Raw genomic sequence first — 57,671 nt, forward strand, 5'->3', positions numbered from 1 at the left:
GTCAAGCTTGGTTATGCATCCTATTTGGGCGTATGGCACAGAAGAGCAAAGAGAAAAGTATTTGCCAAAGCTTGCCACAGGTGAGTATGTCGGCTGTTTCGGTCTGACTGAGCCAGACTCTGGGTCAGATCCTTCATCAATGTCTACTCGTGCGCGCGCTGTGGATGGCGGTTATGAGTTGACGGGCAATAAGATGTGGATCACCAATAGTCCTATCGCTGACGTGTTTGTCGTGTGGGCCAAAGATGATGCTGGCGAGATTCGAGGTTTTGTTTTAGACAAAGGCATGAAAGGGTTATCAGCACCGAAAATCGAAGGCAAATTCTCACTACGTGCATCAGTCACAGGTGAGATTGTCATGGACAAAGTATTCGTCCCTGAAGCCAATGCTTTCCCAGATATCCGTGGTCTAAAAGGACCATTTGGCTGCTTGAACAAAGCCCGTTATGGTATCGCTTGGGGTTCGATGGGTGCGGCTGAATTCTGCTGGAAAGCCGCCCGTCAATACACGCTCGATCGTAAGCAGTTTGGTCGTCCGCTAGCGGCAACGCAGCTCGTGCAGTTGAAGCTTGCCAATATGCAGACTGAAATCACGTTAGGTCTACAAGCGGCGCTACGCGTGGGTCGTCTGATGGATGAAGACAACGCAGCGCCTGAGATGATTTCACTTATTAAACGTAATAACTGTGGCAAGGCACTGGATATCGCTCGTATCGCTCGTGATATGCATGGCGGTAATGGTATCTCTGACGAATTCCATATCATCCGTCACGTGATGAACTTGGAAGCCGTCAACACTTACGAGGGTACACATGATATTCATGCGCTTATCCTAGGACGTGCACAGACTGGCATTCAAGCATTCTTTTAAACTGATTTTAAGTTAAATATTCAGATTTGGAACATGCCCTAACGTACGTTGCTGCTTAGCTTTTTGATAAAAAGAGCATTAACAGTAGCGTACGTTTTTCAGTTGTTCTTCATGATTTAACGGTTAGATGGCTGCATGATGAAGAACAATTTTATGATTAAAAAATCAAAAAATACGCGACACAATAAGGGATTATTATGATTGATATGGCTAATATGCCAAAGGGCGCATTGCATGGTATCAAGGTGCTCGATTTATCGAGAGTGCTGGCGGGTCCTTCTTGTACACAAGTACTTGCTGATCTTGGTGCCGAAGTCATCAAGGTTGAGCGTCCGCATATCGGTGATGAAACGCGTCATTGGGCACCGCCAACATTCAGCGATGACACCTCCGCTTATTACGCCACTATTAATCGCAATAAAAAGTCGCTCACAGTAGATATCACTACGCCAGCAGGACAGACCATTATCAAGCAATTGATTGCTGAGAGTGATATCTTGGTCGAAAACTTTAAAGTCGGCGGTCTGAAAAAATACGGTTTAGATTATGACAGTCTAAAACAAGACAATCCGCGGCTGATTTATGCATCATTGACAGGGTTTGGTCAGACTGGTCCCGATGCCGCGCGGCCTGGTTATGATTATATTATTCAAGGGTTGTCAGGGCTGATGAGCATCACAGGGCCGAGTGATGGTGAACCGCATAAAGTTGGCGTCGCAGTGGTTGATTTGTTTGCAGGTTTGCATCTGACGATTGGTATTCAAGCGGCACTGGTGGCGCGTAATCGTACTGGACTTGGACAACACGTCGATGTGGCATTGCTCGATAGTGCACTGGCTATGCTCGCTAACGTCGGTATGAATCATTTAGCATCAGGTAAAGTGCCACCCAGATTAGGTAATCAGCATCCTAATATCGTGCCCTATCAAGTATTTTCTGGCGAGGGCGAGCAGCATTTTATCTTAGCGTGTGGTAATGACAGTCAGTTTGCCAAACTTTGCACCGTGCTCGCAGTCGATTGGCATATGGATGATCGTTTTACGACCAATCCAGCACGTGTGACCAATCGTGTACTACTGTGTGATGAGCTGAGCAAGAAATTTTCTGAGCAACCACGCACCTACTGGCTAGAAGTGTTGGATCAAGCAGGTATTCCATGCGGTGCGATTCATAACGTGGCTGAAGCTTTGGCCATGCCGCAAGCGCAAGCAAGGAATATGATTGTTAATTTCACCGAGCAAGGGAGTCCAGTCAGAGCACTCGGCAATCCTATCAAATTGTCCGCATCACCAGTCACGTATCGTACGCCGCCACCGCAGTTAAGCGAACATACTGATAGCACACTCGCTGATCTAGGCTATGACAGTGAGATGATTGCTAAGCTAAAAGCCGATGGGATTGTTTAGTCATTCTAAGTGTCTATTTTTAACAATGAAATGGCAAAAAATAGTCCTGTCTCTGCGAGCTGATACTAAAACTATCTCATACTGTGCCTTAAACTTTGTTAAGGCATGCGCATTACCATTATTTCACGCCTTGTCTGGAACAGTTTTAGTCTTCAGCAGTGCCTATTTATGAATGTTCAACACGCCCTAGTACAAAAATATATTTCCTACACCTTAAAAACCATTGTAAGCATAATGCGAATAATTAAGAGTTGCAAAGTGTCGCTTATCATTCCTATAATGAATTTTATATATAGAATTTTAATTCAGTATATTGAACAGTTTTTTTTGGCTATAAATGGTAAATGAAGAGTTGGCCATCGTTCGCTAATGCCCAACTCATTGTAAATATGAATATGAGGTAATAGTTTTAAATTTTTTTTATCACCTATCTTTATTACTCATATTTATTAATAACCTCTTTCAGTGCCACGGTTCAATGTTCAATGTTCAACAGACCTTAAAATTAAAGACAAAATTTATTGCAAACAATGGAGTGTTAAATATGAAAATATATAGTCATAAGAACCTAAGTCTGCACAGACCGCTGCCATATTTTTCTTACGGAAAGATGCATGAGCCGTTAGAGGTGCCAGAGCGTATGGTTGAGTTTTTGAAAGCACCAGCAGCGTTAGGTTTAAAAGTGACGGCAGCGACTGACATTGGCATCGGACCAGTACTAGCAGTTCACGATTTTGGTTATGTTGAGTTTCTCCAAAATGGCTATGATGACTGGATGGCAGTGGAGGAAGATCTGGGTGCGCAGGTGCAAACGGGAATTTTTGTGCCTTATGACAATCCTGGTATTGGCATCATGGCCAAAGCGGCAAAGTATCAGGCAGATGATAGTGCGCCAATCAGTGAGCACTCTTGGACCTCTATTTATTGGTCTGCGCAAACGGCACTCAACGCAGCTGAAGCCCTGTTAAATGATGAGGCATCAGACATCGAGCGTGCCGACAGTCATATACAGCTTTGCTTTTCACGGCCACCTGGACATCATGCACGTAAGAGTGCAGCTGGCGGGTTTTGTTATCTGAACAATGCTGCCATCATCGCTGAACATTTACGCCAGAAATACAAAAAAATCGCCATTATCGACACTGATATGCATCATGGACAAGGTATTCAGGAAATATTCTACGATCGTAAAGATGTGCTTTATACTTCAGTACACGGCGATCCCGTTAACTTCTATCCAGCAGTGACAGGGCACGCATTTGAGAAAGGTGTCGGCGAGGGTGAAGGCTATAATATCAACTTCCCAATGCCGCACGGCACCGATGAAACTGGATTTTTCGAATATATTGATAAGTCTATCGAGGCGATGACGCTATTTGACCCTGATGTTATCGTTCATGTATTGGGCTTTGATGTTTATGAAAATGACCCAGAAGCGAAATGTGCCGTGAGTACGGAAGGCTTTAAAATATTGGCGCAAAAGATGATTGCTTTAAACAAGCCATTGATTGTCTTGGTAGAGGGTGGCTACTATATTCAAAAGCTCAATGATAATCTGCAAGCATTTTTATCGGGGCTTGTTGCAGAAGATAGCAGTAATAGCTAGCTGACACAATCAATCCAACTGAAAGCTCAGTAGAGTTAAAATTAAAGTAAATCGATTGCAGGATTTGTCGTAACAGACCCTGCATTTATGCTCTATGAATTAGCAATAAACCCCAAACGCTGCTCAATTTGTTCAGCCAATTCAATCAATACCGCACTCACTTCCTCGCGTCTAATCTCATACTCTCCTTGCAAAAAACTTACCGCCATACCAGCAATCGCGATACCTGATGCATTACGAATATAGGTGCCCAAGCAGTACATGCCGTCACGTAGTTGGCCGTCATCTAGTGAAATGCGACTTTCATGAATATCGTCAAGCTCATCAGCCAAATGCTCAAAGTTATCGACCCCATTTTGAGTGATTGGCGTAGGAAATACGCCTTCGTACAACGAATGAATACTGTCCGTCGTCAAGGTGGATAGCATGGCTTTGCCCGTGGCAGAAAACACGGCTGGCACGCGCACACCAGCACGAAAGGTGAAGCCGAGCGGGGCAGGTGATTCATGACAGGCCAAAAATACCACTTCGCCCAAGTCCAATTTTGACAAGGTAACTGTATGTTGGAGTAGCACAGGATATTGCACGATAAGGTCTTTGAATAACTGTATGACCCCTTGTTGCTGCTCGTATTTGCCAGCCCAGTACATGAGATATGAGCCCAGATGAAAGCGGTTATCAACATCTTTATAAATGACATGTTTGGTCAGCAGACTTTGCAAAATATTGTGGGTAGAGCTGCGAGGCAGTTCAAGCTGCTTAGCAATATGAGCAGCAGTCAATGGTTGAGGGCTGTCAGTAATTAAATCTAAAATCTGAAACGTTTTGTCCAAGGCTGGAACGGCAGTTGTGCTCATAAAGTGACCAAAAAAGTAAAGTAAGGGAGACGTAATTAGGATAATAGCAAAAATTTCAATTAAAAAAGGAATAAGGGTTGCAAAGTGTCTCGTATCATTCCTATAATGATGTCTCACATATGGAATTGTTGTACAGTATATTGAACAATAGATAGTTTATCAATAACTGTTTTACTCCTCTATCAAGTGGTCATCTTATTAAAAGTTATAAATTGGCAATGAGCTTGCCGACAAGGAGCATTACTATGACAAAGCCCACAGCAAATATAAAATTATCCAATCCAGATCTACTCAAACAACAGTGCTTGGTTAAAGATGGGTGGCATGGTGCTAGTGATCAAGAAACCCTCGATGTGAATAATCCATTTAATGGTGACCTCATTGGCACAGTGCCAAGCCTTACCACCGAAGATGTTAATGGCGCTGTTGCTTATTCTCATGAAGCGCAAATTGCGTGGGCAGCCAAGACTGCAAAAGAGCGTTCAGAGCTTTTGCAAAAATGGGCAGACCTCATCGATGCCCATAAAGAAGATCTCGCTATCATTATGACGGCTGAGCAAGGTAAGCCTTTGACTGAATCACGCGGCGAAATTGGCTATGCTAATAGCTTCATTCGCTGGTTTGCAGAAGAAGGTAAGCGTGTCTATGGCGACGTAATTCCTGCCAATAGCACACAGTTACGCCATGTCGTGCTCAAACAGCCAGTCGGTGTTTGCGCCGCTATTACGCCTTGGAACTTTCCAGCAGCGATGATCACCCGTAAAGCAGCCCCTGCATTGGCAGCTGGCTGTACGATTATTATCAAACCTGCGACTGAAACGCCATTCTCTGCCTTGGCACTGGGTGCATTAGCAGAAGAAGCGGGTATTCCAGCAGGGGTTATACAGGTAGTGACTGGCAAATCTTCGGTGATTGGTGAAATCCTAACGGGTGATGCACGTATTCATAAGCTGTCGTTTACAGGTTCTACAGAAGTAGGTCGTACGTTGATGGCTCAGTGTGCACCAACCATCAAAAAACTGTCGTTAGAGCTGGGTGGTAATGCGCCGTTTATCGTCTTTGATGATGCGGATCTTGAAAAAGCAGCAACAGGTCTTATTGCGTCTAAATATCGCAATGCTGGTCAGACTTGTGTTTGTGCCAACCGTGTCTATGTCCAAGACAGTATCAAAGATGAGTTTTTAGACATCTTTGTCAAAAAAGTCGCCGCGCTAAACGTCGGTAACGGCATGGATGAAGGCGTCGATATTGGACCTCTCATCAATAAAAAAGCCCTAGATAAAGTACAAGCGCTACTTAAAGATGCATTAGATAAAGGTGCAAATCTCATCACTGGCGGTAGCACTAACAGTGCCTCAGAGCTGGCATATAATCCGACCGTTATCACGGATATCAGTAGTGATATGGATATCGCTTCTGAGGAAATTTTTGGCCCTATCGCTACCATCTTTACGTTTAAAGACGAAGCAGAAGTTATTCGTGCTGCTAATGACACTATCTATGGCTTAGCGGCTTATTTCTACAGTAGTGATTATGCTCGTTCATGGCGTGTGACGGAAGGCCTAGAGTACGGCATTATCGGTCATAACACTGGTCTGATCTCTACCGAAGTGGCTCCATTTGGTGGTGTGAAGCAATCAGGCTTTGGTCGCGAAGGCTCAAAATACGGCATAGAAGATTACGTAGTAACCAAGTACTGGTGTTCTGACGTTAGCTAATATAGTCATTCCACTAAATTGAATCGACTATATAACGATCGCTAAAATGTAATACCCATTTTAATGGTAGCCATTGTGATGGTACTAGTACCAATCACAATGATATCGACAGTAATGAATTTAATACAACCAACACCACATGAAAAAAGGACATTCTGATGACCACGAACACCCAAACCACTAACGAAGCATTACTTGCCCGCCGTAAAGCTGTTTTACCTACCGGCCTTGGTATCGCGTTTCCTATCTTTGCCGAAAGAGCAAAAAACTCAGAGATTTGGGACGTTGAAGGCAATCGTTATATTGATTTTATTGGTGGTATCTCGGTATTAAATACTGGTCATAGTCATCCAAAGATTACCCAACGTGTGCATGAGCAAGTCGACAAATTCACGCACACTGCTGCACAAATTGTTAGCTATGAAAGCTACGTCGATCTTGCAGAAAAACTGTGTGAAAAAGCACCTATCAGCGGTCCGACCAAAGCATTGTTTTTGACCACTGGTGCTGAAGCTGTCGAAAACTGCATTAAGATCGCTCGTGCGAAAACCCGTCGCCCAGGCATCATCTCTTTCGTTGGTGGCTGGCATGGTCGCACCATGATGTGCATGAGCTTAACTGGTAAAGTATTGCCATACAAAAAGAACTTTGGCCCAATGCCTGGTCCTGTCTTCCATGCATTGTTCCCTGCTGAAGAGTTAAACATCACAGAAGCACAAGCACTGCATAGCCTTGATATGATTTTCCAAGCCGACATCGATCCAAGCGAAGTAGCGGCAATGATTATTGAGCCTATTCAAGGCGAGGGTGGTTTCCATCAAGTAACCCCATCATTTGCCAAAGCGTTACGTGAGATTTGTGATGAGCATGGCATTGTCTTGATTTTTGATGAAGTACAGTGCGGATTCGCCAGAACAGGTACTTTGTTTGCAGGCGAGCAGTTAGGTGTTGAACCAGACTTGATGACCACGGCCAAGAGTTTGGCTGGTGGCTATCCTGTATCAGCAGTTATTGGTCGTGCCGATATTATGGATGCACCGCAAGTAGGTGGTTTGGGTGGTACGTATTCTGGTAGCCCGATTGCATTGGCGGCAGCATTGGCTGTCATAGAAGTGATTGAAGAAGAAAACTTGCTTGAGCGTAGTGTCGTGATTGGCGATACCATTGCTGCATTCTTGAAAGGCTTGAATCTAAGCAGCATTGGCAACATTCGTTATAAAGGTGCCATGCTAGCATTTGATTTGGTTGATAGCGAAGGCAAGCCAGATGCTGCTGCCACTGCCAACCTTAAACAGAAATCTTTTGAGCAAGGCCTGTTACTAGCGTCTTGTGGTATGTATGGCAATGCGATCCGCGTAATGGTGCCATTGACGGTTGAAGATGAAATCTTACAAGAAGGCCTTGATATCATTGGCAGCATATTAACTGCTTAATTTGAACAGCAATGTTTTAAAGGCAGTGATTTAAAAGCAATGGCAAGGCTGCCCTTAGAGTGTCCACTCTGAGTTTTTAATAAGTAACAGCGCCTTGCACGACAAGACGCTGTTATTTTTTTGCCTACTGTTTTTTATCTTCTATTTTACGGTTATTTATATCCTTATTAAGGAGTGGTGCTAACACAGTAATTCAATAAAGCGATTGAAATCAATTTATAGGTTCGTCCTATAAATTGGTAAGTACGGAAAATAACGATAATGGGCTATGCCCGAATACACTAAAGCCAGATTAACTTTGACGATTTAATCTGGGTGACACATAGACAAGGAGTAAGTTATGTCTGGACTAAAAAAATCGCTGGGGATGTTTGATATTATAGCCTTAGCATTTGGTGCTATGGTAGGTTGGGGTTGGGTAGTACTGGCTGGCGGCTGGATTTTATCTGCTGGTACGTGGGGCGCGATGTTAGCGTTTTTATTGGGTGGTTTGGCAGTGATACTGATTGGTGTGACTTATGCTGAGCTCGCTTCATCAATGCCTATCACGGGCGGTGAGCATACTTATACCCACCGTGCGTTAGGGGTGAATGTCTCATTTATCTGCTCATGGAGTATTCTATTTGGTTATTTCTCTGTCGTCGCATTTGAGGCCGTCGCCTTGCCGACGGTCGTTGAGTATTTTATTCCCAATTATAACCAAGGTTACCTCTGGACGATCGCAGGCTGGGATGTCTATGCCACTTGGGTTGGTGTGGGGATGCTGGGGTCAGTGATTGTGACATGGCTGAATATACGAGGCATGGAAGTCAGTGCATGGTTCCAAAAAACAGCGGTTGTAGGGATCTTGTTTGTCGGTATATTACTGTTCATTGGTGCGGCATTATATAATCCTGCGACATCGACTGCGATACAAGCCCCAGCGTTTATCGGTGGTGCTGCTGGTGTGATGGCAGTTATCGTGATGGTTCCCTTTATGTTCGTCGGCTTTGATGTGATTCCACAGGCAGCTGAAGAGATTGATTTAACCCGTCCTAATATCGGCAAATTCCTAATCGTATCAATAACGATTGCAGTACTTTGGTACATCGCAGTGGCCTGGAGTGTCGGTACCACATTGCCATTGATTCAAGCAGAAAACTCTACGTTGGCGACCGCTGATGCAATGACCAATGCGTGGCATGGTAAATGGGCAGGTATCCTACTGGTTATCGGTGGCGTATTGGGTATTTTATCAAGCTGGAATGCGTTCTTGATTGGTGGTAGTCGTCTACTGTATGCGATGTCAAAAGCGCATATGTTGCCAGCATTTTTAAGCAAATTACATCCAAAATATAACACACCTGTTAATGCGATTTTATTGATTGGTGGTTTAGCCACGCTCGCGCCATTATTTGGTCGCAAAATGCTGGTTTGGATTGTTGATGCTGGTGGTTTTGGTATCGTCATTGCTTATACTTGTGTTGCTATCTCTTTCTTAGTACTGCGCTACCGTGAGCCTGATATGGTACGTCCATTCAAGATACCTGCAGGTAAACTGGTGGGTATGATAACGATTGCACTAAGCTTTGGCTTATTGGCACTATACATGCCAGGTATGCCGTCTGCGCTTACCGCTATCGAGTGGTGGATTTTCTTTGGTTGGACGGTGTTGGGTGTGGCGCTATATGGTTATGCAACCATTAAGTACCCTGGCAAAAGTGAAGCCATCATGGCAGAAGAGTTGCGCGAATTAAAAATCGTGAATCAGCTGTGGTTGAAAGACAACCCACCTAAAAAGTAAGTCTATTTAAAATATCCATTAAAAAAGCCTAACATCAATGTTAGGCTTTTTCTGTTTTAGGACAGGAATAGAATGTTTAGATTAATACATTTATTCTATGCACCAGCTTTATTACGAATCAGCTTATAGTTTAAGAATTCAGTAATACCTAGCGTGCCTAACTCGCGACCGAAACCTGAGCGTTTAACACCACCGAATGGTGTATTGGCTTCACTACCAGATGGAGAGTTGATAGTCACCATGCCCACTTCTAATTTCTCTGCGATTTCTGCAGCAAGTTCTGGACTTTGAGTCTGGATAGAAGCACCAAGACCAAATGGCACATCGTTAGCGATTTGGATGGCATGATCGACATCACGAGCTTTATAGATGACGGCGACAGGGCCAAATAGCTCTTGACGATAGACATCCATTGATTCCGTCACATCCGTTAGTACAGCTGGCGCAAACCAAGCACCTGGCTTATCTTTTACTATGCCGCCTTCTACTAAAACAGTAGCACCTGCTTGAATGGCGCTATCTAGCTGCTTTTGAAGACCATCAGCAGCCGCTTTAGAAGACATTGGTCCCATAAACGTCTGCTCCTCTAATGGGTCTGCCAATGTCATGGCACGTACGTTATCAGTGAATGCTTGAACGAATTGATCATACACGTCATCGACGATAATTAAACGCTTAGCCGCATTACAGGCCTGTCCGACATTACCAAAACGACCTGAGATGGCTCCCTGTACGGCTTTTTTGATGTCTGCATCAGCGGTAACGATAAAGGCATCAGAACCACCAAGTTCTAAGACAACTTTTTTGAGTGCGCCGCCAGCTTCTTTTGCAACCGCTTGACCTGCACGCTCAGAACCCGTCAATGAAACACCTTGTACGCGGGTATCATTGATGATGGTCGCTGACTGCTCGTTGGTCGCAAAGATATTGTTATAAACACCATCAGGCATGCCTGCGTCTTTCATGATATCGACGATAATTTCGGCTGTCTTAGGGCACTGCGGTGCATGCTTTAGAATAATAGTGTTACCCGCCATGGCGTTTGGCGCGACGAAGCGAGCTACTTGATAATGTGGATAGTTCCAAGGCATGATGCCTAGTAGTGCGCCTACAGGGCGTTTTTCTACAGAAGCTGTTCCTGTATCAACGTCGATGGTGTTAGGGGCTAATAGTTGCTCAGCATTGTCTGCATAATAGCGATAGATGTCAGCGACCAGACCAATCTCACCTTTTGCTTGAGCGACTGGTTTACCCATCTCATTGGCGACGATACGTGCTAGCTCTTCTTGACGGTCAAGATAGATATCCGCGACTTTATGGAGTAGCGCACTGCGTTCACTTAGTGGAACATGACGCCAGCTTTGATAAGCTGTGTCCGCTTGCTCAATCACTTGTTGGATATCTTGTTCGGTTGCCGTAGGGTAGGTGGCTTCGAGTTCGCCTGTGGCTGGGTTGTTTACTTGATAATCGCTCATAAAAAGTCCTTTTGTTTACATTTTATTTTTGGTTATGTTTAAAATTTTATATTTAGAAAGCCATGTATAAAATACATAAATCTCGTTATTGCGCGTTGGCGATAGGCTGCTGCTGAGTAATACAGTGGATATTGCCGCCGCCAAACACAATCTCTTTCGTTCGTACTCCAACTACCTGATGCTGAGGGAAGATTTTTTCAAGCTGTTCAATCGCTAAACTGTCATTAATATCATCATATTGCGGCACAATGACACCGCCGTTACAAATAAGAAAGTTAGCATAAGAGGCGATACAAATATCGTCCGTATTACGAGACTTGGCATCTTCTGACTGAATAATATCAGCATTGTCAGGCAAGGTTACAGATTGCTTGGTACAGCACAGCTTATGCACTTTTAACTGCCGACCTTTGGCATCAGTCATCTCTGAGAGCTGCTGATACGCCTTTTGAGTGGCTTCATAGAATGGATGCTCAGTATCATCAGTAAATAAACAGACCACTTCACCAGGACGGGCAAAGCAGGCAATATCATCGATGTGCCCAGTGGTTTCATCTGGGTCAATACCGTCATCAATCCACAGTACTTTTTCAACATTTAGATGTGATTTCAGCATGTCTTCAATTTGCGCTTCGTTTAAGTGAGGGTTGCGCCCAGGACTTAGCAAGCACATACGGGTGGTCAATACTGTACCTTCGCCATCGACATGAAAGGCGCCGCCTTCTAGCACGAAGCTGTCGGTACGATAGCGCTCAATATCTAAATGTTCGCACAGTCTCTCGGCGAGCTTGTCATCGTCATCCCAAGGCGTATAAAGGCCATCATAATCGCCGCCCCATGCATTAAACGTCCAATCGCACGCACGCAATTCACCGGCATCATTCACCAAAAAGGTAGGTACGATATCGCGCGCCCACGCATCATTGCTTGGCATGGTTATCACATCGATATTATCGGGCAGTTGCGCACGACAAGCATCAAAGTCATTAGCATTGACCAAAACGCCAACCTCACTGAACTGTCTGATGGCAGTAGCAACATCTGCATATGCTGCTTGTGCAGGGACGGCTTTCTGTCGCCAATTATCTTCTCGATACGGCCATACCATCCAGACTTTTTGCATAGGTGCAAATTCTGCAGGCATATAAAAGCCGTCTTGTTTGGGGGTCGAACCTGTCAGTAATTTGGACATAAAGTCACCTTATCGCACTCAAGCGGTTATAAAAATAGGGGAAGTGGGTTAGCCGTGCGTGAGCAATGTGCCATACATTGAGGGGCGACGGTCACGGAAGACGCCCCATTGACGACGCTGTTCCGCCAGTTCATCCAGATCAAAGGTGGCCATGATAAATTCACTTTTATCGATTGAGGCTTCTTGTATTATCTCACCGCGTCCATCAGTGATAAAAGAGCTGCCATAAAATTGCATGGTGCTGTCAGTAGCATTTTGGCTGATGGTTTCTTCTCCAATACGGTTGGAGGCGATAACAGGCATAAGGTTAGCCGCAGAATGACCCTGCATACAGCGCTGCCAGTGGCCCGTTGAGTTGATGTTTAGGGTTGGCTCATCACCAATGGCAGTTGGATATAGCAGCATCTCTGCACCCATGAGAGCCATACTGCGAGCGCATTCAGGGAACCACTGATCCCAGCAAATACCCACACCGATTTTGCCGTACTTAGTGTTCCAAACTTTAAATCCCGTGTCACCAGGCGTAAAGTAGAATTTCTCTGCGTAAGGGATACCATCTGGAATGTGCGTCTTACGGTAGGTGCCCAGTATTTCGCCGTCAGCATCGATGATGGTCACACTATTAAACATCGAATTGCCTGACTTTTCATAAAAGCTAATAGGCAGTACCACTTCAAGCGACTTTGCCAGTTCTTTGAAATGATTGATGGCTGTATTGTGCTCGACTTCGGTAGCCAAGTTGAAATATTCAAAATCATGCACTTGGCAGAAATAAGGGGTTTCGAATAACTCTTGTAGCAAGATAATATTGGCACCAGCTTTCGCAGCTTCAGTGACTAAGGCTGTGGCTTTTTCGATATTTTCTTGTTTGTCCCAAGTGCAGGCTATTTGAGTGGTGGCGACAGTAACGGATCGCATGGTGTAGCTCCTTGATTATAATTTGTCTTTTGTATGAATAAAATAAAGCGTCATAAAAGTAAGGTTTGGTCATAGTAACGGCTTAAATAGTGATGTATTTAAACCGTATTGTGGTTAAGAAGTTATTTAGCAGTGAGAGTAGCAGTAGCAGCTTCTTTACTCACTATCTAGCGTTAAGCCATCATAAAACCAAGTCCTAAGAAGGTAGCAACCGACAACACAGCACCAAGCATCGCGTAAGGGAACTGTGTGAAGGCATGTTGCATGGGCGAACAACCGGCACCTTGTGCTGCTAATAATGATGAGTCACTAAAGAAACAAGCATGACTACCAAATGAAGACGCTGATAACAAAGCACCGATAACCAATGGCGTACTAACACCTAGCGCTGCAGCTACTGGAAATACAATCGGCATGGCAAGGACATATAGTCCCCAGCTTGATGAAGTGGCAAAGGTTAAGAAGGCCATAACAGCGAAAATGACAGCAGGGAAGATAATAATCGTCATATGCGGTGAGATAGCGTCAATCACATACATGGTCATACCAAGCTCGTCGTTAATGGCTTTCAAAAAGAAACCACCAATAACCGTCGACAATGGGTATAACATGACTTTGAAGCCTGTAAAAATTGATTCTACTTGGGTCTCAAAGCTCAAAAGACCTTGTGCCCAATAGACCATAACGGTCACAAAACAGGTAAGCAATGCGCCTCTTAATAAATCCACTTCAAAGTAAATAGTTGACACGATAAGCAATATCATTGGGAATGCAAAGTTAAAAATATTGGCTTTGAATGATAACGTACGTTTGGCTTTAACATTTGAAACCAACTGCTCATCGATAAAGTCTTCTGGAACAGGGTTACCTTCTTTCGCGCGTTTCTCTGCACGTTTCATTGGGCCCCAGTCACCGATGATACCGTAGGCCACTAAAAATACGATAAGTAATGCAAACCAAGCGTAAGCCATGAATGGAATAGAGCTGATATAAAGCGACATACCAGCGCCGTCTGCTGCCACGCCGTTTTCTTCTAACAGGCCTGAAAAGTAAACTGCCCATGTAGAGATAGGAACGATCACACACATTGGTGCAGCGGTAGAATCGACAATATAAGCAAGCTTTTCACGCGATACACCATAAGTATCTGTGAGTTTTTTGACTGAAGTAGAAACAGCCAAACAGTTTAGGTAATCATCAATGAATACCACAACACCCAAGGCAAAGGTCGCGAGTAGTGATTGTCGGCGTGATTTAATGATTCTTTTGAGCCATTCGCTAAAGCCATCTAAACAACCACTAACTTCAAGCAATTGGATAAGACCACCCATGAGACCACAAACCAGAACAATCCAAATAATGGTTTCGTTACCGAGTACGGCCGAGATGTTGTCTGCAAATGGAGAGACTAAATCGAATGGATTGAGCATCACGAGGCCAGCAACACAGCCTGCCATCATTGACTCAAAGGGGCGTCTAGAGATAATAGCAATGATGAGGACTAGCATGGTGGGTAGTAGGGATAGTATGCCCCAAGACTCTGATGCATCGCGGGTGGATGATAACCAGACAAAGGCAAGATAGATAGCTATTCCCACTACGACAGTGAGAAAAACTCGCTTGTTATGATACTGTCCTTCAACGGCATCATTGAGTTTCATGTTCATGGTTACGCTCCTAGTATGACATTATGGCTTATATAGAGAAGATCCTGTTTTTAGGGTAATGATCGATAGGAAGTGCGAGTGGACTTCCTATTGAGATAGTAATAACAATCCATTACATTAATGGCTTCGTTGTACTGCATAATCCTGCAGTGCGTCGAAGCCATTATTAGTACTTATAAGCCAGTCGTGTCCTTTAGCGCGTACCACCATGATCCCATCATAGAGTAAGGCACTCGTAGTGCGCGACCACCAGGGAAAGGAATCCATGGAATTTTCGCAAAGGTGTCAAACTCTTTGGTGTTGCCGTTGATGGCATCCGCTAATATCTGTCCAAACAAATGCGACCCGGTTATGCCGTGACCACTATAACCATGGGCGAAATACACGCGATCATGTAGCTTACCCATCTGCGGCACGCGTGAAAAAGACAAGGCAAAATTACCACTCCATGCATAGTCGATTTTTACATCACGCAGTTCTGGAAAAATCTTATTCATGTTGGGTCTGATTTTGGCAGTGATATCAGAAGGATCTTGACCACCGTAGACCGTACCACCACCAAACAACATACGCTTATCTGCTGACAGACGATAGTAATCAAGGATATAGCGGACATCTTCGACACAGACGTCAGTTGGAAGCAGCCTATCTGCTAAGTCACCTAATGGTTCGGTGGCGATAATTTGTGTCGATACGGGCATGACTCGGTCAGTCAGCTTAGGAATGACTTTGTTTAAGTACGCATTTCCGCACATAACAGCTTGCTTACAAGTGACCGTACCAAACTCAGTGATGACCTTGATGTGGTCGTCAGCATACTCAACATCAACGACTAAGGTATTTTCATAAATAGTGCCGCCACGTGATTCAATGGCCGCTGCTTCACCAAGCGCAAGGTTTAGTGGATGAAAATGTCCACCTGAGTGATCGATAACCCCGCCTACATATGCCTCTGACTTGATATGCTCTTGCATACCGTATTTGTCTAGCATTTCGCGATCATGCATGCCGTGGCTTTCCCACAGTGCATGCGTTTTTTGTAGATCTCTTAATTGCCCGTTGTTTAAGGCGGCAAAGATGTTCTTTTCTTTCAAATCGCAGCTGATGTCGTAATCTTGGATTAGTCGACGAATGATTTTGCCACCGCGTGTTACTAGCTGACCGACAAAATCAGCGTTTTGTTGACCATAAGAGCTTTTGATTTTTTCTAAGCTGGCATTCAGACCATTGACAATCTGACCACCATTGCGACCCGATGCACCCCAACCAATTTGTGCGCCTTCTAGCACGACCACTTCATGATCTGTCTCCATGAGATGCAGCGCTGTAGATAGACCGCTATAGCCACCACCGACCACGCAAATCTCTACATGAATGTCATTTTCTAGCGTTGGTCTATCTGGTTTAGGATTGCGACTGGCAGCATAGTAGCTATCAGGATACTGTCCTTTATCTGAATAATGCGGGATATTACGCGTGTTATTAGACGGTTTGCTATTTGACATATTAGACATCCTGTAAATAGGTGAGGTATTCAAGATTGGTGACTTGCTGAGAGAAGCGTTTGGCTTCTTGTTTTTTAACCGCAATCAGCAGTTCAATCATTTCGCTTGGGAATAAGGCATCAATGACGTCGCTGTTTTCAAACTGACGAATGGCTGAGAGCCAATCTAACGGTAAGGTTTTGAGGTCTTCTTCATTATAAGTAATGCTATTGATTGGTTCAGGTGCTTCCAGTTTGTTTTCGATACCATACAGCATACCTGCCAGTACCGCACTACAGACGAGATAAGGGTTGGCATCAGCGCCAGAGACGCGATGCTCAATACGGCGCGCTTTTGGATCACCACCTGGGATACGTACGGCTGCTGTGCGGTTTTCATAACCCCATGACACATTGTTCGGTGCCAATGTGCCTGGTGCAAAACGGCGATAAGAGTTGACATGTGGTGCAAATAATAACGTGCAATCTGACATGGTCTTCAATAGCCCGGCGACGGCATGACGTAATATATCTGAGCCTTCCGTTGAGCCATCATCAAAGACATTGTTGCCATCTTTATCTAATAAGCTGCAATGTACATGGAAGCCATTACCTGACTGTAGACCAAACGGTTTTGCCATAAAGGTAGCAGTGAGCTTACGACGAGCAGCGACCGCTTTGACCACTTGTTTGAATAAGATGGCATCATCGGCGGCTTTTAACGGATCATCGACATGTAGTAGGTTGATCTCAAACTGACCACAGCCATTCTCCGCTAATGCCGCATCAACAGGAATATCGAGTTTCTCACACTGAGCATAAACTTCGTCTAAAAACTCATCAAACTGTAATAAATCATTGATGCTTAGAATAGAGGTTTTGTTTAATCTCAGACCGCTTTTCGGACGAATAGGTGGTTTTGGTGTCTCGCCTTCTGTGTAGTCCACCAAATAAAACTCAAGCTCAGTAGCCATCACTGGCGTCAAACCAAGCGCTTTGAATTTTTTGCTGATGTAGTCCAAAACGTGTCTGGCATCACCGTAATACGGTTCATTGTCTTCGGTATAAAGCCAAACAGGTAATAGCGATGAGGCTGCACTAGTATTCAGAAGGGGATAAGCGGCACGACCTGTAGGACGAGCAATGGCATCAATATCACCATTACATTGAGAGGACTCGATGACGTCTGCACCCCAAATATCGACACCTAAAATAGATAGAGGCAATCGGATGCCACCAGCTTGTGCTTTGTCCATTTGGTTAAATGGAATACGTTTACCGCGAAGTAAGCCGTTAATATCACCTGCTGCAACATATACATATTCAGTTTTACTTGCAGATGTGATGGTTCCGTTGGTCGTCGTCATGTTGTTCATCCATGTCAGTTTTTGAAATATTTGGGTTGGCCTTGCTGATTTTGTTCACGATATGAAGCACTTAACGTATTTCGGGATACTGTCTATCAACTTTCTAAATGTATAAAAATTGTTCTTTGTCATAAAGATGTCTTTTAATATATGGATGAAGGTTATAGTTGTCAATATTTATTTATAATTATCTAAAAGTAATTTATATAACTCATATAAACCAATTTAATCAACAATGAAGTTTATAGTTTACATTTACTAGGTAGTTATGATAAATTTTAGTTAAGTTAAATACCGCAGTATCTGGACATCTAGGTACAGATATCACATTTAGGGAAAATCACATGCCTACCTCTAGACCTATCATCGCTATTGTCTCGTGTCACAAAATGGTGGACGGCCAGCCAGCCCAAGCGGTATATCAAAAATACATCGATGCTATCCAGCATTATGGTGGCAATCCGATATTGCTTCCCTATACGGCTGCTGACAGCGAGAATTTCGATGCATTGGTTGCGTTGGCAGATGGTATCGTATTGACAGGGAGTTATAGTAATGTCGCGCCGATGCGTTACGGCGCATCGCACGTAGAAGAAAAGCAGGATTTAAATCGTGATGAACTTAGTTTCAAACTACTGGCTTATTCAGCCGAATCTGGCACACCTTTACTAGCAGTGTGCCGAGGCTTGCAAGAGATGAATGTGCATTTCAATGGGACGCTACACCCAGATTGGCGTGAAGTAGAAGGATTCTATGAGCAGCATTTAGAGGACAATACCCAGCCGCTCGAAGTGCAATATCAGCCAGTACATGACGTCATTATCCAGCCTGAGGGGAAACTTGCAGCATTTGGTGACGAGTGGCACGTTAACTCGTTACACAAGCAAGCCATCAATAAAGTGGGTGAGGGTTTGTTTGTAGAAGCGCTGGCACGTGATGGATTGGTAGAGGCGATTAGCTTAATAGAACATCCGTTTATGATTGGTGTACAATGGCATCCTGAGCTGAATTATGCACAAGATGGTTTTTCCAAATTTTTATTTACGGAATTTATTCACTATGCCAGTCAAAAAAAATCCTGATAATGATATCCCAGACAATGATGAGGCAACCTCTGTTGAAGAACAAGAGGTGTCTGAATCGGTTGAAAAGCCAGAAGAGAATATCGGTAAAAAAATCAATCAATTACGCCTTACTAAAGGGTTCTCACAGCGTAAACTGGCGAGACTGGCAGGACTGACCAACACCTCAATCAGTGCTATCGAGCGTAATAAGGTTAGCCCTGCTGTCAACACGCTAAAAGCAATCTTGCAGGTGCTCGACTCTGACCTGAATACCTTTTTTAGTGACGAGTGGAAGGAGCGTAAGGACAGAGTCGTCGTTACGCCAAAAGACCTCATAGAGATTAGTGAGCCAAACAGTCGGGTCTCCATCAAACAAGTATTCAATGGCAGTCCGATCAAGAATTTAGGGTTTTTGATTGAGGTTTATCAGCCGAACAGTTCGACTGAAGATAGGATTTCTCATGAAGGTGAGGAGATTGGTACAGTCATCGAAGGCAAGATTATCATTCGTATTGACGACACTACCTACCTGTTAAATGAAGGCGATAGCTACGTGATTAAAACCTGTCATCCACATACTTTTATCAATCCAAGCAATGCCATCACTCGCATTGTCAGCGCGCATACCCCAGCGACATATTGATTAAAAGGGTGGCGGCTGGTAAGAACGGGCACGGAACTATTTACAGGCGCACAGTCAGTAGATAGCTGAATATTCATAATAGGCTTTCTAAGTATCGGTCTCTTTTGAGAGGTTGGGTGCTTCAGAAAGCCTTTTTTTAGTAGGTTCTGTATTGGCAAGCGCATCGTTCTGTTTTGCCCTAGCATCATAAATTTTGGCTTTATTATTTGTGGTATTGGCAGTGGGTTTCAAATACTTCTTAATTCTTCTTACTGCTGCTGCATCGGCTTCAGCTTGCTCTTCTGCCAGCGCCATATCACTCAGATTTTGATAAACATTGAGGGTTTCCTCAATCATCTCACGCATCGTGAATTTGTTCGTCATCTCCGGACGAGTCACGCTTTCTAACTGGTTTCTAACCGCTTTACAGAGGGACGTCGCATTGTATTTTTTGACCAGACCTTGCGGATAGAGCGGTTGTAGAATTTCGCTAAAGGCCGCTTGATCCCAGCCAATAACGGGGGTGCCTAAGTGAATCGCTTGCAGCGCATTGATCCCAATAGACTCAGGCTCATTAGCCAGTGCCATCACGATATTTGCTGCTGACAACCATTCACGCATGTCATTGCGTTTGCTACCCACATAAGTGATGCGCTCCGCCAGACCTAAGGTATTGGTACGTTGACGAAAATCCTCATGTGCCACGTCACCATCTTTATAGTCATCATCCATAATGATGACGTGGATGTTAGGGAACTGCTCTTGTAGATTCCCCAAAATATCGATTAACCACTCTTGACCATATTCATTGCCAATAATGGTTGGAAATATCAGCCACTTTTTATGTTCAAGCTCTGGATATTCTGCAAAGGTGTGGCGTAGCCAATAGACTGAGGGATTGTGCCGATAGGGATAGCGGCGAGTATCGATACCTCGGTAGATACGTTTGATAATTTTTGGTGCAGTATCTTCACGGCGTAGGCGATGTTTTAGATAATTGGTGACACTGTCAGAGACGGTAATCAGCGTGTCGACATTGAGCAGTGCTTGTGAGTATCTATTAATAGGGTAAAAGCCATACATGGTCGAGACCAGTTTAGGCATGCGTTTCACACGTGCACGGCGTAAGGCTAAATGAACAATCCATGCGGGGGTACGCGAGTGCGCATGAATCACATCAGGTTCGTACTTTTCAATCAAATGGCGCAGTGGCGCAACTTGGAGTAATGATAGCCAAGACTTTTTATTCATTTGCAACTGGTGATAGTTATTGCCGTCGCGTTTGAGGCGTCTGACTAGATCATTGTCTTCATCGGCGCTTGAGACGATGATAGAGGTGTGTCCATTTTTGACCAATGCGCGCCCAAGATGAAAAATACCGCGCTCGGATTCATCATGCTTCAAAGACGACAGTAAGCGCATAACTTTCATAATAGCGTCGATCACAGGTTAGTAATATCAAGTTGCTATTGTCAGTTAAAAGCGGTAAAAACTCAACCATCAAGGTAAAGTTAAAGCGTTTGTTTTTTAGAGCGATGAATAAGTCTGCCATAGATACAACGCTGAAAACGCTTATCGACGTTTTTGTAGATGCTCAGCGTTAGGCAGTACTTGTTTTTCGCTCAAATACTTCCAATAGCGCTGCGGTAAGTACTGCTTGTGCAAGCGTGGGTTTTTACGTTCCTTGATATTGACGTTAGTAAAGTAGCCTTGCCAAAACTTCTGGTAACGCTGTTCGTCCTCGCTATGGATACTGGCAGGATTACGCAGTACCACATCATCAAGGTCAGTAATGGTTTGCAGTGCGGCAGGGCGTGACGGTGTGCTTTGGCTTTTGTCATAATAAATCCCAAATCCGCGACTGATATCATAAATGGCCCAATGCTGGTCTTGATAGCGCTGACGGAAATGCTCACCAATCAATGGCAATACATTAAAATCAGGCTCCACTCGCGCAAAATATATATCATCAGTGGTATGCTCAAAACGCACAAATGCCTCCATTCGGTGCTTTTCACGACCCACAGATTTGACTGTCTGCACCAATTCAAGAACGTCTAAATTACCTAAATCTTGCATGATAGATCGGTTAGGGTAGTCGATGGCATATTTGACCACCTGAAATAAAGTGGTGCCGATATTGTCTTTTTCTGATAAAAATCCCCAAAGCATATTGCGCATACCTGAGCGCCCCAATAGCTTATTCAGTTTTGTGAGGACACGCTCGGCCTTGTCTTCATCAGTTGCCACACTGGTTGCTTGAGCAATCAATGAGGGTACATAGCAATCTTGCGCTATGAGCTGTAATGCGGAATCGTGTTGTAGTTTATACTCATAGGCGTGATAGACCGCACTAAGCCAACCTTCAAAACTTGGCTCATAAAGCACAATGCTAGGCGTTACTTGACCGACAGAGTAAGTTTTGTTTTGAACAAGTACTGACATTAGCTGCCCTCAGAAAACAGTTGACGTGTAGTGGCTTATTTTAAAAATGAATTTTACGAATAAACTTTACTCGCACATTTAAAATAATGCCAACTGCCCGTTGCGTTGGTCCTTATACTTGGTTTGCGTCTGTGCCAGCACATACTGACGGAAGTTATCACGGGTTAAATGGGCAAGATGCTCATTTTTACCTGTCGTTGCGATGAAGTATTTGGCACGGTTGACGGCTGCGCCCATCTTTTTGAGATGATATAAGGTCAGCTGATTAAACTTACGAGCTTTCACTATCTTTTTAGCTGTTTTGGTACCGATACCAGGTATACGAACAATCATCTCGTACGTTGCAGTTTGAATATTGACAGGGAAGTGCTCACGATGGCGTATCGCCCACGCCAGTTTTGGGTCACAGTCCAAATCTAAAAATGGCGAATCCGGCTCAACGATTTCATGCGCGCCAAAACCATAAAAACGCATTAACCAATCTGCCTGATAAAGGCGGTTTTCACGCACCATAGGCACTGGCGTACCAATCGCTGGTAAGCGATTATCAGATAGCATGGGTACGTAGCCAGAGTAGTAAACACGCTTGAGGTCATACGTTTTATAAAAGTGACTCGATAGCTGAATAACCTGCAAATCGGTCTCATTACTGGCGCCCACAATCATCTGGCTGGTCTGACCCGCTGGCGTGAATTTCGGCGCTTTTTTATGGGTTTTACGACTCTCACGAATGGTGATAATTTCTTCTTTTACCGTCTCCATGGGCGCTTTTAATTGCTCATGTGATTTTTCTGGCGCAAGTAATGCTAATCCTGATTTGGTCGGAATTTCAATATTAACGCTTAAGCGATCAGCATATAGTCCGGCTTCTAGCAGTAGCTCTTTTGAGGCACCGGGTATGGTTTTCAGATGGATGTAACCGTTGAAGCGCTCACGGGTACGCAGTAGTTTAGCGACCTCGACCAATCGCTCCATCGTATAGTCGCCACTTTTGAAGATACCAGAGCTGAGAAACAGCCCTTCGATATAGTTACGGCGATAAAACTGCATGGTCAAATCGACGACTTCTTCGACACTAAAGGCAGCACGTGGCGTGTCATTGCTTTTGCGTGAGGTACAGTAAGCACAATCATAAATACAATGATTGGTCAGCAGGATTTTGAGTAGACTGACACAGCGGCCATCTTCGGTATAGCTATGGCAGATACCTGTCGCTGAGGCATCACCGAGACCGCCGCCTTGGTTCTTGCGTGTACCAGCAGAGGAAGAGCAAGAGACGTCATACTTAGCAGCGTCCGCTAAGATGTTGAGTTTGCCCTGTAGTCGTTCATAATTAATGGTTGCCATAAGCGGTATTTACCAATGCATTAATGAAAGACTATTTTAACAAAAATAGCGTTAAGTCATTGTAATTATAGCTAAAATAAAGAAGATAAACGACAACGGCTGTCGCTTACATATGTGTATTTTGAGATAATTTTTTAGATGAAATTCTAGCTTCTAGTACGTCTATATTGAGATTGGCTATAGTTTATACAAAAAATTGCTCGGCCAGTAATCCAGCTACCAAGCTACCGACAATACCCAAAATACCAAGCAATAGGAGGGGAATAGCCAGTATCGTTAGTATCTGTGATTGGCTTTCTTTAACCTCGATAGAATAGAGGCTTAAATCAATATCTGCCAAAGGTATGGCATTTCCTAGAGTTGCTTGCAGTCTTGAGGTGCTTGACCCTGATACTAGCTTCAACTTGTAATGGTCAGCTTCCGCCCGAAAGGTGAACAGCTCCATTCTACCAGTGGCAAAGTTATTTGAGCGTGGAGATAGTATTGAGGGATTAAGCTTAATCTCTTTGCCAGTAGCTGTACTTGAGATATGAGGTCGGAACTGAGCCAGTGGCGTTTTTTTAAACACAGGGCCTTTGTGCCAAATGGAATAAACACCGGATTTCGAGACAGTGAAATTGCCAACGTTATCATGGTAGGGTAGCGCTAGCAATACGTCGCCAATGAATGCATTTATAAGCAGTTTTATTGCTTTGAATACTATAAATATGCCCACGGGAACAATGAGGAATAATAGTATTTTAATGGACAGTACGCTCATTATTTTTATTCCTCAATGATTAAAAACTTGGCAATTTAAAAAAAGGTCTTGCTGGCTAGAGATGTAGCCCACAAGACCTCATAAAATTTATTAAACAACCACGCCCTAGTTTTTATTGAACCTTAGCGCGTATTACTACAGTCTGGGTGGCACTGGCATCTAGATTGACTAAGTCCCATTTAAGACCAGAGTAGCTCACTTGTGTCGCTGCCGTATTACTCATTGGTTGAATCACCTGATAGCTGTTGCCATCCGTGGTTGCAAGGGTTGGCAATAGACTGTTCAGCGATACCAATTGAATGCCACTTGGTAATGACACCATTGCATTGATACCGTTCACTGGTTGCGCGGTAGTATTGGTATAAGTGGTGTGGTACTCAATAATATCACCTTGAGCAATATGATTGGCAGGTACGGCTATCTCACGTCCTTCCTTATTCTTTAATATTTTCATGACCTTAGTTTGTGCATTGACGATATCAGGCTTACTAAAGCTTGGGGTCAGTTGTAGGGTCTCTAAAGAAACCGTATTAGCTGTTTGATCGGTAAAGGTTGGGCTAATCGCTGATTGGTTAAGCGTGGATTGATTAAGCGTCGATGAGCTGGTCATAACTTGAATGGCAGTTGATGCATTCATCACTGGCAATTGAGTAGCAGACGCGACAGGCAGGACTTGCTTTACGTTATTGAGTGGTGTGGTGATAACGTTCACTTTGGTGACGGCGTTAGTCCCCTGATTGTTCACAGGCACACTAGTGACGGTGGTGCTGGCTTGAGAAATGATAGTATCGTTAGCACTCTGACGAACAACATAGCTTGGGGTCGTTGTTACTTGAGTCACAGCGTAAGGCATGCCGTCCTGCATGGTGATGCCATTAGGTGTTGCAGTGATAGTCGCGGTGTTACCATCAGAGTACTGCTCAACCACAGTTGTGCTGCCGCTAGCTGATTGATTAATGGTTATTTCAGGCGCAGCATGGGCTGAAGTTGCGGCAAGTAAAGTGCCTGCGACAATCGAAGAGATAGCAGTGGCTATTGATGTTTTTTGAACCGCTATTTTTTTGGTGATAAGCAGTGATGTTGCAAAATCCATATTCATAAAAGACTCCTTTAAAGTAATAGTAAGTGAAGCAGTAGATAACGCGCAAACAAAAAACCCTCGTTAAATGACACTATAGCGCATGTCAAATAACGAGGGTATCAGTATTTATAATAGCCACGGTCAATCATTCAGCCAGCATTATTTTTCGTGAACTACTAAGCCAAGCTGTTCGTCAATATTAGTTGTATATGACTTTCATAATTTCATATTCGACCACGCCTTTTGGCGTTTCAATACGGGCTTCATCGCCTTCAGACTTACCGATAAGACCACGAGCGATTGGCGAGTTGACAGAGATTTTACCCGCTTTAAAGTCTGCTTCGTCATCACCAACGATTTGGTATTGTTTTTCTTCTTCGGTATCCATGTTTTCGATGATAACGCTCACACCAAATACCACACGACCTTCTTGTGGTAGCGTCGAAGGATCGATAACTTGTGCGCCGCCAAGTTTGGCTTCGATATCACGGATACGTGCTTCACAAAAACCTTGCTGCTCACGTGCTGCATGATATTCAGCGTTTTCTTTTAAATCGCCATGTTCGCGAGCTTCAGCAATAGAAGCTGTGATGCGTGGACGGTCGATACTTTTTAACTGTTTTAATTCGGCTTCTAGAGCCTCATGTCCTTGCGGAGTCATGGGATAACGTTGCATGTTTTTTCCTTGAACCAATAACACCACACCATCTCCTACTCTTAGTGAATAGTGAGATGGTGTTGGGATTATTGCAATGGGTATAAAATATAAAAAGAGAGTGGTTTAGGCTGCATAACTAGCATACGAATGGTTATGTATGAGCGTATTTATGCTCCACTAATGCACACTTAACCTTACGTAATAAAAAGCATAGTCGCAGTTTAGCCACTATGCTTTTTGGGTCTGTCTTTTCAAAGGTATTGTTTGATTAGAGCATTACTGTCATATAAAAACCAATTTCGCATGAGCTTTTACATAAGCCTGACTGTTATGCTTAATCTACTGAAATTATTCAGCCAAGTCAATAGAGCTAGGCAATAGTCTTTGCTTGTTCATGTAAATCTTGTAGCTTATAAACTTCGAATGGCAAGTCAATCGAATAAGATTTGCAAATGGCATCTGCCGCGCCCAATGTCGTGACATAGAATACTTTACCTTGTAGCGCGCTGCGGCGGATAGAGAATGAATCCTCTTGTGCCTGCTTGCCCTCAGTCGTATTGATGATAAGGTCAATGTTACCATTTTTCAATGCATCGACGATATGCGGACGGCCTTCGGTGACTTTGTTGATTTGCTTACATTCGATACCAGCATCGCTCAGTATTTTTTGTGTACCAGTGGTAGACACAATGTCAAAGCCAAAGTCTACAAGCTGACGCGCGATTGGAGCGATTTGCGCTTTGTCACTGTCACGTACTGAGATAAAGACGGTTTTGGTTTCGCCCTCAGTTGGTAGACCTGGCAGACGCTCATTACTACCGATGATGGCTTTGTAGAACGCTTCACCAAAGGTTTTACCAACGCCCATTACTTCACCTGTTGATTTCATCTCAGGGCTCAAGATTGGATCGACACCAGGGAATTTAGCAAATGGGAAGACCGCTTCTTTAACGGCATAGAATGCAGGAACAATCTCTTTGGTAAAGCCTTGGTCTTTGAGCGACGTACCAGCCATACAGCGAGCAGCAATTTGTGCCAATGAGGTACCAATGCATTTAGAGACAAATGGTACGGTACGGGCAGCACGTGGATTGACCTCAAGAATATAAATAGTTTCACCTTTTACGGCAAACTGTACGTTCATCAGGCCGATAACGCCCAGCTCTTTAGCCATAGCAATGGTCTGTGCGCGCATCACATCGCATAACTCTTTAGATAGCGAGTAAGGCGGTAGCGAACAGGCTGAGTCACCAGAGTGAACCCCCGCTTGTTCGATATGCTGCATGATGCCGCCAATCACGACGTCAGTACCATCACAAACACAGTCAACATCGACTTCGATGGCATCATCTAAGAAGCGATCTAGCAATACTGGTGCTTCGTTTGATGCTTGTACCGCAGTGCGCAGATAATGTCTTAGCTCATCTTCGTTATAGACGATTTCCATCGCGCGGCCACCTAGTACATAAGATGGGCGTACAACCAATGGATAGCCAACGTCTTTTGCTTTAACCAAGCCGTCTTCTAAGCTAGTCGCTAAGGCATTGGTTGGTTGGACAAGATTCAATTGTTGAATCATATGCTGGAAGCGTTCGCGGTCTTCAGCACGGTCAATCGCATCAGGGCTAGTACCAATGATTTTGACACCAGCAGCTTCAAGGGAGCGAGCCAGTTTCAATGGCGTTTGACCACCGAACTGTACAATGACGCCATCAGGATTTTCGATACGGACGATTTCTAGCACGTCCTCTAACGTGATTGGCTCAAAGTAGAGACGGTCAGAGGTGTCATAGTCAGTTGAAACCGTTTCTGGATTACAGTTGACCATGATGGTCTCATAGCCGTCTGCACGCATCGCAAGGGCAGCGTGTACACAGCAATAGTCAAACTCGATACCTTGACCGATGCGGTTAGGACCACCACCGATAACCATGATTTTTTTGTTATTGGTTGGGTTGGCTTCACATTCGCTGTCGTACGTTGAGTACATATAAGCGGTACTGGTAGAGAATTCTGCCGCACAAGTATCCACGCGTTTATAGACTGGATAAACGTTCAAATCCCAACGTTTTTTGCGCAGTTGCTTTTGCGAGACACCAAGCAATTTGGCTAGACGTAAATCTGATAAACCTTTACGTTTAAAGCGACGCAAGTTGTCTTCAGTTAAACCGCCAAAACCTAAAGTTTTAACTTGTGCTTCAGCTTTTACGATGTCTTCGATCTGTACCAAGAACCACGGGTCGATTTTGGTAAGATTAAAGACCTCATCGACGCTCATACCGATACGGAAAGCATCCGCAATATAATAAATGCGTTCAGGCGTTGGAATGGTTAAGCGATTATGAATCTCGCTACGGGCTTTGTCAGTACTAAGGCTACCGTCTTTGATAGCGGCAAAGTCAATTTGCTCATCAAAACCATCATTGCCAGTTTCCATACCACGTAATGCTTTTTGCATAGATTCTTGGAAGTTACGGCCAATCGCCATCACTTCGCCGACTGATTTCATCTGCGTTGATAAAACACTATCGGCTTGCGGGAATTTTTCAAAGTTAAAACGAGGTATCTTGGTCACAACATAATCAAGCGCAGGCTCAAAGCTTGCTGGTGTTTTGCCGCCAGTGATGTCGTTTTGCAATTCATCTAGGGTATAACCAATCGCCAGTTTTGCCGCGATTTTAGCAATCGGGAAACCAGTGGCTTTTGATGCCAATGCTGATGAACGCGATACGCGTGGGTTCATCTCGATGACGACCATGCGACCTGTATCAGGGTTGATACCGAACTGTACGTTTGAGCCGCCAGTTTCAACACCAATCTCACGTAGTACTGCTAATGAAGCATTACGCATGATTTGGTATTCTTTATCCGTCAAAGTCTGCGCAGGTGCAACCGTAATAGAGTCGCCCGTGTGCACGCCCATTGGGTCAAAGTTTTCGATGGCACAGATGATGATGCAGTTATCGTTTTTGTCACGAACCACTTCCATCTCGTATTCTTTCCAACCAATCAATGACTCATCGATAAGCAATTGATGGTTTGGAGATAAGTCAAAACCGCGCTCACAGATTTCAATGAACTCGTCACGGTTATACGCGATACCGCCGCCTGAACCACCCATGGTGAATGAAGGACGAATGATACATGGATAACCCATTTTTTCTTGGGTGGCAAACGCTTCTTCCATGGTTTCGGCAGTTTCGGCGCGTGGGCATTCAAGGCCGATACGCTTCATTGCTTTATCAAACAAGTTGCGATCTTCTGCCATCTCGATTGAGTCTTTGGTCGCCCCAATCAGTTCGCAATCATACTTGGTCAATATGCCATGCTTATCTAAATCTAATGCACAGTTTAGCGCTGTCTGTCCGCCCATCGTTGGCAGGATAGCATCAGGACGTTCCTTGGCAATGATTTGCTCCACAGTCTGCCAAGTAATTGGCTCGATGTAGGTCGCGTCAGCCATGACAGGATCGGTCATGATGGTCGCAGGGTTTGAGTTGACCAAGATGACGCGGTAACCTTCTTCTTTTAGTGCTTTACACGCCTGCGCGCCTGAGTAGTCAAACTCACATGCTTGGCCGATGACGATAGGGCCTGCGCCAATGATAAGAATGCTTTTTATGTCGGTACGTTTTGGCATAATATTTTTAAGTCCTATTTTGGCGGTTTGAGATTTATTTAAAATTTGTATAGATTAGATAGTTGAGTTGCATTCTATAAAAATTCATTTTCTATCAAGCATTTTATAGAACTCTTTATTAAAATCAGCAGTACATATGGTTGCAGTCCCATTTATAAATTTTGCTAAAATACCATTATCAAATTCGAAAGTGGTCAGCATTGGATAATTTGTTAAAAACGGTAAACCTGGAGACTCGTGAATATTTTGTAGAAGTTTCAAAAGTCGAGGGTTTTTTAACATCTTGTTGAGTTGCTGCTCATCCTTTGTTAGCAAGGTTTTTAGAGATGAGTCATTATCATTCATTGCTTTTAATGAATGTTCCCAAGTCTGAGCTAAAAGACTATAGTAATCCTTTATTAGCTGATTATTTAATAGCAACAATTTTTCGTTTAACTCTTCATCATTAATGGAATTTACATATATTAAGCTATAAGTTAGCAGATGCTCTGCATATTTTTTTGGAGTCCAATTATTTTGTAGGCATGTTAAATATGCCTTTTGATGCGGAGCAGTCACCTTTTCTATAGGATCATGCTCGTTCATGTTAGTTCGAAATTGCTTAAGATAACCGCTGTAATCGTATAAACCTAAAATAGCATTAGAAATTTTTTCAGCGTCTGCTCTTTTATTGTAAAATTTTGGATTGTTAGCGACTAAAACTCCTAAAGTAATAGGTGTGTCAATTGAATTATTGGCAACCAGTTTAGCAACCTGCTCTTTTGTATCTTCAGGCAATAAATTTCTTCTATCATCAGCATTAGCTACTGAAAAAGATATCAAGAACAAAATTGCTAAAACTAATTTCAACATTGACTATGCCTTTGCCATCATCTCAGCAAATTTATCAAACAATGGCGCGCAATCATGTGGACCAGGGCTGGCTTCTGGATGACCTTGGAAGCTAAAGACTGGCTTGTTGGTCAGCTCAATCCCTTGGTTGGTACCATCGAATAATGAGCGATGGGTAGATTTAACATTATCAGGTAGCGTGTCTTCATCAACTGCGAAACCATGGTTCTGGCTGGTAATCATAACCGTGCCAGCTGCCACATCTTGTACTGGATGGTTAGCACCATGATGGCCAGTTTTCATTTTGATGGTGTTTGCACCGCTGGCAAGACCGACCAGCTGATGACCTAAACAGATACCAAACGTTGGCACGTCAGTTTGTTCAATGATATGACGCACACTGTCTATAGCATAGCCACAAGCGGCAGGGTCACCAGGGCCATTCGATAAGAAGATACCGTCTGGATTCATCGCTAGCACGTCAGCGATAGGCGTTTGTGCTGGCACGACCGTTACATGGCAGCCGCGATCTACGAGCATGCGCAAGATGTTGGTCTTGGTACCAAAGTCATAGGCGACTACATTAAATTTGTGCTCAACGTGTGTGCCCAGTTGCTTGAAAAATCCGCCTGTACCGCTATCATGGCTACCAACGGCATCACGGTTAAGTAGGGTATCTGATAAATCCCATGTACCTGCTGTCCATTCGAACGTCTCTTTAGTACAGCATTCTTTTGCCAGATCCATGCCTTCAATACCGGCGAACTCTTGCGCCAATTTGATGGCTTTTTGCTCGTCATCACTGCTAATAGTCTCGCCATTAGAGGCTGTCATGATACAACCGTTTTGAGCGCCTTTATCACGTAGTAGACGAGTCAATTGACGGGTGTCAATCTCAGCGATGGCGACGGTATCATGGTTTTGTAAGTAGTCACTCAATGATTCTGAGTTACGGAAGTTTGAGGTAACCATGGTGGCATCACGAATGATGAGACCGTCTGCCCATACTTGATGACCATTACCAGACTCTGTGTCCTCGCTATTGGTACCAGTATTACCGATGTGCGGATAGGTTAGGGTCACTAGCTGACGAGCATAGCTTGGGTCAGTTAGGATTTCTTGATACCCTGTCATGGCTGTATTAAACACCACCTCACCGACACGATGACCGAGACTGCCGATACTCACACCGCGAAAAATCGTACCGTCTGCTAATGCCAAAATTGCTTGTATTTCTGCCGATGAATTCAAGGTTTGCCTCCGCTGTTATTGGTGAGTGCCGTAATTTCTCATGATTAAATTTCGGATTGAACGCAGCTTTTTATATCTCGATAATGACTATGAATTAAGAATAAAAAACAGCTAAACCCAAAATTTTTCCACAAAAAAGCGAGAAGACATTATTGATGGAAACTACAAAACCCACTAGATAGTGAATAGGTAACTTGCATCATGTCCGCTCGCTTAGGCACAGATTTTGCGCATTATATACAATATACACGCAGATAGCCAGTCGATTTTCTAACTTAACGGACACGGATTCCTCGTCTACCGTAAATATACAATATACTATCTGTTAAATAATTGTTTATAAAAGATTTCTGAAAAACAATATGTGAAAAACAGTATATGATAACCAACACTCTAATTGCGACGAGTGATTTTTCTATTCTTACGGTCTAAAGGGTGATTTTTTCTAAGTGATTACTTGTTCTAAATGAGTAGCTACAACGGTCATAATAGCCTAAGTGGAACTAGATACTTCTTACGATGACTGGTACAACCATCATACTAGGCTGAATAGCACTAGATTTTGATAGAAGGCTTTGCCACAATAGAGGGTATTATTGACTGATATAGAATGACAGCTGTCTATCATTAGGTCGGTATGAAAAACAATAACAAGGAGTGGTTATGATTTATCAATATTTAGACAAGGTGCCTAAATTTGCTCTGCCTTTTAATGGTTGGGTAGCAGATTCTGCGCAAGTTATCGGCGATGTGTACTTGGGACATCAAGCCAATATTTGGTTTGGTGCGGTACTCCGCGGTGACAATGAACTGATTCATATCGGTGACTATAGCAACGTGCAAGAAAACAGTGTGATTCATACTGATGCAGGTATTGAGGTGAAAATCGGCAATTATGTCACCATTGGGCATTTAGCGATGCTGCATGGCTGCGAAGTCGGTGATAACAGTTTGATTGGTATTGGTGCAGTGGTATTAAATAATGCCAAAATCGGCAAAAACTGTATCATTGGTGCTAAAGCATTGGTGACGGAAGGCAAGGTTATTCCAGATAACTCATTAGTGATGGGCGCACCAGCAAAAGTGGTGAAAACATTAACAGATGAGCAAGCCTCGATGCTGAAATTGTCAGCGATGCATTATGCGGAACGTTGTCAGAAGTTTAAAACAGGCTTAAAAGAAATCGCAATGCCTGATTAATTAGTACGGGGCGAGCGATCAGTACAGCGGAAGCGATCAGTAGTGAATAAAAATAAAAGGATGGTAGTCTATTGTTCCATCCTTTTTATATTCTTATAATATGATGCCAGTGGTTATGCCATGAGCATCATAACCAGCCAAATAACGGCAAAGATAATGATACCTATAATGAGTCCGCGAAAAATATCATGACTGATAGAGGTGTCATCGAGATAAGGATTATGGTTAGCAGTTTCGTCGATATGTAATGCGTTGACGCTCTCAGCACCTGCGTTTTTACCAACGATGAGTCCTATCAATACGCCAAGCGCGAGCATAAATGGGGTGAATAGCCAAAAAATTTCACCATTACCAAGACCAGCTATTGAGCGAATGACAACAATGGCAAGGTCGATAAGTAAGCCACCAAAGCCATACATCAAGCCATTCAAGAGCGCATAGAACACACGGTCTAAAGGTGATTGATAAGCATCACCCAATCGACGTTGTCTGATCTCTCTGATAGAGCGAGCTGGGCGGTGCGGTCTATTAGGTAAGCTGGTTTTGTTATCATATGCTTTCATAAGGTTCTCTGGGTTGCTTATTAAGTCCTCTAGACCCGTTATAAAATGGGCTAAAGAAATAATTTACCATAATTATGTCTAGCAAACAGTAGTGTTCTAGCAAATTTACTGAGTAAACGTTATATCCATAAAACCGACTATATTGAAGGCTTCAGAGCAAATATGGTCGATATAACCCTTAATGACCATTAATCCTACTCACCCTCAAATTTTTCAAAAAATAATAAGGCTTCGCTATGCAAGCATCTCACACCCAAAACACTAAAAAAGAACTGGCACTATTTGATTTAGATCATACTTTGCTCGATGTCGACAGCGACTATCTGTGGGGTGAATATATCGTTAATAATGGTCTGGTCGATGAGGCGCAATATCGCACCGCCAATCAAGAATTTTATGAGCAATATATAGCAGGCACGCTCGATGCCACCGAGTACAATGAATTTGTCGCCCAGTTTTTGACCACGTTACCCTTGGCGCGTTTGCATGAGTTGCGTGAAGATTATATCAAACGCGAAATCGAACCGCATATTCGTCCAAAAGCGATGGAAGTGTTGTGTCAACACATTGAGAAGGGTCATGCTGTGGTGATTATCTCTGCCACCAATGATTTTGTGGTGTCTGCCATTGCCAAACGTTTCGGTATAGAAGCCGCCAATGTGTTATCCACACCGCTTGAGATAAAAAACGAGCGTTATACGGGCAAGTTAGCGGACAAGCCCAACTTTAAAGAAGGTAAGATATATCATCTAGACAAATGGGTGAATAAGCAGCAGTTGGCTGGGGTTACCTTTGAGAAAACATATGCGTATTCAGATTCTAAAAATGATATTCCATTACTTGAATGGGCGGATGTGGCAATTTGTGTGTCGCCGGACGATGCGCTACATGCTCATGCGTTAGCGCATCACTGGGCAGTAGAAGATTGGTCGATTTAGGTTATTTAACGCTATTTAATATATAAGCGGTACTAATTAGCCAACTATTTAGCCTCAATCTCATTTAAAATAACGGCATATCCGTTAGATAATTATTTAAAAAAACAGGAACATTTATGGAAATCAATCCGTATCAAGAGCAAATCAAAGATTTATCAGAGCGTGGGCAGGACTTGCGGAGGTATCTTTGACTTCGATGGTAAGCAAGAGCGCTTAGAAGAAGTCAATTTGGAATTAGAAAATCCTGAGCTGTGGAACGATCCAGAGCGAGCGACCAAGATTAATAAAGAAAAAAGCTATCTTGATGGTGTCATCGATGTGGTAGTGTCACTTGAGACGACATTAGAAGATGCGTCTGCCATGCTAGAGCTGGCGGTAGAAGAAGACGATGAATCACTGCTCGCTGATGTGCAGACCGAGCTAGATAATGCTGAAAAACGTGTGGCTGACTTAGAGTTCCGCCGGATGTTCAGCGGAGAGATGGATCCAAATAACTGCTACTTGGATATCCAATCAGGTAGTGGTGGTACAGAAGCACAGGATTGGGCTGAGATGCTGCTGCGTATGTATACACGCTGGGCAGAGGCGCATAATTTCAAAGTTGACGTGATTGAAGTGTCATCAGGTAGCGTCGCGGGTATTAAGTCAGCTACGATTGAGATTAAGGGTGATTATGCCTTTGGTTGGTTGCGTACCGAGATTGGTGTCCACCGTCTAGTACGTAAGTCGCCATTCGATAGTAATAATGGTCGTCATACCTCGTTTGCTGCGGTGTTTGTCTCACCTGAAATCGATGATAATGTCGAGATTGATATCAATCCGGCTGACCTGCGTATCGATACCTATCGCTCATCTGGCGCGGGTGGTCAGCATGTGAACACGACAGATTCTGCGGTACGTATTACCCATGAGCCAAGTGGTGTGGTCGTCACTTGTCAGAACGAGCGTAGTCAACATGGTAACAAAGCCACTGCGATGAAAATGCTACGTGCTAAGCTGTATGAGCTGGAAATGCAAAAACGTATGGAATCACAGCAAGCGGTGGAAGATGGTAAGTCTGACGTCGGCTGGGGCAGTCAAATTCGCTCGTACGTACTTGACGACTCTCGTATCAAAGACTTGCGTACTGGTGTTGAAACCTTTAACACTGGTGCTGTACTAGATGGTGACCTCGATCAGTTCATTGAAGCGAGTCTAAAAGCAGGACTGTAAAAGGCCGTTTTAAATAAGCAGCCGTTTTAAAATAGTAATCAATATTTAATTAAGGAAAATTATGCCAAGCGTTAATAATTATTTTGATGATAAAGTGACTTCTATCGCCTTTCAGACAGCGACTAAGTCTGCTACTGTCGGTGTCATGGAAATTGGTGAGTATGAGTTTGGTACTAGCGAATTTGAAACCATGAGTGTGGTGAGCGGCGCGTTGACCGTTAAGTTGCCAGAAAGTGACGAGTGGCAAACTTTTAATGCTGGCGAGCAGTTTACGGTTGAAGCCAATCAGAAGTTTCAAGTAAAAGTGGCCGTAGAAACAGCATATCTATGCGTTTACGGTAAATAATGTCTAAGCTGCTTTAATCTAAAGTCGTATTGATACAAAGAACGCCAAGTGTTTAACACTTGGCGTTTTTTATTTGCTCATTCATTATAAACTATAAGACAGGTAGTACAAATCATAGGTTTTTACGATACTGCACCATGTCCGTTAAGCTTGCGACTTTGTCATATAGTTGGCGTGCATCAGCATTACTTTCTTGTGTTTTCCAATAGACGTGGTTGCAGCCTTTTTGAGTAGCAAAGTCATACACATATTCAATCAAGGCCCTTCCAATACCTTGCCCGCGAATAGATTCACTAACATACAAATCTTGCAGGTAGCAACATCCAGTACTGGTCCAAGTGCTGGGATGCAGCACCACATGAGTGATACCTACCAATGTATCACCCTGCCATGCGCCAAATCCATAAATAGGTACATTGCTATCTAGCAAGTTGCGCCATGTTGTGTCAGTCGTGCTCATGGGCAAGCTGGTCTCATAAAAGGTTAGGTAGTTTTGCCACAATGTTAACCAAAAGTCGTAATCTGCATTAGATAATGAAGTGATTTTCATAGAAGTGTTTTTCATTGTGTATTATTCAACTTAAGTTTTGATAGTCGTTAAATTATGACCTAAAATTCAATAGTTGAGAACCCTGCCATCCGCTTAGTTTTACACAGGATTACACTTTGCCCGTGGCAAGTAAACAGTAAAAATAGCCGTCATTAATTATGCTAAAACGACTATTTTATGAGACGAGTATTTTTATGACCAAGGTAAATCATCAGGCAGATACAGCAGTAGATGTGCGCCATAACTATGAACATCTGGCTCGTTTGGCGAATTTGCGCTACGTGAGTGATAATGAGCCTGGTTATGAGCGCCGACGCTGGGGTCGCGGTTTTACTTATAAGGATGCCACTGGTAACACGGTCAAAGACAAAGCATTGCGCAAGCGTTTTGATGCGTTGGTGATACCACCGATGTGGTCAAACGTTTGGATATGCCAAGATGAAACAGGGCATCTACAGTCGACAGGACGTGATGACAAAGCGCGCAAACAATACTTGTATCATCCAGAGTGGGATCGCGTACGTGATCGAGCGAAGTTTGATGCCATGATTGGCTTTGCAGAGGCGCTACCGAATCTACGTGCTCAGGTTGAATTAGATTTGGATGCGAAACCCTTGTCACGAGCTAATGTGCTCGCCGCGGTAGTCAAACTGTTAGAGACTACCTTAATTCGTATTGGCAATAGCCGTTATGCGAAGCTTAATAAAAGTTATGGTTTAAGCACGCTACGCAGCAAGCATGTAAATGAAACGGACAATGGACTGGCGTTTGATTTCGTCGGAAAAAGTGCAAAAGAGCACCATATTGAGCTACAAGACGAGCGTTTGATTGACATTGTACAGGCATGTTCTGAATTACCTGGCTATCAGATATTTAAATACTTAGATGATAGCGGTGTTAAGCAAGTCGTCGACAGCGCCGATATCAATGATTATATACGCACCCATACCGGCTGTAGTGATGGCAATAGCAATATGTATAGCGCCAAGGATTTCCGGACTTGGATGGCCAGTGTCCTCGCAGTCAGTCATTTATATGATGAGCTACAAACAGCACATGGAAAAACAATATTAGCCAGTGAGCCTAAAAGCGCTGAGCGCCAGCAACTGGTCGTTGATATGGTAAAAAGTGTGGCAGCAGAGCTAGGTAATACGCCGACTGTATGCCGCGCATCTTATATTCATCCCGTCGTTATCGATCAATTTTTAGCGGGTCAGTTTTTTGAGCTGTACAAAAATGCCCATCGTGGACGTACCAAAAAACATCAAAGCAGTGAAGAAAAGGCGCTACTAGGCTTTTTAAGCATACGATAGTAGGCTCACTATAAAACCTTAGGACGTTCACCTTGCTAGCCATACTAGACATCACTTAGGATGATACTCCTTGTATCGAAGTAATGGCACATTGGCTATAGAATGAATTTATATTTCTATAAAAATTAGTATTTACTATGAAAGTGATACGTTATGTATTGAAATAAACATAAAAATGCGTTACTAATAGGACATGATAAATACGAAGATATTAAACGGTCTATAGGATGTGACCGTTTTACAATCACCATTTTACCAGTTATCTGTTATTGCTAAAGGATTAGCTTATGAATACGGCCTTTCAAACTGCTACGATCGTTGATGTAGACGCTACTATCACACCAAAAAACTATACTGATTATTATAATAACTTCGACATGAACGCGCTGCTGTCAGAAATCTTTGGTAAGCATGTGGACGATCGTCTGAATGCTTATATGGCTTGCTGTGGTCGTCATGTACGTGACGGTCGCGGTGATAACATTGCGCTCGTACATGAAGATACCTCCGGCAACGTGACTCGTATGAGCTTTGCTGAGCTAGATGCGGCGAGTGCGCAAGTCGCTAACTTACTACTGTTTTATGGCGTACAAGTCGGTGACCAAGTCGCGACCATGCTACCGCGTACGCCTGAGTTACTCATCGTTGTATTAGCAACTTGGCGTATCGGAGCCGTATACCAGCCGTTATTCACCGCGTTTGGTTATGATTCAATTAAGTATCGAATGGACAAAGCCAATACCAAAGTTGTTTTTACCAATCAAGAAAACCGTGGCAAATTTGAAGATTTGGCCGATCAAACCAAAATGGTCATGGTAGGTAGCGTAGAGGATGCTCAGACTTGGGGTGATGATCACTATGCCGAGTCAATGGCAGCGAAATCAAAAACTCTAGCACCTGTATCGCTTGATACTAATGCACCATTTTTGCAAATGTTTACCTCAGGTACAGTCGGTAAATCAAAAGGCGTCAGCGTTCCATTGGCCGCGTTATCTACTTTTTATCTGTATATGCGCTATGCGATTGATTTGCGCGACGATGATAATTATTGGAATATGGCCGATCCTGGTTGGGCGTATGGATTGTACTACGCCATTACGGGGCCCTTATTGTTAGGTATCACTACTTATTTCAATGAAGCGGGCTTTGATGCTACTCATACCCGTGACTTCATGGTGCGTCATCAGATTACCAATTTGGCGTCTTCACCGACTGCCTTTCGTATGATGAAATCTAGCGGTGTGTTTGAGCATTCACATAACGATGCCAATGCCAAACTATCTCTACGCTGTGCGAATTCAGCAGGAGAGACACTCAATACTGAAGTCGTCAGCTGGCTAGAAACCTATCTGGGCTGCCAAGTGAAAGACCAATACGGGCAAACAGAAACGGGTATGACTTGCTGTGCCCATCATGCACTGGCACATAAGAGTCCCGTTGGCTCGATGGGTATGGCGTTACCGGGGCATACATTGGTGGTATTAAATGATGACATGCAAGTATTGCCTGATGGTGAGCAAGGACAGCTAGCAGTCGTGGTCAGCCAATCACCTGCATTTTATTTCCGTGGCTATAGCTGGAACGAAAAACAAGCCTTTGTAGATGATTACTATCTGACAGGCGATGTGGTCGAGCGCCACAGTGATGGCAGCTATTGGTTCTCAGGACGGGATGATGACATCATTATTACTGCAGGTTACCGAGTAGGGCCGACCGATGTCGAAAATACGGTACTCGAACACGACGCAGTCGCAGAATCAGCAGCCGTTGGTGTGCCAGATGAGGTGCGCGGGCATACCATCAAGTCTTATGTGGTGCTAAAAGACGGTATCACTGGGAGTGAGAAGATTGCCAAAGAAATCCAAGATTTGGTACGTAAGCGTCTATCCACTCATGCGTATCCGCGTGAGGTTGAGTTTGTGACAGAATTACCCAAAACACCAAGTGGCAAAATTCAGCGCTTCTTACTACGTAGTCTGTCTGCCACATAAGGTCTTTATAAATTCTTTAACAGCGCGATAATCTATCCATATAAAAGTATTTAATAAAAATAGCAATTTAAAGGAATAATTATGCAAATTGAAAAACACAGCTTTTTGGTGACGGGTGGTGCATCAGGTCTAGGCGAGTCAGTGGCTCGTGCTATCGTAGAGCAAGGCGGCAATGTCGTTATCGCTGACCTAAACGAGTCAGCTGGGCAAACATTGGTCGCTGAGCTAGGCAATAATGCACGCTTTGTGCGCTGTGATGTCACCAGTGGTGATGAGGTGCAAGCGGCTGTGGATATGGCCGAAAGAGAATTTGGCGGCTTACAAGGTTCTATCAACTGTGCAGGTATCGCTGTCGTACAAAAGCTGCTGGATCGTGACAATAATCCAGCAGACCTTGATTCATTCAGCCGCGGTGTTAATATCAATCTAGTCGGTTCATTTAACGTGGCACGCTTGGTCGCGGCCAGTATCGCTAAGCGCGTGGTTAATGATAGCAGTGTTGAAAAGAATTCAGATCAAGGCATTATTATCAATACCGCATCTATCGCAGCCTTTGATGGGCAAGTGGGGCAAGCCAGTTATTCATCATCTAAAGCGGGCGTGGTCGGTCTGACTTTACCGTTAGCGCGTGAGTTGGCTCGTCATGGTATTCGCGTGATGACTATCGCACCTGGTGTATTTGCCACACCGATGATGGATACTATTCCTGAAAAAGCTCGTGAGCAGCTAGAGGCAGGTGTTCCTTATCCTAAGCGTTTGGGTGCGCCAAATGAGTTTGCTAAATTGGCTGTCCATATCATTGATAATGCCTATCTAAATGGAGAAGTCATTCGCTTAGATGGCGCGATTCGTATGGTGTAGTTATCTGTTTTGAATGAATGACTGAGTATTTGCCATTTTCCATATTATTTACACATTAGCAAGCGCCATGCTTTGATACATTATGATTAACTGTATTTAACGTTATTAATATCATAAAGGGTCAACTCATGGCATTCTTGCGTAATCGTACTCATCATTTATTACTTATCTTGGTTGGTCTTGGAGTGGTTACGGTTATCAGCAGCAGCGTTTTTAATTATATGACACGCGCGTCTGCGAGTAATAGTACCTTTGATAATCCAAATAACCAGCCTATCGCTGATGTGGTGATTGATAAGGTGTTCGTTGATAAATCCGAACGCCGTTTGCAATTATTGAGTGGCGATGACGTGATTCGTACGTATCACATTGCATTGGGCGATAGTCCTGTTGGACATAAACAGCAAGAGGGCGATCAGCGCACCCCAGTTGGCATCTATACATTAGATTATAAAAACGAGAACTCTATTGCCCATCGCTCTATCCATATCAGCTACCCCAATGCTGCCGATAAAGCACACGCCAAGCAACTGGGTGTCAGTCCAGGTGGAGATATTATGATTCATGGTCAGATGAATGGCTTTGGTCATTTGGCTGCTATCAATCAAAAATATGATTGGACCGATGGCTGTATCGCCGTTACTGACGACGAGATGGATGAGATTATGGCAGCAGTAACGCTTGGTACTTCTATCGAAATTGTCGAGTAGGGCTGTTCACTGTGTTCTGATACAGTCAATCCTGTATAAATCAGAGAACGTGTCAGGAATACTCTATTTACTGTCTGCATTGCTTTCACTCTTTAATGATTTCGTTCTTTAATACTGCTACTCACTTCCACTCATTCTCCTTATATCCGTATTATCTTCAACTGACTAGCTAATCTTAAAACGACTACCCATCATTCATATTTACTCTTGTACTAATAATGCTTTTGCATGGTTAAGCTGTGTCTATTTATATTTATTTAATGGTGCATCTACTCTAAACGAATTTTAAATTTATCTTAAGAATATAATTAAAATATATTAATAAATAAGTGGTATGATATATCATCATTAATAGTAAGGTTTTATTTGATAATTGGCTTGAAATACTTATGTATATACCTTATATAAATGACAGATAACAGTAAGCGCTAAACCATAAAACAGCTATTGTAAATACTAATTATAAAAGGATAGAAACATGAGATTTGAGAAATTTACCCAAAAACTGCAATCTGCTATTCAAGAAGCACAAAGCCTAGCCTTAGGCCGCGATCATACAGGTATCGATCCTGTGCATCTGCTTGCGGTATTGCTACAAGATGAGTCTAACTTGTCTATCTGCCAACAAGCAGGTGCTTCTATTCCTGCTCTAAAAAATGGCGTGGCAAAGGCGCTTGACGGTCAAGCAACGATTTCGGAGCCAACAGGTGATGTCAATCTAAATCCAAACTCAGTCAAAATTCTAAATTTAGCAGACCGTCAAGCACAGAAAGAAGGTGATGATTTTATTGCCACTGAATGGGTAATGTTGGCACTGTCTGAGCAGGGCGAAACCAAAAAGATATTTGAAAGTGCTGGCGTGACAGCAAGCAAATTAAAAGTGGTCATTGAGCAGTTGCGCGGCGATGATACCGTCAATAATCAAAACGCTGAAGATCAACGTGATGCACTCAATAAATATACGATCAATCTGACTGAACAAGCAGAGCTTGGCAAGCTGGATCCAGTGATTGGTCGTGACGAAGAAATTCGCCGTACCATTCAGGTGTTGTCACGTCGTACCAAAAATAATCCTGTACTCATTGGTGAGCCGGGCGTTGGTAAGACGGCTATCGTCGAAGGCTTGGCGCAAAAAATCATCAATGGTGATGTGCCAGAAGGTCTGCGTCGTAAAGAAGTGTTGTCATTAGACTTGGGCGCTTTGATTGCAGGGGCAAAATTCCGCGGTGAGTTCGAAGAGCGACTCAAAAGTGTATTGAGCGATTTGGCCAAGCAAGAAGGCAACGTCATCTTATTTATCGATGAGCTGCATACCATGGTCGGTGCTGGTAAATCTGAAGGCGCGATGGATGCTGGCAATATGCTAAAACCTGCACTGGCACGTGGTGAGCTACACTGTGTTGGTGCAACGACATTAGATGAGTATCGCAAGTATATTGAAAAAGATGCGGCGCTTGAACGTCGTTTCCAAAAAGTGTTGGTCGATGAGCCAACGGTTGAAGACACCATTGCGATTTTGCGAGGTCTCAAAGAGCGCTATGAGCTGCATCATGGGGTCGACATCCAAGACAGTGCCATCATTGCGGCTGCACGCATGAGCCACCGCTATATTACCGATCGCAAGTTGCCAGATAAGGCGATTGACTTAATTGACGAAGCAGCCAGTCGTCTGCGTATGGAGATGGATAGTAAGCCTGAAGCCCTAGGTAAGCTCGATAGTCGCTTAATTCAGTTAAAAATGCAGCGTGAAGTACTCAAGAACGAAGAAGACGCTGGTGCACAGGCAGAGCGTAAAGTACTGAATGCACAAATTGAAGAGCTTGAAAAAGAGTACGCGGATCTAAATGAAATTTGGCAAGCAGAAAAAGCGCTGGTCAAAGGCAGTCAGCAGCTAAAAGACGAGCTAGATAAGGCTCGTATTGCGTATGACAAAGCCAGTCGTGAAGGTGACTATGAGACCATGAGTAAGCTGCAATACGAAACCATTCCGCAGCTAGAGCGCCGTATCACTGAGTCTGACTTGGCAGAACAAAAAGAGCAAACAGGCGAAGGTAGTGGCGTCAAGCTACTACGTAACAAAGTCACAGACAATGAGATTGCGGAAGTGGTTGCGGCTGCCACAGGTATTCCCGTCAACAAAATGATGCAAGGCGAGCGTGAAAAAATGCTAGCAATGGAAGAAAAACTCCATGAGCGTGTGATTGGTCAAGATGAGGCGGTCGAATCGGTAGCAAATGCGGTACGCCGTAGCCGAGCGGGTTTGTCTGATCCTAACCGTCCTTCTGGCTCGTTCTTATTCCTTGGGCCTACAGGGGTCGGTAAAACTGAGCTGACCAAGTCATTGGCGAACTTCTTGTTTGATAGTGAAGATTCGATAGTGCGCATCGACATGAGTGAGTACATGGAAAAACACAGTGTCAGTCGATTGGTTGGTGCGCCTCCAGGTTATGTTGGCTACGAAGAAGGCGGTGCGTTGACTGAGGCTGTTCGCCGTAAGCCTTATAGTGTGATTTTGTTTGATGAAGTCGAGAAAGCGCATCCTGATGTGTTCAATATATTATTACAAGTATTGGATGATGGGCGTTTGACTGACTCACAAGGTCGTGTGGTTGATTTCAAGAATACGGTGATTATTATGACCAGTAACTTGGGTTCGCATAAGATTCAAGAAATGGTCGGCGAAAGCTACGAGGATATCAAAGCTGAGGTGATGGATTCTGTTGGTCAGCATTTCCGCCCAGAGTTCGTCAACCGTATCGATGAGATTGTGGTCTTCCATCCACTTGGTATGTCACAAATGGCAGGAATTGCTTCTATCCAGTTAGATCGTTTGCGTCAACGTTTACATGATCGTGAGATGGATATCGAGCTATCAGCGGATGCGATGAACAAGTTGGTTGCGGTCGGCTATGATCCTGTGTATGGTGCGCGCCCGCTCAAACGTGCCATTCAGCAAGAGATTGAAAACCCATTGTCATTGAAGCTGTTGGCGGGTGATTTTGTGGCAGGAGATATCATCAAAGTCGATGTCGGCTCTGATGACAAGCTGAGCTTCAATAAACTCAGAATGAGCTAAGATCTAAGACAAACAGACCGTTTTCTTGATAAAACTAGCCCCTTATTTACCTATATTTTATATAGGTAAATAAGGGGTTTTTATGTTGTGGGCTATTATTATTTACCGTTTTCATGCTTTTACTATGTTATAAATAACCTAAGTACTCATAAGACGAATGTAAAATAAATGGAGATTACAACATGGCGATAATCAACAAAAAATATCTAAGTGCACCATTAACTTTACCGATTATATTAGTGACATTGCTGATGAGCACGTCTGCTTGCTCCAATCAGTCAGTAGTCAATACCAATGAAGATCTGGCAGAATACAAGGACGCCAAAACCTCGGATGCTCATTCTTCTATGAGCGCTGATAAACCAGAATTTTCCACTGAAATCATTGCTACTTTTGATGAACCTTGGGCGATGACAGCGTTACCTAAAGCAGATAATTCACCACAAAAAATCTTGGTGACACAAAAGACAGGTGAGTTATTTATAGTTGATACCACAACAGGTGCGAAGACAGCAGTGACTGGCGTACCAGCAGTCGCTTATGGCGGGCAAGGAGGACTGGGTGATGTCATTATTGCACCAGATTTTGCTAGTACCAATAACATATATGTTAGCTATGTTGAAGCAGGGGAAGGTGCTGATAGTGGTAAATTTGGTGCGAAAGTCATCAAGGCAACATTGATAGATTTAGATACCAGTACGCCAAGTTTGCAAGCCATTATGCCAATCTGGGAGCAATCTCCAAAAGTAAAAGGGCAAGGTCATTACAGTCATCGCCTCTTATTTTCACCTGATGGGCAATATTTATACGTCAGTTCAGGCGAGCGCCAAGAAAAAACCCCAGCGCAAGATATGAGTGTCAATCTAGGTAAAATTATACGTCTAAATGCTGACGGATCTATCCCAGCAGACAATCCATTTTCGAATGATACAAATGACATCGCCAAGCAGTTTTGGACGATAGGTCATCGCAATATATTGGGTATGGCATTCGATGACAGCGGACAGTTATGGGCGCACGAGATGGGCCCAAGAGGCGGTGATGAGTTTAATCTGATTAAAAAAGGTAAAAACTATGGCTGGCCGCTCGTGTCTAATGGCCGAAATTATTCGGGGGTTGATATCCCTGATCATGATACTCAGCCTGAGTTTGAAGCACCTGAGATTACATGGACCCCAGTCATATCACCTTCATCGATGAGTGTTTACTCTGCGGGTACAGTGGATGACTTTCCAGAGTGGCAAGGCAATATGCTGATTAGTGGTTTATCGTCTAAAGCGCTTATCGTAGTGGGCATAAGTGAAGACAATACCGCCGCTGAGCGTTATCGCTATGACATGGGTGAGCGTATACGCAGTGTGCTAGCAGTAGATGGGCAAGTGTGGACACTTGAAGACGGTAATGATGCACAATTACTCAGATTATTGCCCAAATAACATCGAAATAACATCGAATTAACGATATATTTACCTACCTGTGTATTTAATTATTTTAATAAAACTATTAAATTCTTTTAGAGTAAATTAATAGTTTTAACAAGTTTTATTTTGTAATTGATTGATAGTTAAGACCTATTTTGTTAAGGTAACGTTCCTTGAAACTTGAGACTTGCACATGGAAGAAGTAAAAGTAGGCAGATTAGGACCTTTTCCACGGGTAAGTAAACCTGTGTTTATTACATCGTCACTGCTGATTATTGGCTTTATTATTTTCGGTGCGTTTTTCACCGAAACAGCAGGGGCTGTTTTTAGTTTTTTACAAAATTTTATTACGGATAAATTCGGCTGGCTATTTATTATCCTAGTCAATACTTCGCTCGTGCTTTGTATTTACTTGGCAATGAGTCGCTATGGTGATATTCGACTGGGCAACCAGACTGAGCAGCCACAGTACAATCTGTTCTCTTGGATTGGCATGCTATTCTCTGCAGGTATTGGTATTGGTCTGGTTTATTGGGGTACAGCAGAGCCGCTGTATCACTTTATGGCACCACCAATGGGCGATGCCGAGACAGTAGAAGCCGCCAAGCAAGCAATGAATATCTCATTTATGCATTGGGGTCTACACGCTTGGGCGATTTATACGATTGTAGCGCTATCTTTAGCGTATTTCCATTTCCGTCGCGGCCTACCACTATCGATTCGATCTACTTTGTATCCTTTACTCGGTAAAAAGATCTATGGTCGTTGGGGACACACGGTCGATATCTTGGCTGTGTTTGGTACGATGTTTGGTGTGGTTACCTCGCTTGGGCTTGGGGTTATGCAGATCAACTCTGGACTCGAAAAGCTGTTTGGTATTCCTAATAGTCTTACCGTACAGTTTGGCTTGATCGCTTTCATTACAGCGCTCGCGGCAGCTTCAGTCTTGATGGGTTTGGATAAAGGTATTAAGCGTTTAAGTGATATCAATATTGGTTTCACTATCGTCTTATTAGCGTTTATGGTCATCTTAGGACCAACGCTGTTTATCTTTGATAGCTTTATCGAAAACATCGGCAACTATCTGACCGTGATTGTGCCACTAGGTACGTGGGGCGAGTCTTATAGCGGGACAGATTGGCAGAGTAGTTGGACGATATTTTATTGGGCATGGTGGGTTAGCTGGGCACCATTCGTTGGTATCTTTATTGCCCGTATCTCTCGTGGTCGTACTATCCGTGAATTTACGCTTGGGGTGTTGTTGATCCCAATGCTTATCTTGTTCTTCTGGTTTACCACCTTTGGCGGCGTTGCTGTTCATATGGAGCTTGCTTCTGCTTTGTCAGGTGTTAGTCCAGGATTGGTTGAAGCAGTACAAGCGGATTCTGGTAGTGCCATCTTTAAGTTGGTTGAGTACTACCCATTGGCAAAACCGATTACGCTACTGATTGTCGTTATGATTATGCTATGGTTTGTGACCTCGTCAGATTCTGCTAGCTTTGTCATCGATATGTTGACTGCTGGTGGCGATACCAACCCACCAAAAATCCAGCGCTTATTTTGGGCAACGACAGAAGGCGTTATCGCTGCTATTTTGCTAGCGGCTGGTGGACTGTCTGCTCTACAGGCGGCAGCGATCGTAGCGGGACTGCCGTTTGCCTTAGTGGTCTTTGTCATGATGTATGCGTTACTGCGTGGTTTAAGTCGCGATCGTCTGATTCTATACAGAGCGCAACAAGGCTTTATTACGGATGAGTCAGCAGACCATAACTCAGCGAATGAATTCGTTGATGAGCATCTGCTAAAAGGGCCACCTAAAATTGTTAAAGGTGATTAAGAAGTAGATAGCATCAAGACAGCTACTTAAGCTTTTAATAGAAGAAGCCCCAATTTATTTTTAAATTGGGGCTTCTTTATTGGGTGAAGATATTTAAATTTATTCCGAACAAATTCGGATTGTTGAAAGATTATTACTGCAATGTTACTACGATTTCTATACATTCGGCAGTATTTACATGGTGTTATATTTAGTGATTCGTTCATACCTTGGTATGGTTACGCTCTTTTTTGGGGATATACCTATGGATCATGTAAAAGTTGGCAGGTTTGGCCCTTTTCCGCGGGTAAGTAAACCTGTTTTTTTGACTTCAGCATTACTTATTATTATATTTATTGTTCTTGGCGTTTTTTTTACTGAAGCTGCCGGTACGCTATTCAGTTTTTTACAAGGCTTTATTACCGATAAATTTGGTTGGTTTTTCATTATTCTCGTTAATGTGGCCTTAGGACTTTGTGTTTATTTGTCTATGAGCCGTTATGGCGATATTCGCCTTGGCGCTCAAACTGAGACACCACAGTACAGTTTATTCTCGTGGATCGGCATGCTGTTTTCTGCTGGTATCGGTATTGGACTTGTTTACTGGGGTACAGCAGAGCCTTTATATCACTTTATGGCACCACCACTCGGTGAAAAGGAGACGATAGAAGCCGCCAAGCAGGCGATGAACATTACCTTCTTACATTGGGGTGTGCATGCTTGGGCATTGTACGCAATTGTGGGATTGTCTTTAGCCTATTTCCATTTTCGCCGTGGCTTACCACTATCGATTCGCTCAACCCTTTATCCTATATTGGGTAAAAAGATATATGGCTCGTGGGGCCATGCAGTTGATATTTTAGCTGTATTCGGTACGATGTTTGGTGTGGTCACGTCACTCGGTCTTGGAGTTATGCAAATTAACTCAGGGCTTGAGAAATTATTTGGTATTCCTAATAACCTCACAATACAAATCGCTCTGATTGCCTTTGTTACTGTTTTAGCCGCATGTTCTGTCATGATGGGCTTGGATAAGGGTATCAAGCGTCTAAGCGATGTGAACATCGGTTTAACGGCTATTCTGCTTAGTTTTATGGTTGTCTTAGGGCCGACGCTTTTCATTTTTGATAGCTTCCTAGAAAATATCGGCAACTATCTTTCAGTAGTTGTGCCATTAGGTCTGTGGGGTGAGTCTTATGAAGGTCAAGATAACTGGCAGTCAGCATGGACGATATTTTATTGGGCATGGTGGGTAAGTTGGGCACCATTTGTCGGCGTGTTTATTGCTCGTATCAGCCGTGGTCGTACGATTAGAGAGTTCTTACTTGGGGTATTACTTATCCCTATGACCATATTGTTCTTTTGGTTTTCAACTTTCGGCGGCGTTGCTATTCATATGGAGCTTCTCGCTGCTATTGATCCAGCATTGGTTAGTCCTGGATTGGTCGAGGCGGTACAAACAGATTTTGGTAGTGCAATTTTTAAATTGGTTGAGTACTATCCATTGGCCCAACCTATCACGTTCATGATTGTAATTATGATTGTATTGTGGTTCGTGACCTCATCAGATTCAGCAAGTTTTGTCATTGATATGCTGACCGCAGGTGGTGATACCAATCCGCCAAAGATTCAACGTTTATTTTGGGCAAGCACTGAAGGCGTCATTGCTGCTGTTTTGCTGGCCGCTGGTGGATTGAGCGCGTTACAAGCAGCAGCTATCGTAGCAGGATTGCCATTTGCTGTGGTTATATTTGCAATGATGTATGCGCTACTGCGTGGTTTGAGTCGCGATCGACTGATACTATATAGAGCGCAGCAGCATTATATTACTGAAGAGTCAGCAGATCATAACTCGGCAGATGAATTCGCTGATGAGCATCTACTAAAAGGACCGCCTAAGATTGTAAAAGGCGACTGATAATCAGAGATAATTAATAATTATTGCAGAATTTATTATAGATTAACTTGCATTGATTGTTAGTAACGTTCGAAAAAACCCTAAGATACGCAGGTATCTTGGGGTTTTTTATATTTTCAATTGTAATGAATATCTGCTTAGATTTGATAGTTTGTGCATATCTTGTTAAGGTAGCCACCCCAAAAAATTGAGATTACGACATGGATCATGTGAAAGTTGGTCGATTAGGCCCTTTTCCACGGGTAAGTAAACCCGTGTTTTTAACTTCAGCGTTGTTAATTCTTGCGTTTATTATCTTCGGTGCTCTCTTTAGTGAGCAAGCGGAGTTAGTCTTTGGTCACGCAAAAGCCTTTGTGTCTTTACGCTTTGGCTGGTTTTTTATTGTGGTTGTCAACTTAACATTGGTGATGAGCATCTATATGATATTTAGTCGTTATGGCGATATCAGGCTTGGTCATCAAAATGAGAAACCAGAATACAATCTAATATCCTGGATTGGCATGCTGTTTTCAGCCGGTATCGGTATCGGGCTGCTTTATTGGGGAACAGCTGAACCGTTGTACCATTTTATGGCGCCGCCATTAGGAGAAGCTGAAACGGTCGCTGCTGCCAAACAAGCGATGAATATATCGTTTCTACATTATGGTCTACATGTATGGGCGCTATATGGCATGGTTGCGCTATCGCTTGCTTATTTTCATTATCGAGTAGGTTTACCACTGGCTATCCGTTCGACACTTTATCCAATATTGGGTAAAAAAATCTACGGCGGTTGGGGTCATACGGTGGACACACTAGCCGTATTCGGTACGATGTTTGGTGTCGTGACGACGCTTGGCTTAGGTGTATTACAGATTAACTCAGGTCTTGAGACTTTATTTGGTATTCCTAATAACACGACCGTGCAGATTATTCTCATTGGCTTGATTACGGTGTTATCAGGATTGTCACTGTTTATGGGACTGGATAAAGGTATCAAGCGTTTGAGTGATATCAATATTTTATTCACCGTCGTACTACTGAGCTTTGTGATTATCTTAGGCCCTACGCAGTTTATCTTTAATAGTTTTGTCGAAAACATCGGTAACTATTTACATGAAATTGTACCCTTAGGGCTTTGGACTGAGTCTTATAGAGGTGAAGAAAACTGGCAGTCTTCATGGACGATATTCTATTGGGCATGGTGGATAAGCTGGTCACCATTCGTTGGTGTGTTCGTTGCTCGTATTTCACGTGGCCGTACTATTCGTGAGTTTATATTAGGGGTGTTGTTGATCCCTATTACTATCTTGTTCTTATGGTTTACCGCTTTCGGTGGTTCTGCAGTGCATATGGAACTGATGGCCGCAGCGGACCCTAGTATAGTGAGTCCTGGTCTTATCGAAGCAGTACAAACCGATACTGGCAGCGCTATCTTTAAGCTAATGGAATCTTATCCATTAACTTCAGCCGTGAACTTACTCATTGTTGTGATGATTGTATTGTGGTTTGTGACGTCATCAGATTCGGCGAGTTTTGTGATTGACATGCTGACCTCTGGTGGCGATGCCAATCCACCAAAGATTCAGCGTCTGTTTTGGGCAGGTACAGAAGGTGTTATTGCGGCCGTACTGTTGACAGCAGGTGGTCTGAGTGCGTTGCAAGCAGCCTCTATCGTTTCAGGTTTCCCTTTTGCTATCGTCATCGTTGTTATGATGTACTCGTTAATACGAGGCTTGAGTCGAGATCGTCTAATACTATATCGTAATCAGCAATGGTTCGTCACCGAAGAGTCAGCAGAGCACAACTCAGCCAACGAGTTCCGTGATGAAGACTTGCTAACAGGCCCACTTGATCTTGAAGACTCTAAAAATTAAATGATAAGTTAATCGAAAGCAATATTTAAAAGCCCCCACTTATGATTAAGTGGGGGCTTTTTATATCATTCAGCTATTCTTTATTTTAATCTAAATCATCTATATATAGTGAGTTCAACATAATTTGAATACAAGGCAACCGAGTGTAGGTGTATAGGTGATACTTCAAACGAGGTTAACGCTGTAATATTTTTATAGTGGAATGGCTATATATGCAAGGTTATGAGCATTGTCCTTTCACATAGCCTAATGCCGTCGTTGTACCGCATGCTGAGCATGAGTTGCCCGCAGTACGATAATTAAATCCTGAATCAGATTTCACTTTGACACAGACAGGATCGTATTGTGCGGTACACATCGTTTGCTCAGGATTGTAGGGCGGGCATTTGGTAAAAGGATTGTCGCTAGACATCGGTTGGCGATGCTCAGTGCTATGAATAGGGTAGGTGGCTGTATCAGGCGTATCAATGCCTTGGATATTGCTACAGCCAGTTAACGCGATGGCTGCGGATAAGCCTAATAATGACACGCACGATCGCCATGATTTGAGTAAGTGGTTCATAATAATATGTCCTTATAGAAGATAAAGTTCGATAAATCCCTGTTATCGATAGTCAGCTTCAACCATGTTATGAATCAAGTGGTTTCCATCCATAGTAGCCTATTTATAAGCAGTCATCTACTAAATCATGATGAACAAAAAACCCAAGCTTAATCATAAACTTAGGTTTAATTTTTATTACTATAATGGCTTTCATCGCTTTGCGAGATTTAGCGAAACGCCACCGTGCTATTTGGCTGCTTTGTCATCTTGATTAAGCTGAACATATTTATCAAAGTTCTGCGCATAATCCGTTAGGTTGTCGCTCAGCATTTGGCGATATTGCTTCACATAAAACTCAACGATATCGTCTTTTTCTTTGGCAAAATCATCACCTTTGACAAAACCGATGGAAGCGACTGATGCGCTGTAACGGGCGGCTGCATACAATAAAGAAGCGCCTACTTGTCCTGAATGTGCTTCAGGGCCTAGCTGGCTGTTTGCGATACCAATGATGGCATCAGCACGTTGGTAAAATGCCTGCATTTCAGGGGTGATTTCGACGTTGGTATCAACTTCGTTGCCTTGAGTCGTGTCTTGAGACATGAGCTGCTCCTAATAAGTATCAGTAAATGAATTTTCTAAAAACGGTCTGTAAATAAGTTAAAGCAATAGTTTTATAAACCAGCGTCTGCTTTCAAGATTTCAGCTTTGTCTGTTTTTTCCCATGTAAAGGCAGTTTCTGAACCTTGACGACCAAAATGACCGAAGGTAGCAGTTTGCTGATACATTGGCTGTAATAAATTCAGCATGCGGGTAATGCCATAAGGGCGCAAATCAAAATGCGTACGAATCAGACGAATGATTTCATCGTTACTGATTTTGCTGGTACCAAACGTATTAACAGAGATAGAGGTCGGCTCAGCGACACCAATCGCGTAACTAACTTGTACTTCACAGCGATCAGCAAGGCCTGCTGCGACGATGTTTTTTGCCACATAACGTACCGCATAAGCCGCACTACGATCCACTTTTGAAGGATCTTTACCACTGAAAGCACCACCACCATGACGAGCCATACCGCCGTAAGTATCTACAATGATTTTACGACCAGTCAGACCAGCATCACCAACCGGGCCGCCAATCACAAACTTACCAGTTGGGTTGATATGATAACGCGTACCAGCGTGTAAAAGCTCAGCAGGCAGTACTTGTTTGATGATAGATTCCATGACCGCTTCTTGTAGATCGGCTTGTGAAATACTAGGATCGTGTTGCGTCGATAATACCACTGCATCAATCGCTACAGGTTTATTACCATCGTATTTTAGCGTAACTTGTGCTTTTGCATCTGGGCGTAACCATGGCAGATCTCCTGCGCGGCGTAGCTCAGACTGACGCTCCATCAAACGATGAGCATATTCGATAGGGGCTGGCATTAACACTTCGGTTTCATTACTGGCATATCCGAACATCAGACCTTGATCGCCTGCACCTTGTTCTTCAGGGTCGCTACGATCGACACCTTGGGCAATCTCAGGAGATTGTTTGCCGAGCATGTTAATCACTGCGCAAGTCTCGCCATCAAACCCTAGATCTGAATGGTGATAGCCAATGCCATTTACGGTGTCACGAACGAGACGCTCTAGATCAATATTTGCCGTCGTGGTGATTTCACCTGCAAGGATTACTGCGCCCGTCTTAACTAAGGTTTCGCAGGCTACGCGTGCATGTAAGTCTTCACGTAAGATAGCATCAAGAATAGCGTCTGATATTTGATCAGCCATTTTATCAGGATGGCCTTCGCTCACAGATTCTGAGGTAAATAAGTTGTATTCGCGCATAATAGGGTCGCTTAATTGCAGGGACTGTAGTTGACGAACTCAGTCATTATTAAATGTATAGAAAAATAAAAGATGAAAACGAATCAAAAAAATTAGCATATTTTACCGTGTATCGAGGTAAAACTCTAGCAATGGATGGTGTTATGAGGTAACTGGTGATGGATTAAGGGCAGTAAAAGTCATCAACATGGCTATTTTCTTGCCAACGAAATTCAGTATGTTGCGCAACTTGATGGGCTCTATCGACGCCATATCTATCAGCGATAAAACCAAGTGCCATATCCATGCCTGCGCTAACCCCTGACGAAGTATAAAACTTACCATCGATAACCCAGCGTGCTTGTTTGACCCAATTAACTTGATCCGACTGACAAGTCACCCATTGCCATGCCAGTTTATTAGAGGTGGCTCGCTTACCGTTTAATACGCCGCTTTTCGCCAACAAGGCGCTACCAGTACAGACGCTAAGTACCCAGTCAGCCTCATCAGTGAGGGCTATTAACGTTTGCAAAAAGGAGGGGTTATAGACTAGCTGCCGCGTGCCAAACCCGCCTGGTACTAAGACAATATCAGTCTGATGAGCTAACTCGCTGACAGCGACTGTTTGCATAAGCACGCCATGCTTACTGCGGATGATGCCACCAGCCATCGAGGTAAATTGAATACGATAATGCTCAGGTAAGCTCCCAAACATCTCAATAGGTCCGAATAAATCCAAGGTTTCAAAATCATCAAACACTAGCGCGGTAATCGTATGCATGTGGCACCCTTATTTGAAAGTATCTTTTATAAAGAAAAGACATCATGTCATCACAGCATCAACATTCTATCTGTCCATAAAAGTAAAAAACATATTGATCAAACGGCAAACAATCAATGGTCATTATAATTCTAAAAATGTGGCTTTGTCTTTGAACATGCACTCTTCATAGACAGAGCAAGCACCGCACTTGGGTGTGCGTGCTTGACAGGTATAGCGCCCATGTAAAATAAGATAATGATGGGCATCGACTATGAAGTCATCCGGTATGCGTTCAACCAGTTTATTTTCGACGATTAGCACGTTTTTACCAGTGGCGAGACCAGTGCGATTTCCTACTCGAAAAATATGAGTATCGACCGCCATGGTTGGTTGGCCAAATGCGGTATTCAACACCACATTGGCGGTTTTGCGCCCAACGCCCGCTAGTGATTCTAAATCTTTACGATTATCAGGGACGGTGCTATCAAATTTCTTAATCAAATCACTACACGTTTTGATGACGTTTTTGGCTTTGGCATTATATAAGCCAATATTTTTGATATAAGATTTTAGACCGTCTTCACCTAACGCCAATATTGCTTCAGGTGTGTTCGCTACCGGATACAACTGCTGGGTAGCAATATTGACACTCACATCCGTTGCCTGTGCGGACAATATCACCGCAATCAGCAACTCAAAGTTACTGTCATAATTGAGTTCGGTGACGGGTTCGTCAATGGTCGCTGCCAGCTTCTCAAAAAATGGGCGTACGTCACGATTGGGCATTCGTCTTGATGGCGGCGTATCGGCGGTTTTGTGTTTGACGGTTTTACTCATGGTATCTTTACTACTATTTTGGCGGTCAGTTATTCAAACTGCTGGCTATCACATTATCCGAGTGGTATTGGTTGTGTTCGCGCACTTACTCATTGCATGAAATGTCTATGGTCTCATTAAAGCTGTGACAGTTCAGCTTGTAGCGCTTCAAGGTCAGCTTGCTTTTGGTCATTCGCACGAACGCTTAACTGTTTTTCGAGCTTTTTAATTTTGCTACGTAGCTTGGCTGCTGCAATAGTGTTTTTTGCTTGTGCTTCACTAATATCTAAAGACTGACTGGCGGCATTGTTTAGCTTTGCTTCGACCATGCTGACTACGGGTCTACTGTTGCTACTATCAGCAAGCTGTTCGGTGACGCGTCTTAAATGAGTGTGATATCGCTGTCTTAAATCTTCTTGCTCTGCTATTCGTTCAGGCTCAGAGATATCACGTTCAACAGTGACTAAATCGATGCAGTCGACTGGGCAAGGGGCGATACACAGCTCACAGCCGGTGCACAAGTCAGTAAAGATAGTATGCATGTGCTTACCAGTGCCGACGATAGCATCCACTGGGCAAGCAGGGATGCATTTAGTACAGCCAATACAATCGTCTTCACGGATAACAGCACGTACCTCTGTTGGGCGTTCAGAAGTGGCGTCTATTGGCCACTGAGAAGGCGCCGCTATCAGTGTCGTTTCATTACTGTTGATATCGATATCGATAATTTGCGCGATTGCATCAGTAACGGGTTGACCGCCAGGCACGCATTTATTATACGACTCACCATCTAGCACGATAGCAGCGGCATATGGCAAGCAACCATCTGGATGCTCGCAAAGCCCACATTGCGTTTGCGGTAGACAAGCATCAATATGCGAGATTTGTGCTTGTATATCCGCCGGTAGTATTTCTAAACTTAATGTATCGAACAATATGGGTAAATTGACTAAGCGGATAGTAGTACTACTTTGCATTGAATTAATGACCTTGCTATCAGTGATAAGTGCTGACATTATACCAAACCCAAAACTCAGCCGTATCAAACTCGTTTGGTCTACAATGTGTATGTAGTACCTGCACACGTTTTCTCTGCTAATTTGAGTTTTGTGGAGAATATTAGAATAGATACAGTCAAAGCACTTGTAAATAGTTGCGGTGTAAACGGCTTCGACTATACTATAGTCAGCGTTAAAGAGTAAAAGCTAAATTGGCATGCCTTGTTCGCACATAATTTGCGCAATGAGCTCATGGGCAATACTGCCTTTTGGCGGTATTCTAGGCAGGTTAGAGACATCAAAAAAGTCAGCATGCGCCAGCTCATCTTCTTGAATGATGATATCACCACTAGCATAAGAAGCCCGAAAACCCAGCATTAAGTTAGAAGGAAACGGCCATGGCTGGCTACTCACATATCTAATATCTGACACGCCGATATTCACTTCTTCTGCAACTTCGCGTACCACCGCATGTTCAAGGCTCTCTCCAACCTCCACAAAACCTGCAATCAAACCATACATAGGCGCCATAGTTGGCTGACCATGACGGTGATGGTGTGCGAGTAAAATTTGCATTTCACCAGTCGCAGGATTGGGTCGGGTAATGGCAGTAATGATGCAAGGTTGTACACGAGGATACTGACGTAATCGACATACTGGGCAGACCATGGCACGTTCGCCTTGGTCAGCATGTACAGTAGGGCTAGCACAGCGACTACAAAACTGTGTATCTGCTTGCCAGCTTAATAGCTGTATCGCTTGGCTAATCTGATCTGATAGAGCAACTGGCAGATGAGTCATTAGCTGACGATAAGGAACAAAGGCGTGACCACTACTTTCATCGCTTTCATCGATAATAGGCAGTGCAATATTATATGCCACGGCATAATCATAAGTAATCGCGCTGGCCGCTTGTGCAGTAAAGGTATATTCACTCTCTATTTCGGAATTGACTAAACTCTCGGCGCTAGATCCACTGGCATGATCTGCTGATTGCCAATGACTTGGTGCTAGGCTTGTGACTAGGGTTACACGACCCACTTGGTAGGCTTGATGATAGTCATCGCCTGCTGCATTTTTATTGTTGAATGGTGGTAACTGAAGCTGTAAAGGCCACCAACCATTAGGGGTCTGACGGCATAAAATGGCATCGTCATTAAATACAAAAGCGTTGGTCATATAGAATTCCAAACAGTTCGAGACCAGTACGTATTCATATAGATACACACTGGCTTACAGTGAGAGAGATAAATGAGGATTTGTAGCCGCAAAGAAGCGGCTACAAAGGTATCGATTTAATTATTAAAGAGTTGAATGGCTAAGTCGCGAGTAGATGACTCAAGCTCTGCTGACCCACATCAAGTGCTTGCTTGCTAACAGGACGATTGTTTTCAAAACCATCCAAATGATGGTCGACTGCCATCATTACATCCGCGATACACACTAGCGTATTATCTTCTATACGTTGTCCGTCTTCGATACGT

48 protein-coding genes (2 of these 48 running past the window's edge) are annotated in these 57,671 nt (G+C 43.5%); 21 read left to right on the forward strand and 27 right to left on the reverse strand.

Features of this window, described 5'->3' with window-relative positions; translation table 11 throughout:
- From IPZ60_RS08075 to IPZ60_RS08085, 3 genes are all read left to right on the forward strand, one after another.
- Nucleotides 1–871 carry the 3' portion of an acyl-CoA dehydrogenase gene (locus tag IPZ60_RS08075; protein WP_102091151.1) on the forward strand. Its footprint begins 314 nt before the window's first position, so the window shows 871 of its 1,185 coding nt (coding positions 315–1,185); its start codon lies beyond the left edge, outside the window; the stop codon is at nt 869–871.
- A 197-nt stretch (nt 872–1,068) separates the two neighbouring features.
- A complete protein-coding gene (locus IPZ60_RS08080) occupies nt 1,069–2,277 on the forward strand; it encodes a CaiB/BaiF CoA-transferase family protein (RefSeq protein ID WP_227669284.1) in 1,209 nt (402 codons plus the stop codon).
- A 544-nt stretch (nt 2,278–2,821) separates the two neighbouring features.
- On the forward strand, nt 2,822–3,883 hold the full coding sequence (locus IPZ60_RS08085) for a histone deacetylase family protein (RefSeq protein ID WP_194197294.1): 1,062 nt from the start codon (nt 2,822–2,824) through the stop codon (nt 3,881–3,883).
- Between the two features lie 92 nt (nt 3,884–3,975).
- On the opposite strand, the gene IPZ60_RS08090 is transcribed toward IPZ60_RS08085, so the two are convergent.
- Nucleotides 3,976–4,740 (reverse strand): IclR family transcriptional regulator, encoded by a 765-nt coding sequence (locus tag IPZ60_RS08090; RefSeq protein ID WP_194197295.1) that lies wholly within the window; start codon nt 4,738–4,740, stop codon nt 3,976–3,978.
- A 218-nt stretch (nt 4,741–4,958) separates the two neighbouring features.
- Here IPZ60_RS08090 and IPZ60_RS08095 point away from each other — a divergent pair, with 218 nt between their 5' ends.
- From IPZ60_RS08095 to IPZ60_RS08105, 3 genes are all read left to right on the forward strand, one after another.
- Complete coding sequence (locus tag IPZ60_RS08095) at nt 4,959–6,458, forward strand: NAD-dependent succinate-semialdehyde dehydrogenase (protein ID WP_194197383.1); 1,500 nt, start codon at nt 4,959–4,961, stop codon at nt 6,456–6,458.
- A 158-nt stretch (nt 6,459–6,616) separates the two neighbouring features.
- The gene (gene gabT, locus IPZ60_RS08100; RefSeq protein ID WP_194197296.1) at nt 6,617–7,891 is read left to right on the forward strand and encodes a 4-aminobutyrate--2-oxoglutarate transaminase; all 1,275 of its coding nucleotides are present in this window, start codon (nt 6,617–6,619) and stop codon (nt 7,889–7,891) included.
- Between the two features lie 340 nt (nt 7,892–8,231).
- Nucleotides 8,232–9,674: an APC family permease gene (locus tag IPZ60_RS08105; RefSeq protein ID WP_194197297.1), complete on the forward strand. Its 1,443-nt coding sequence runs from the start codon at nt 8,232–8,234 to the stop codon at nt 9,672–9,674.
- 95 nt (nt 9,675–9,769) lie between these two features.
- On the opposite strand, the gene IPZ60_RS08110 is transcribed toward IPZ60_RS08105, so the two are convergent.
- The 6 genes from IPZ60_RS08110 to IPZ60_RS08135 form a co-directional block, all read right to left on the reverse strand.
- The gene (locus IPZ60_RS08110) at nt 9,770–11,149 is read right to left on the reverse strand and encodes an NAD-dependent succinate-semialdehyde dehydrogenase (RefSeq protein WP_194197298.1); all 1,380 of its coding nucleotides are present in this window, start codon (nt 11,147–11,149) and stop codon (nt 9,770–9,772) included.
- Nucleotides 11,150–11,234: 85 nt separating this feature from the next.
- On the reverse strand, nt 11,235–12,341 hold the full coding sequence (gene aguA / locus IPZ60_RS08115; protein ID WP_194197299.1) for an agmatine deiminase: 1,107 nt from the start codon (nt 12,339–12,341) through the stop codon (nt 11,235–11,237).
- 48 nt (nt 12,342–12,389) lie between these two features.
- The gene (gene aguB, locus IPZ60_RS08120; protein WP_194197300.1) at nt 12,390–13,259 is read right to left on the reverse strand and encodes an N-carbamoylputrescine amidase; all 870 of its coding nucleotides are present in this window, start codon (nt 13,257–13,259) and stop codon (nt 12,390–12,392) included.
- 173 nt (nt 13,260–13,432) lie between these two features.
- Nucleotides 13,433–14,926, reverse strand: coding sequence for a Na+/H+ antiporter NhaC family protein (locus tag IPZ60_RS08125; protein WP_194197301.1), 1,494 nt, complete (start codon nt 14,924–14,926; stop codon nt 13,433–13,435).
- Between the two features lie 173 nt (nt 14,927–15,099).
- The gene (locus IPZ60_RS08130; RefSeq protein ID WP_227669285.1) at nt 15,100–16,431 is read right to left on the reverse strand and encodes an FAD-binding oxidoreductase; all 1,332 of its coding nucleotides are present in this window, start codon (nt 16,429–16,431) and stop codon (nt 15,100–15,102) included.
- A gap of 1 nt (nt 16,432) precedes the next feature.
- Complete coding sequence (locus IPZ60_RS08135; protein WP_194197303.1) at nt 16,433–17,776, reverse strand: glutamine synthetase family protein; 1,344 nt, start codon at nt 17,774–17,776, stop codon at nt 16,433–16,435.
- 344 nt (nt 17,777–18,120) lie between these two features.
- Between IPZ60_RS08135 and IPZ60_RS08140 the strand changes: the two genes are divergently transcribed.
- On the forward strand, nt 18,121–18,858 hold the full coding sequence (locus IPZ60_RS08140) for a gamma-glutamyl-gamma-aminobutyrate hydrolase family protein (RefSeq protein WP_194197304.1): 738 nt from the start codon (nt 18,121–18,123) through the stop codon (nt 18,856–18,858).
- Nucleotides 18,836–19,483: a cupin domain-containing protein gene (locus IPZ60_RS08145; RefSeq protein WP_227669286.1), complete on the forward strand. Its 648-nt coding sequence runs from the start codon at nt 18,836–18,838 to the stop codon at nt 19,481–19,483. The genes IPZ60_RS08140 and IPZ60_RS08145 overlap by 23 nt, the downstream gene beginning before the upstream one ends.
- Nucleotides 19,484–19,570: 87 nt before the next feature.
- On the opposite strand, the gene IPZ60_RS08150 is transcribed toward IPZ60_RS08145, so the two are convergent.
- From IPZ60_RS08150 to carA, 10 genes are all read right to left on the reverse strand, one after another.
- On the reverse strand, nt 19,571–20,893 hold the full coding sequence (locus IPZ60_RS08150) for a glycosyltransferase (protein ID WP_194197306.1): 1,323 nt from the start codon (nt 20,891–20,893) through the stop codon (nt 19,571–19,573).
- A complete protein-coding gene (locus IPZ60_RS08155; protein ID WP_194197307.1) occupies nt 20,856–21,014 on the reverse strand; it encodes a hypothetical protein in 159 nt (52 codons plus the stop codon). Before IPZ60_RS08155 ends, IPZ60_RS08150 begins: the two co-directional genes overlap by 38 nt.
- Nucleotides 21,015–21,034: 20 nt before the next feature.
- Complete coding sequence (locus IPZ60_RS08160; RefSeq protein WP_194197308.1) at nt 21,035–21,907, reverse strand: TIGR03915 family putative DNA repair protein; 873 nt, start codon at nt 21,905–21,907, stop codon at nt 21,035–21,037.
- A 78-nt stretch (nt 21,908–21,985) separates the two neighbouring features.
- Complete coding sequence (locus IPZ60_RS08165; protein WP_194197309.1) at nt 21,986–23,254, reverse strand: putative DNA modification/repair radical SAM protein; 1,269 nt, start codon at nt 23,252–23,254, stop codon at nt 21,986–21,988.
- A gap of 184 nt (nt 23,255–23,438) precedes the next feature.
- Nucleotides 23,439–24,014 carry a hypothetical protein gene (locus IPZ60_RS08170; protein ID WP_194197310.1) on the reverse strand — a complete coding sequence of 192 codons (576 nt, stop codon included), beginning with the start codon at nt 24,012–24,014 and terminating at the stop codon, nt 23,439–23,441.
- Between the two features lie 112 nt (nt 24,015–24,126).
- Nucleotides 24,127–25,113 (reverse strand): hypothetical protein, encoded by a 987-nt coding sequence (locus IPZ60_RS08175; RefSeq protein WP_227669287.1) that lies wholly within the window; start codon nt 25,111–25,113, stop codon nt 24,127–24,129.
- 181 nt (nt 25,114–25,294) lie between these two features.
- Nucleotides 25,295–25,771 carry a transcription elongation factor GreA gene (gene greA, locus IPZ60_RS08180; RefSeq protein WP_110922744.1) on the reverse strand — a complete coding sequence of 159 codons (477 nt, stop codon included), beginning with the start codon at nt 25,769–25,771 and terminating at the stop codon, nt 25,295–25,297.
- A 352-nt stretch (nt 25,772–26,123) separates the two neighbouring features.
- Entirely contained in the window at nt 26,124–29,393 is a 3,270-nt protein-coding gene (gene carB / locus IPZ60_RS08185) for a carbamoyl-phosphate synthase large subunit (RefSeq protein WP_194197311.1), read from the reverse strand.
- 84 nt (nt 29,394–29,477) lie between these two features.
- On the reverse strand, nt 29,478–30,245 hold the full coding sequence (locus IPZ60_RS08190) for a hypothetical protein (RefSeq protein ID WP_194197312.1): 768 nt from the start codon (nt 30,243–30,245) through the stop codon (nt 29,478–29,480).
- A gap of 3 nt (nt 30,246–30,248) precedes the next feature.
- Complete coding sequence (gene carA / locus IPZ60_RS08195; protein ID WP_194197313.1) at nt 30,249–31,475, reverse strand: glutamine-hydrolyzing carbamoyl-phosphate synthase small subunit; 1,227 nt, start codon at nt 31,473–31,475, stop codon at nt 30,249–30,251.
- A 663-nt stretch (nt 31,476–32,138) separates the two neighbouring features.
- Here carA and IPZ60_RS08200 point away from each other — a divergent pair.
- A complete protein-coding gene (locus tag IPZ60_RS08200) occupies nt 32,139–32,675 on the forward strand; it encodes a gamma carbonic anhydrase family protein (RefSeq protein ID WP_194197314.1) in 537 nt (178 codons plus the stop codon).
- A 113-nt stretch (nt 32,676–32,788) separates the two neighbouring features.
- Here the strand turns inward: IPZ60_RS08200 and IPZ60_RS08205 are convergent, their stop codons facing one another.
- On the reverse strand, nt 32,789–33,238 hold the full coding sequence (locus tag IPZ60_RS08205) for a hypothetical protein (RefSeq protein WP_194197315.1): 450 nt from the start codon (nt 33,236–33,238) through the stop codon (nt 32,789–32,791).
- Between the two features lie 236 nt (nt 33,239–33,474).
- Between IPZ60_RS08205 and IPZ60_RS08210 the strand changes: the two genes are divergently transcribed.
- The 3 genes from IPZ60_RS08210 (at nt 33,475) to IPZ60_RS08220 (ending at nt 35,734) form a co-directional block, all read left to right on the forward strand.
- Complete coding sequence (locus IPZ60_RS08210) at nt 33,475–34,176, forward strand: HAD family phosphatase (RefSeq protein ID WP_194197316.1); 702 nt, start codon at nt 33,475–33,477, stop codon at nt 34,174–34,176.
- A 116-nt stretch (nt 34,177–34,292) separates the two neighbouring features.
- A protein-coding gene (gene prfB / locus IPZ60_RS08215) for a peptide chain release factor 2 (protein ID WP_194197317.1) occupies nt 34,293–35,388 on the forward strand; the annotation gives its coding sequence in 2 pieces (ribosomal slippage) (nt 34,293–34,364 and nt 34,366–35,388; 1,095 coding nt in all).
- Nucleotides 35,389–35,449: 61 nt separating this feature from the next.
- Nucleotides 35,450–35,734, forward strand: a complete 285-nt coding sequence (locus IPZ60_RS08220; protein ID WP_194197318.1) for a pyrimidine/purine nucleoside phosphorylase — start codon at nt 35,450–35,452, stop codon at nt 35,732–35,734.
- A 112-nt stretch (nt 35,735–35,846) separates the two neighbouring features.
- On the opposite strand, the gene IPZ60_RS08225 is transcribed toward IPZ60_RS08220, so the two are convergent.
- Nucleotides 35,847–36,284 (reverse strand): GNAT family N-acetyltransferase, encoded by a 438-nt coding sequence (locus IPZ60_RS08225; RefSeq protein WP_227669288.1) that lies wholly within the window; start codon nt 36,282–36,284, stop codon nt 35,847–35,849.
- Between the two features lie 194 nt (nt 36,285–36,478).
- Between IPZ60_RS08225 and IPZ60_RS08230 the strand changes: the two genes are divergently transcribed.
- The 9 genes from IPZ60_RS08230 (at nt 36,479) to IPZ60_RS08270 (ending at nt 51,246) form a co-directional block, all read left to right on the forward strand.
- Nucleotides 36,479–37,597 (forward strand): DNA topoisomerase IB, encoded by a 1,119-nt coding sequence (locus IPZ60_RS08230; protein ID WP_194197320.1) that lies wholly within the window; start codon nt 36,479–36,481, stop codon nt 37,595–37,597.
- Nucleotides 37,598–37,884: 287 nt separating this feature from the next.
- Nucleotides 37,885–39,588, forward strand: a complete 1,704-nt coding sequence (locus IPZ60_RS08235; protein WP_194197321.1) for an AMP-binding protein — start codon at nt 37,885–37,887, stop codon at nt 39,586–39,588.
- Between the two features lie 81 nt (nt 39,589–39,669).
- Entirely contained in the window at nt 39,670–40,449 is a 780-nt protein-coding gene (locus tag IPZ60_RS08240) for an SDR family NAD(P)-dependent oxidoreductase (RefSeq protein ID WP_194197322.1), read from the forward strand.
- A gap of 128 nt (nt 40,450–40,577) precedes the next feature.
- Nucleotides 40,578–41,159 carry a murein L,D-transpeptidase family protein gene (locus tag IPZ60_RS08245; RefSeq protein WP_194197323.1) on the forward strand — a complete coding sequence of 194 codons (582 nt, stop codon included), beginning with the start codon at nt 40,578–40,580 and terminating at the stop codon, nt 41,157–41,159.
- 478 nt (nt 41,160–41,637) lie between these two features.
- Nucleotides 41,638–44,235 carry an ATP-dependent chaperone ClpB gene (gene clpB, locus IPZ60_RS08250; RefSeq protein WP_194197324.1) on the forward strand — a complete coding sequence of 866 codons (2,598 nt, stop codon included), beginning with the start codon at nt 41,638–41,640 and terminating at the stop codon, nt 44,233–44,235.
- 182 nt (nt 44,236–44,417) lie between these two features.
- The gene (locus IPZ60_RS08255; RefSeq protein WP_194197325.1) at nt 44,418–45,671 is read left to right on the forward strand and encodes a PQQ-dependent sugar dehydrogenase; all 1,254 of its coding nucleotides are present in this window, start codon (nt 44,418–44,420) and stop codon (nt 45,669–45,671) included.
- A 178-nt stretch (nt 45,672–45,849) separates the two neighbouring features.
- Nucleotides 45,850–47,493 carry a BCCT family transporter gene (locus IPZ60_RS08260; RefSeq protein WP_194197326.1) on the forward strand — a complete coding sequence of 548 codons (1,644 nt, stop codon included), beginning with the start codon at nt 45,850–45,852 and terminating at the stop codon, nt 47,491–47,493.
- A gap of 244 nt (nt 47,494–47,737) precedes the next feature.
- The gene (locus IPZ60_RS08265; RefSeq protein WP_194197327.1) at nt 47,738–49,390 is read left to right on the forward strand and encodes a BCCT family transporter; all 1,653 of its coding nucleotides are present in this window, start codon (nt 47,738–47,740) and stop codon (nt 49,388–49,390) included.
- A 200-nt stretch (nt 49,391–49,590) separates the two neighbouring features.
- On the forward strand, nt 49,591–51,246 hold the full coding sequence (locus tag IPZ60_RS08270; protein ID WP_194197328.1) for a BCCT family transporter: 1,656 nt from the start codon (nt 49,591–49,593) through the stop codon (nt 51,244–51,246).
- A 220-nt stretch (nt 51,247–51,466) separates the two neighbouring features.
- On the opposite strand, the gene IPZ60_RS08275 is transcribed toward IPZ60_RS08270, so the two are convergent.
- The 8 genes from IPZ60_RS08275 to IPZ60_RS08310 all read right to left on the reverse strand — a co-directional run.
- The gene (locus IPZ60_RS08275) at nt 51,467–51,808 is read right to left on the reverse strand and encodes a hypothetical protein (protein WP_194197329.1); all 342 of its coding nucleotides are present in this window, start codon (nt 51,806–51,808) and stop codon (nt 51,467–51,469) included.
- Between the two features lie 228 nt (nt 51,809–52,036).
- Nucleotides 52,037–52,393, reverse strand: coding sequence for a DUF3144 domain-containing protein (locus tag IPZ60_RS08280; RefSeq protein ID WP_110922764.1), 357 nt, complete (start codon nt 52,391–52,393; stop codon nt 52,037–52,039).
- Nucleotides 52,394–52,464: 71 nt separating this feature from the next.
- Entirely contained in the window at nt 52,465–53,631 is a 1,167-nt protein-coding gene (gene metK, locus IPZ60_RS08285; protein WP_110922765.1) for a methionine adenosyltransferase, read from the reverse strand.
- Between the two features lie 163 nt (nt 53,632–53,794).
- Complete coding sequence (locus IPZ60_RS08290) at nt 53,795–54,391, reverse strand: DJ-1/PfpI family protein (protein ID WP_194197330.1); 597 nt, start codon at nt 54,389–54,391, stop codon at nt 53,795–53,797.
- A gap of 123 nt (nt 54,392–54,514) precedes the next feature.
- Nucleotides 54,515–55,210: an endonuclease III gene (gene nth / locus IPZ60_RS08295; RefSeq protein ID WP_194197331.1), complete on the reverse strand. Its 696-nt coding sequence runs from the start codon at nt 55,208–55,210 to the stop codon at nt 54,515–54,517.
- Nucleotides 55,211–55,326: 116 nt separating this feature from the next.
- Nucleotides 55,327–56,166, reverse strand: coding sequence for an RnfABCDGE type electron transport complex subunit B (locus IPZ60_RS08300; protein WP_194197385.1), 840 nt, complete (start codon nt 56,164–56,166; stop codon nt 55,327–55,329).
- 228 nt (nt 56,167–56,394) lie between these two features.
- Nucleotides 56,395–57,366 carry an NAD(+) diphosphatase gene (gene nudC, locus IPZ60_RS08305; protein ID WP_194197332.1) on the reverse strand — a complete coding sequence of 324 codons (972 nt, stop codon included), beginning with the start codon at nt 57,364–57,366 and terminating at the stop codon, nt 56,395–56,397.
- 139 nt (nt 57,367–57,505) lie between these two features.
- Nucleotides 57,506–57,671, reverse strand: the 3' portion of a protein-coding gene (locus IPZ60_RS08310; protein WP_194197333.1) for a hypothetical protein. Its footprint extends 1,517 nt past the window's final position; the window shows 166 of its 1,683 coding nt (coding positions 1,518–1,683); its start codon lies off the right edge, out of view — the gene reads right to left on this strand; its stop codon occupies nt 57,506–57,508.

This window comes from Psychrobacter sp. NG25, assembly GCF_015234355.1.
Taxonomy (GTDB): domain Bacteria; phylum Pseudomonadota; class Gammaproteobacteria; order Pseudomonadales; family Moraxellaceae; genus Psychrobacter.

Excerpts from the sequence above, each read along its gene's own strand:
- IPZ60_RS08270 (WP_194197328.1), top strand. The coding sequence starts at position 49,591 with ATGGATCATGTGAAAGTTGGTCGATTAGGCCCTTTTCCACGGGTAAGT.
- IPZ60_RS08300 (WP_194197385.1), bottom strand. The coding sequence starts at position 56,166 with ATGCAAAGTAGTACTACTATCCGCTTAGTCAATTTACCCATATTGTTC.
- IPZ60_RS08230 (WP_194197320.1), top strand. The coding sequence starts at position 36,479 with ATGACCAAGGTAAATCATCAGGCAGATACAGCAGTAGATGTGCGCCAT.
- carB (WP_194197311.1), bottom strand. The coding sequence starts at position 29,393 with ATGCCAAAACGTACCGACATAAAAAGCATTCTTATCATTGGCGCAGGC.
- IPZ60_RS08240 (WP_194197322.1), top strand. The coding sequence starts at position 39,670 with ATGCAAATTGAAAAACACAGCTTTTTGGTGACGGGTGGTGCATCAGGT.
- IPZ60_RS08085 (WP_194197294.1), top strand. The coding sequence starts at position 2,822 with ATGAAAATATATAGTCATAAGAACCTAAGTCTGCACAGACCGCTGCCA.
- IPZ60_RS08260 (WP_194197326.1), top strand. The coding sequence starts at position 45,850 with ATGGAAGAAGTAAAAGTAGGCAGATTAGGACCTTTTCCACGGGTAAGT.
- IPZ60_RS08150 (WP_194197306.1), bottom strand. The coding sequence starts at position 20,893 with ATGAAAGTTATGCGCTTACTGTCGTCTTTGAAGCATGATGAATCCGAG.
- IPZ60_RS08235 (WP_194197321.1), top strand. The coding sequence starts at position 37,885 with ATGAATACGGCCTTTCAAACTGCTACGATCGTTGATGTAGACGCTACT.
- IPZ60_RS08160 (WP_194197308.1), bottom strand. The coding sequence starts at position 21,907 with ATGTCAGTACTTGTTCAAAACAAAACTTACTCTGTCGGTCAAGTAACG.
- IPZ60_RS08280 (WP_110922764.1), bottom strand. The coding sequence starts at position 52,393 with ATGTCTCAAGACACGACTCAAGGCAACGAAGTTGATACCAACGTCGAA.
- IPZ60_RS08210 (WP_194197316.1), top strand. The coding sequence starts at position 33,475 with ATGCAAGCATCTCACACCCAAAACACTAAAAAAGAACTGGCACTATTT.
- gabT (WP_194197296.1), top strand. The coding sequence starts at position 6,617 with ATGACCACGAACACCCAAACCACTAACGAAGCATTACTTGCCCGCCGT.
- IPZ60_RS08145 (WP_227669286.1), top strand. The coding sequence starts at position 18,836 with ATGCCAGTCAAAAAAAATCCTGATAATGATATCCCAGACAATGATGAG.
- IPZ60_RS08095 (WP_194197383.1), top strand. The coding sequence starts at position 4,959 with ATGAGCTTGCCGACAAGGAGCATTACTATGACAAAGCCCACAGCAAAT.
- metK (WP_110922765.1), bottom strand. The coding sequence starts at position 53,631 with ATGCGCGAATACAACTTATTTACCTCAGAATCTGTGAGCGAAGGCCAT.
- IPZ60_RS08225 (WP_227669288.1), bottom strand. The coding sequence starts at position 36,284 with ATGAAAATCACTTCATTATCTAATGCAGATTACGACTTTTGGTTAACA.
- IPZ60_RS08130 (WP_227669285.1), bottom strand. The coding sequence starts at position 16,431 with ATGTCAAATAGCAAACCGTCTAATAACACGCGTAATATCCCGCATTAT.
- clpB (WP_194197324.1), top strand. The coding sequence starts at position 41,638 with ATGAGATTTGAGAAATTTACCCAAAAACTGCAATCTGCTATTCAAGAA.
- IPZ60_RS08105 (WP_194197297.1), top strand. The coding sequence starts at position 8,232 with ATGTCTGGACTAAAAAAATCGCTGGGGATGTTTGATATTATAGCCTTA.
- IPZ60_RS08245 (WP_194197323.1), top strand. The coding sequence starts at position 40,578 with ATGGCATTCTTGCGTAATCGTACTCATCATTTATTACTTATCTTGGTT.
- IPZ60_RS08265 (WP_194197327.1), top strand. The coding sequence starts at position 47,738 with ATGGATCATGTAAAAGTTGGCAGGTTTGGCCCTTTTCCGCGGGTAAGT.
- IPZ60_RS08275 (WP_194197329.1), bottom strand. The coding sequence starts at position 51,808 with ATGAACCACTTACTCAAATCATGGCGATCGTGCGTGTCATTATTAGGC.
- aguA (WP_194197299.1), bottom strand. The coding sequence starts at position 12,341 with ATGTCCAAATTACTGACAGGTTCGACCCCCAAACAAGACGGCTTTTAT.
- IPZ60_RS08255 (WP_194197325.1), top strand. The coding sequence starts at position 44,418 with ATGGCGATAATCAACAAAAAATATCTAAGTGCACCATTAACTTTACCG.
- IPZ60_RS08125 (WP_194197301.1), bottom strand. The coding sequence starts at position 14,926 with ATGAACATGAAACTCAATGATGCCGTTGAAGGACAGTATCATAACAAG.
- greA (WP_110922744.1), bottom strand. The coding sequence starts at position 25,771 with ATGCAACGTTATCCCATGACTCCGCAAGGACATGAGGCTCTAGAAGCC.
- IPZ60_RS08140 (WP_194197304.1), top strand. The coding sequence starts at position 18,121 with ATGCCTACCTCTAGACCTATCATCGCTATTGTCTCGTGTCACAAAATG.
- nth (WP_194197331.1), bottom strand. The coding sequence starts at position 55,210 with ATGAGTAAAACCGTCAAACACAAAACCGCCGATACGCCGCCATCAAGA.
- aguB (WP_194197300.1), bottom strand. The coding sequence starts at position 13,259 with ATGCGATCCGTTACTGTCGCCACCACTCAAATAGCCTGCACTTGGGAC.
- IPZ60_RS08090 (WP_194197295.1), bottom strand. The coding sequence starts at position 4,740 with ATGAGCACAACTGCCGTTCCAGCCTTGGACAAAACGTTTCAGATTTTA.
- IPZ60_RS08170 (WP_194197310.1), bottom strand. The coding sequence starts at position 24,014 with ATGAGCGTACTGTCCATTAAAATACTATTATTCCTCATTGTTCCCGTG.
- nudC (WP_194197332.1), bottom strand. The coding sequence starts at position 57,366 with ATGACCAACGCTTTTGTATTTAATGACGATGCCATTTTATGCCGTCAG.
- IPZ60_RS08205 (WP_194197315.1), bottom strand. The coding sequence starts at position 33,238 with ATGAAAGCATATGATAACAAAACCAGCTTACCTAATAGACCGCACCGC.
- IPZ60_RS08080 (WP_227669284.1), top strand. The coding sequence starts at position 1,069 with ATGATTGATATGGCTAATATGCCAAAGGGCGCATTGCATGGTATCAAG.
- IPZ60_RS08200 (WP_194197314.1), top strand. The coding sequence starts at position 32,139 with ATGATTTATCAATATTTAGACAAGGTGCCTAAATTTGCTCTGCCTTTT.
- IPZ60_RS08110 (WP_194197298.1), bottom strand. The coding sequence starts at position 11,149 with ATGAGCGATTATCAAGTAAACAACCCAGCCACAGGCGAACTCGAAGCC.
- IPZ60_RS08165 (WP_194197309.1), bottom strand. The coding sequence starts at position 23,254 with ATGGCAACCATTAATTATGAACGACTACAGGGCAAACTCAACATCTTA.
- IPZ60_RS08175 (WP_227669287.1), bottom strand. The coding sequence starts at position 25,113 with ATGAATATGGATTTTGCAACATCACTGCTTATCACCAAAAAAATAGCG.
- IPZ60_RS08290 (WP_194197330.1), bottom strand. The coding sequence starts at position 54,391 with ATGCATACGATTACCGCGCTAGTGTTTGATGATTTTGAAACCTTGGAT.
- IPZ60_RS08190 (WP_194197312.1), bottom strand. The coding sequence starts at position 30,245 with ATGTTGAAATTAGTTTTAGCAATTTTGTTCTTGATATCTTTTTCAGTA.
- IPZ60_RS08220 (WP_194197318.1), top strand. The coding sequence starts at position 35,450 with ATGCCAAGCGTTAATAATTATTTTGATGATAAAGTGACTTCTATCGCC.
- IPZ60_RS08135 (WP_194197303.1), bottom strand. The coding sequence starts at position 17,776 with ATGACGACGACCAACGGAACCATCACATCTGCAAGTAAAACTGAATAT.
- IPZ60_RS08155 (WP_194197307.1), bottom strand. The coding sequence starts at position 21,014 with ATGGCAGACTTATTCATCGCTCTAAAAAACAAACGCTTTAACTTTACC.